Genomic DNA, 57,193 nt, shown 5'->3' on the forward strand with positions numbered 1-57,193 from the left:
GCCCCGCGCCCGGCGCCGAACCACATCTCGGCCTGGCCCAGGGTCTTGGCGCCGTTGTCGATCCAGTACGGGACCTCCTCCGGCAGGTCCACCGCGGCCCGCAGCAGACGCTCGAACGGGACCGCGTCCCAGCCGATCGTCTGACCGTGCACGACCGCGCCCTCACCGGCGTCGCGGGCCACGATGCCCGGCACACCCACACCGACGCCCAGGAGGCGGTCGGCCGGCACGTCCGCGGTCTGGAGCACCTCCGCGATGCCCTCCCGGAGGTGGGCGACGACGAGGTCCACGTCGTAGCGGGCCGTGCGAGGGCCCGAGCTGGACAACGGGCGTTCGGCGCGGGCGAGTTCGGCGAGGGTGAGGTCGAACAGCTCGATCCTGACGCGGGTCTCGCCGATGTCGACGCCGATCATGAAGCCGCTGGCGGGGGTGATCCGGACGAGGGTGCGGGGGCGGCCGCCGGCGGAGTCGATGCTTCCGGCCTCCTCGACCAGGCCCTCCGCGACGAGCTCGGCGACCACGTTGCTGACGGAACCCGAGCTGAGGCCGGTCGCGGGACCGAGCATGAGGCGGCTCATCGGGCCGTCGAAGTACAGCTTGCGCAGGACGGCGGTGCGGTTCTCGCGCCGCAGGTCACGCACCGTACGACCAGTTCTCGCGTGCACTTTGGTCCCCGTCTCTGAAGTCGTTCGTTGCAACATACCCGCACTACAAGCCTTGACGCGACCTTCTCATGGGGTTTAACTCACATCCTAAATTAAGCCGATGTGACGGCGAGGCTTCCAGACGCTCACCGCATCGGCGTCCCGTCGTCGTCCCCGAAGGGCCCACGAGCCATGCGCAGAGTCAGAGCCGCAGTCACCGGTGCCGTCACCCTCTCCCTCGTCCTCACCGCGACCGCCTGCGGCGGCGGTGGGGGGAGCGAGGCGTCGCCGAAGACCCTCACCTACTGGGCCACCAACCAGGGCTCCAGCCTCGAGGTCGACAAGAAGGTCCTGCAGCCCGAGCTCGACCGGTTCGAGAAGCAGACCGGGATCAAGGTCAAGCTGGAGGTGATCCCGTGGTCCGACCTGCTCAACCGGATCCTCGCCGCGACCACGTCCGGTCAGGGACCCGACATCCTCAACATCGGCAACACCTGGAGCGCCTCCCTCCAGTCCACCGGGGCGCTGCTCCCCTGGGACCAGAAGAACTTCGAGGCCATCGGCGGCAAGGGCCGCTTCGTCGACTCCGCGCTCGGCTCCACCGGCGTCCCGGGCAAGGACCCGGCCGCCGTTCCCCTCTACTCGATGGCGTACGCGCTCTACTACAACAAGAAGATGTTCAAGGACGCCGGCATAGCGAAGCCGCCGACCACCTGGGACGAGCTGATCGCCACCGGCAAGAAGATCAGCAAGGACGGCAAGTGGGGCATCGGCGTCGAGGGCTCCAACCTCTCGAACAACATCCACCAGGTCTTCGTCCTCGGCAAGCAGCACGGCGCCGACTTCTTCACCGCCGACGGCAAGCCGGACTTCACCTCCGACGGAGCCGTCGCCGCCGTCAAGCAGTACGTCGACCTCATGGCCGCGCAGAAGATCGTCGCGCCCGGCAACGCCGAGTACGCCCAGAACCAGTCCCTCAGCGACTTCGCCAAGAACAAGACCGGCATGGTGCTGTGGCAGACGCCGTCGCAGACCTTCGAGTCCCAGGGCATGACCCCGGAGGAGTGGGGCGTCGCCCCCGCGCCGGTCCCGTCCGGCAAGCCGGGCGCGGGCAAGCAGACCAACTCCATGGTCGCCGGCATCAACATGGCCGTCTTCAAGAACACCAAGAACCTCGACGGCGCGCTGAAGTTCGTGAAGTTCATGACCAGCGACGACGAGCAAATCCTCCTCAACAAGGCCTACGGCTCGGTGACGCCGGTCAAGTCCGCGCAGAACGACCCGGTCTTCGCCGACCCGTGGCTCGCCGTCATCCGCGACACCCTCGCCACCAGCGCCGCCGCCCTGCCGCAGGTCCCGGAGGAGTCGCAGTTCGAGACGGTCGTCGGCACCGCCGTCAAGGAGCTGTTCGCCGACGCCGCGGCGGGCCGCCCGGTCACCACGGACTCCGTGCGGGCCAAGCTCGAAAAGGCCCAGCAGCAGATGCCCAAGAAGTAGGCCGCCCCACCATGACCGAGACCGTCGTCACTCCCCCGAGTGAGCGGACGGTGCGCAAGGCCACACCCGGAGAGGCGCGCGCACCACGCCGCTCCGGGCGTCGCCTCATCGCACTGCCGTACCTTCTGCTCCTGCCCGCCCTGCTCCTCGAACTCCTCGTCCACCTCGCCCCGATGCTCATGGGCATCACCATGAGCTTCAAGGAACTCACCCAGTTCTACATCCGGAGCTGGGCCGACGCGCCCTGGTCGGGCCTCGACAACTACACCGTCTCGATCGACTTCGACGCCCCCGTCGGCCAGGCGCTCCTCAAGTCCTTCCTGACGACCTGCCAGTTCACCCTCCTCTCCGTGGGTCTTTGCTGGCTCCTCGGGACGGCCGCCGCGATCTTCCTCCAGGAGAACTTCCGGGGCCGCGGCATCCTCAGGACGCTTTTCCTCGTCCCGTACGCGCTGCCCGTCTACGCCGCCGTGATCACCTGGGCGTTCATGTTCCAGCGGGACAACGGCCTCATCAACCACGTCCTCCACGACCAGCTCGGCATCGGCGACAGTCCCGCCTTCTGGCTCATCGGGGACAACAGCTTCTGGGCCCTGCTCGTCGTCTCGGTGTGGAAGGGCTGGCCGTTCGCCTTCCTCACCGTCATGGCGGGGCTTCAGAACATCCCCCGCGACATGTACGAGGCGGCCTCGCTCGACGGGGCCGGCGTGTGGAAGCAGATCCGGCACATCACCCTGCCGTCACTGCGGTCCGTCAACCAGGTCCTCGTGCTCGTCCTCTTCCTCTGGACGTTCAACGACTTCAACACGCCGTTCGTGCTCTTCGGGAAGGCGGCGCCCGAAGCCGCCGACCTGATCTCCCTCCACATCTACCAGTCGTCCTTCCAGACGTGGAACTTCGGCACAGGCTCGGCCATGTCCGTGCTGCTCCTGCTCTTCCTCCTCGTCGTCACGGGCGTCTACCTCCTGCTCACCACCCGCGGAAGGAAGACCTCCGATGTCTAGCCACGCACAGGGGCGGGCGCTGCGGGGCACCCCGCGCTCCCCCATGGCCGCGCCGCGGTCGTTCCTCTGGACCCGGCGGATCTTCCTCACCCTGCTCACCGCGTTCGTGGTGCTGCCGGTGTACGTGATGATCTCCAGCTCGCTCAAGCCGCTGGCGGACGTGTCGGGGAAGTTCCAGTGGATCCCCACCGGGCTCACCCTCCGCCCGTACGTCGACATCTGGGAGACCGTCCCGCTCGCCGACTACTTCGTGAACTCGATCGTCGTCGCGGGCGCGGCCACGGTGTTCTCGGTGGTCGTCGCGATCTTCGCCGCGTACGCCGTCAGCCGCTACACCTTCCGCGGCAAGCGGGTCTTCACGGTGACGGTCCTCTCCACGCAGATGTTCCCCGGCATCCTCTTCCTGCTGCCGCTCTTCCTCATCTACGTGAACATCGGCAACGCCACCGGTATCGCCCTCTTCGGCTCCCGCGAAGGTCTGATCCTCACCTATCTGACCTTCTCGCTGCCGTTCTCCATCTGGATGCTGACCGGGTACTTCGACTCGATCCCCCGGGAACTCGACGAAGCAGCCAAGGTCGACGGGTGCGGGCCGATCAGCGCGCTGTTCCGGGTCATCGTCCCGGCCGCGTCCCCCGGCATCATCGCCGTCGCCGTGTACGCCTTCATGACCGCGTGGGGCGAGGTGCTCTTCGCCTCCGTCATGACCAACGACGCCACGCGGACCCTCGCCGTCGGTCTCCAGGGGTACGCCACCCAGAACGACGTCTACTGGAACCAGGTGATGGCGGCCTCCCTCGTGGTGAGCGTCCCCGTCGTCGTCGGCTTCCTGCTCCTCCAGCGCTATCTCGTCGCCGGCCTCACCGCGGGTGCGGTCAAGTGACGTCCCTCCCCGTACCGACGTCCCTCCCCGCACCGACGCCGCCCCTCTCCACACCGAACTCGAAGAGGTTCCCCGTGTCCGAATCCACCGACGCCGACTCCCTCACCCCGCTCGATCTGGAGGCCTTCCCTCCGGACTTCGCCTGGGGTACGGCGACCTCCGCCTATCAGATCGAGGGCGCCGTCGCCGAGGACGGCAGGGCCCCGTCCATCTGGGACACCTTCTCCCGCGTGCCCGGCGCGATCGACAACGGCGACCACGGCGACACCGCCTGCGACCACTACCACCGCTGGCCCGAGGACGTCGCCCTGATGAAGGGCCTCGGCACGGACGCCTACCGGCTGTCCGTCGCGTGGCCGCGCGTCGTCCCCGGCGGCGACGGGCCCGTCAACGCCGCCGGGCTCGACTTCTACGACCGGCTCGTCGACGGCCTTCTCGACGCCGGGATCACCCCGTCCGTCACCCTCTACCACTGGGACCTGCCGCAGGTCCTCCAGGACCGGGTCCGCGACAGCCACGGCGGCTGGACCGAGCGGGCCACCGCCGAGCACCTCGCCGCGTACGCCTCCGTCGTGGCCGAGCGCCTCGGTGACCGGGTCAGCCAGTGGGCCACCCTCAACGAGCCTCTCTGCTCGGGGTGGATCGGCCACCTGGAGGGCCGGATGGCCCCCGGTCTCACCGACATCACCGCCGCCGTGCGTGCCTCGTACCACCTTCTCCTCGGGCACGGCCTCGCCACCCAGGCGATCCGCGCCGCCGCCCCCGGCGCCCAGGTCGGTCTGGTGACCAACCACTCCACCGTCGAGGCCGCCTCCACCCGGCCCGAGGACATCGCCGCGGCTGCCCGTATGGACGGCCACACGAACCGCTGGTGGCTCGACCCGGTGTACGGGCGCGGCTTCCCCGCCGACATGCGCGAGCTGTACGGGGTGGAGCTGCCCGAGCGGGCCGGGGACGCGGAGACCATCGCGGCGCCGCTCGACTGGCACGGCCTCAACTACTACTTCCCGGTCACCGTCGCCGACGACCCGGCGGGCCCCGTCCCGTACGCCCGCGAGGTGCGCCTCCCCGAGGTGCCGCGGACCGGCATGGACTGGCAGATCGACGGAGGCGGCCTGGAGGCGCTCCTGCTGCGGCTCACCGAGGAGTACGGCGTACGGAAGCTGTACGTCACCGAGAACGGCTCGGCCTTCCCCGACACCGTCGGCCCCGACGGCGAGGTCCACGACCCGGAGCGCACCCGCTACCTGGAGGAGCACCTCGCGGCCTGTGCCCGTGCCGTGCGCAAGGGCGCCCCACTGGCCGGGTACTACGCCTGGTCGCTGCTGGACAACTTCGAGTGGGCCTACGGATACGACAAGCGCTTCGGCCTCGTCCACGTCGACTACGCCACCCAGCGCAGGACGGTGAAGACGAGCGGCCGTCGGTACGCGGACATCGTCCGCGCCCACCGGGAGGCGACCGCCGGCTGACCCCGTGACCCGACGTGAGCGCCGCCGGGGTGTCCTTTCGGACGCCCGGCGGCTCCGCGCTGTCGGCCGCGCCGCCGGCGAGGTCAGCTGACTCGCGTACCCGGCGAGGTCAGGCCGACTCGCGTACGACGAGGAGCGGCTCGAAGGTCTTCGAGGCCGGGTCGGAGCGGCCGCCGTCGAGCTGCTCGATCAGGAGGTCCGTCATGGCCGCGGCCATCCGCTCCACCGGCTGGCGCACGGTGGTCAGTTGCGGCTGGGCCTTCCGTGCGGCCATGGAGTCGTCGAAGCCCACGACGGCCACCGTGCCGGGGACGGCGACGCCCTGTTCGCGCAGGTACTGGCAGGCGCCCTGGGCCATCAGGTCGTTCGCGGCGAAGACCGCGTCGATGGCCGGGTGGTCCTTGAGGAGTCTGGCCATGGCGCGTCTGCCGCTGTCGACCGTGAAGCGGCCCCGTACGACGGGGACCGACGTCACGCCGTGGGCGGCGAGTGCCTCCCGGAAGGCGTCCAGGCGTTCGTCCGCCGTGGGGGCGGTGGCCGGTGCGGCGATGGTGGCGGGGCGCCGCCGGCCGGTGGCCCACAGGTGCTCGGCCGCCAGGCGGGCGCCCGCGGGGTTGTCGAGGTCGACGTAGGCGCACCGGTCGCCGACGCGGGGGCGGCCGAACAGCACGGTGGGGAGGCCCGCTGCCACCAGCATCGCCGGCAGCGGGTCGTCCGCGTCGAGCGGTACCACCAGGGCGCCGTCGGCGCCTCCCTGCCGTAGGTACTCGACGAGTTGGGTCCTGGCCTGTTCCGACTCGGCGACGAGCAGCACCGGTTGGATCGCGCGCTCCCGGAGGGCCGGCAGGACGCCGTCGACGATCCGGCCGAAGAAGGGGTCGGAGAACACCCTGGCGGCGAAGGCGCTGCCGGTCGCGGAGAGCACGAGGGCGACGGTTCCGGTGCGTCTGGTCACCAGGGAACGGGCGGCCTGGTTGGGCGTGTAGCCGGTGCGGGCGACGGCGTCGCGGACGGCCCGCTGGATGTCGGGGGCCACGTTCCGCACGCCGTTGACGACGCGGGACACCGTGGCGCGCGATACCCCCGCCTCGCGTGCGACGTCTTCCAGTGTCGGTCCTCGATTCCCCACCCGCGCACCTTAACGGTGCCGTGTGTCCGGTGGGAGGACGGTCCGAGGGATGACAGAAACCCTTGCGGTCGACACTTAATGAAAGTCAAAAGAAAAGCCGTGTCATACGCCTTGACCGTCAACTCGCCCCACAGGCAAGGTTTCGGAGAGCGCTCTCCCACGTTTCCCCCATGTATCCAGAGGAGCCCCATGTCTTCCGTCGGGTCCCCGCCGGCCTTCCGGCGCCCCGCCTCAGCCGTCCGACGGGCCACCGTCGGCGCGCTCGTCGCGTCGCTGGCCGGCAGCCTGCTCGCCCTGGCCCCCGCCACGACGGCGCACGCCGCCCCCACTCTGCTCTCGCAGGGGAAGACGGCCACCGCCTCCTCCACCGAGGGCCCCGCCTTCGCCGCGAGCGCCGCGGTCGACGGCAACCTCACCGGCACCCGCTGGGCCAGCTCGTGGCAGGACGCCCAGTGGCTCCAGGTCGACCTCGGCAAGAGCTCCACGCTCAGCCACGCCGTCCTGACCTGGGAAGGCGCCTACGGCAAGAGCTACCAGATCCAGTCCTCCGAGAACGGCACCGACTGGCGGACCGTCACCGCCGTCTCCGCCGGCGACGGAGGCACCGACGACGTCACCCTCTCGGGCACCGGTCGCTACATCCGGATGAACGGCCTCACCCGGGCCACCGGATACGGCTTCTCGCTCTGGGAGTTCCAGGTGTACGGCTCCACCGACGGCACCGGCCCGACCCTGCCCGGCGGCGGCGACCTCGGCCCCAACGTGCACGTCATGGACCCGTCCACGCCGGGCATCCAGGCCAAGCTGGACCAGGTCTTCCAGCAGCAGGAGTCGGCCCAGTTCGGTGCCGGCCGTCACGCCTTCCTCTTCAAGCCGGGTACGTACAACGGTCTCAACGCCCAGATCGGCTTCTACACCCAGATCGCCGGCCTCGGACTGCGCCCCGGCGACACCACCATCAACGGTGACGTGACCGTCGACGCGGGCTGGTTCAACGGCAACGCCACGCAGAACTTCTGGCGCGGCGCGGAGGGCCTGACCCTCAACCCGGTCAACGGCACCAACAGGTGGGCCGTCTCGCAGGCGTCCTCCTTCCGCCGTATGCACGTCAAGGGCGGTCTCAACCTCGCACCGAACGGCTACGGCTGGGCCAGCGGCGGCTACATCGCCGACTCGAAGATCGACGGCCAGGTCGGCAACTACTCCCAGCAGCAGTGGTACACCCGGGAGAGCTCCATCGGCGGCTGGTCCAACAGCGTGTGGAACCAGACCTTCTCGGGCGTCGAGGGCGCTCCGGCCACCTCCTTCCCCGAGCCCCGCTACACCACGCTCGACACCACTCCGATCTCCCGCGAGAAGCCGTACCTCTACCTGGACGGCAACGAGTACAAGGTGTTCGCGCCCGCCAAGCGGGTCAACGCCCGTGGCACCAGCTGGGCCGGCGGCAACCCGCAGGGCGAGTCCATCCCCCTGAGCCAGTTCTACGTCGTCAAGCCGGGCGCCACCGCCGCCACGATCAACCAGGCACTGGCCCAGGGCCTGCACCTGCTCTTCACCCCGGGCGTCTACCACGTCGACCAGAGCATCAACGTGAACCGGGCGAACACCATCGTGCTCGGCCTCGGCCTCGCCACGATCATCCCGGACAACGGCGTCACCGCGATGAAGGTCGCCGACGTCGACGGCGTCCGGCTCGCCGGCTTCCTGATCGACGCGGGACCGGTCAACTCGCCGACCCTGCTGGAGCTCGGACCGCAGAACTCCGGCGCAGACCACGCCGCCAACCCGACCACCGTGCAGGACGTCTACATCCGCATCGGCGGCGCCCACGTCGGCAAGGCCACCACCAGCATGGTCGTGAACAGTGACGACGCGATCATCGACCACACCTGGGTCTGGCGCGCCGACCACGGCGAGGGCTGGGGCTGGGAGACCAACCGCGCCGACTACGGCGTCCGTGTCAACGGCGACGACGTGCTCGCCACAGGCCTGTTCGTCGAGCACTTCAACAAGTACGACGTCGAGTGGTACGGCGAACGCGGCCGCACGATCTTCTACCAGAACGAGAAGGCGTACGACGCCCCCAACCAGGCCGCCATCCAGAACGGCACGACGAAGGGGTACGCCGCCTACCGCGTCGACGACTCGGTGAACACCCACGAGGCATGGGGCCTCGGCAGCTACTGCAACTACAACGTGGACCCGACCATCGTGCAGGACCACGGCTTCAAGGCACCCGTCAAGCCGGGCGTGAAGTTCCACAGCCTCCTGGTGGTCTCGCTCGGCGGAATGGGCCACTACAACCACGTCATCAACAACACCGGGGCGTCCACCATCCCCGCCGGCACCTCGACCGTGCCGTCCACGGTCGTGTCCTTCCCCTGACGGTCCCGCCGGGACGCGCCCTCTGTCCGGCGCGTCCCGGCCTCCCGCCCCTCTCCCTCCTCCCTCCAGGAGCCGCCATGACCACGATCACCCCCTCATCGAGACCACGGCACGCCCGCGCCCGCACCGCAGGCTCACTCGTCTCCCTCGGTGCCCTGCTCGCCACCTCCACCACCCTGCTGACCTCCGCGCCCGCCACCGCCGCGGAGACCCTCCTCTCCCAGGGGAAGCCCGCCACCGCCTCGTCGAGCGAGGGTGCCGCCTGGTCCGCGGCCGCGGCGGTCGACGGCGACCTCACCGGAACCCGCTGGGCGAGCCAGTGGACCGACTCCCAGTGGATCCAGGTCGACCTGGGCAGCAGCACGAACATCAGCCGCGTCGTCCTGAACTGGGAGGGCGCGTACGGCAAGGCGTACGACATCCAGCTCTCCGACAACGGGACCGACTGGCGCACCGTGAAGTCCGTGACCGCCGGCGACGGAGGCACCGACGAGCTCGCGGTCACCGGAACCGGCCGCTACGTCCGCCTCCAGGGCGTCACCCGTGGCACCGGCTACGGCTACTCCCTGTGGGAGTTCCGGGTGTACGGCGAGAGCGGCGGTACCAACCCGCCGCAGGGCGCCGTACGCGTGGCGGGCTCCCAGGGCAACTGGCAGCTGACGGTGGGCGGCCAGCCGTACACGGTCAAGGGCCTCACCTGGGGTCCGGCGATGGCCGACGCTCCCCGCTACATGCCGGACCTGAAGTCCATGGGTGTCAACACCGTCCGGACCTGGGGGACCGACGCCTCCAGCAAGGCCCTGCTCGACGCGGCGGCCGCCCACGGTCTCAAGGTGATGAACGGCTTCTGGCTCCAGCCGGGCGGTGGCCCCGGGTCCGGCGGCTGTGTGAACTACGTGACGGACACCGCGTACAAGAACACCATGCTCACCGAGTTCGCGAAGTGGGTCGAGACCTACAAGTCCCACCCGGCGACGCTCATGTGGAACGTCGGCAACGAGTCGGTCCTCGGTCTGCAGAACTGTTACGGCGGCACCGAGCTCGAGGCCCAGCGCAACGCGTACACGACCTTCGTCAACGACGTCGCCAAGAAGATCCACTCCATCGACCCCGACCACCCCGTGACCTCCACCGACGCGTGGACGGGTGCCTGGCCCTACTACAAGCGCAACGCCCCTGACCTCGACCTGTACTCGATGAACGCCTACGGCGACATCTGCGGGGTGCGCCAGGACTGGGTCGACGGCGGCTACAACAAGCCGTACATCATCACCGAGACGGGGAACGCCGGCGAGTGGGAGGTGCCCGACGACGTCAACGGCATCCCCGACGAGCCGACCGACGTCCAGAAGGCCGAGGGCTACACCAAGGCCTGGAACTGCATCACCGGACACCAGGGCGTGGCTCTCGGAGCGACGATGTTCCACTACGGCCTCGAGCACGACTTCGGCGGCGTCTGGTTCAACCTGCTGCCCGACGGCCTCAAGCGGCTTTCGTACTACGCGGTGAAGAAGGCCTACGCCGGGTCGACCGCGGGTGACAACACCCCGCCCGTCATCACGAACATGACGGTCTCCCCGGCGTCGCAGGCGCCGGCCGGCGGCGAGTTCACCGTCCGCGCCGACATCCGCGACCCCGAGAACGACCCCCTGACCCACAAGATCTTCCTCAGCGGCAACTACGCCAACGGCGACAAGCGGCTGATCGAGGCGAAGTGGCGCGCCACCGGCAACGGCACCTTCGCCGTCACCGCGCCCGAGAAGCTGGGCGTCTGGAAGGTGTACATCCAGTCCGAGGACGGCCGGGGCAACGCGGGCATCGAGACGAAGTCCGTCAAGGTCGTCGCCCCGCCCGTCGCCGGCACGAACATCGCCCTGAACAGGCCCGCCACCGCCTCCTCCGCCCAGGCCTCCTACGGCGACTGCCCCTGCCCCGCCTCCCACGCCACCGACGGCAACACCGCTACCCGCTGGGCCAGCGACTGGAGCGACCCGCAGTGGATCCAGGTGGACCTCGGCTCGGTCCGCGCCGTCAACCGGCTCCAGCTGGTCTGGGACCCGGCCTACGCCCGCGCCTACGAGGTCCAGGTCTCCGACAACGGCACCACCTGGCGCACGATCCACACCACCACCACGGGCAACGGCGACATCGACGCCATCGAGACGGGCACCACCGCCCGGTACGTCAAGCTCCAGCTCACCGCGCGCGGCACCGGCTGGGGCTACTCGCTCCACGAGTTCGGCGTCTACAGCTGACCCCCTGAGGAGAACGAGGAGTTCACGATGAGAATCCGCGGCCGGACCCTGTCCGCCTTACTGCTCGCCACCGCCCTGGGCGTCTCCGCCCTGACCGTCGACACCTACACCGCCGCCACGGCCCGCGGAGAGAGCCGGACGTCGGCCTCCGCGCCGGTCTCGGCCCACGGCGGCGGACACCCGGCGGGCGTCTCCCCCGTCGCCCACGTGATGGCCGCCTCCACCCAGGCGTCGGGCGACGACCCCGACGGAGACGGCTACATCCCGGCCGTACCCCAGGTCACCGGTGTCACCCCGTCCACGGCGACCCCGCCCCCGGCCTACCATCACGAGTTCCAGGCCGGCTGCTCCGTCACCCATACCGCGCCGGACGACCCGATCGTCTACCCGGGCCAGTTCGGCAAGTCCCACGACCACACGTTCATGGGCAACACGTCCACCAACGCCGCCAGCACCACCGGCTCGCTCTACGGAGGGCACACCACCTGCAAGGCGCCCGCGGACGCCTCCGCGTACTGGATGCCCTCGCTGTACAAGGGTGACCAGAAGATCCTGCCCGTCGGCCCGCAGGTCATCTACTACAAGGCGGGAGTGACCGACTACCGGAGCGTGCGGCCCTTCCCCAAGGGTCTGCGGTTCGTCGTCGGCAACCCCATGCAGAGCGCCCAGGAGTTCCGGGCCCACAAGGGGTTCGTCGAGGGCTGGGAATGCGGTGACAGCTTCTTCAACACCGACATCCCGGCGAGCTGCCCGAGCCGGCCCGACGTACAGCTCAACCTGCGTATGCAGGCCCCCAGTTGCTGGAACGGCCTGTACCTCGACACCCCCGACCACAAGAGCCACATGGCCTACCCGGTCGTCAAGCCCGGCACCAACGACAACATGTGCCCGGCCTCCCACCCCGTCGCCCTGCCGATGATCGAGTTCAAGATGGCGTGGCCGGTCAACGGCGACATGTCCCAGGTCCGCCTGGCCAGCGGCCGCGGCTACTCCTTCCACTACGACTTCTTCAACGCGTGGGAGGAGCGCACCCTCAAGGCCCTGGTCGACCACTGCGTCGTCGGCGGCCTGCAGTGCGACACCCGGGGCTTCGACCTGTACCGCCCCGAACGCGGTGCCGTGCTGAACGCGGACCACCGACTGCCCTGATCCGTCACGAGACCGCGGCCCGGACGCCCGTGAGGGCGCCCGGGCCGCTTCCCGTCCCCTTCCGACTCCCAGGAGCACCCATGTCCGCGCCCGCCCCGTCCGCCACCGCCCACCACGACGCGCTGATCGACCTCCTCCCGCCGCACTTCCGCTTCGGCGCCGCCACCTCCGCCTTCCAGATCGAGGGGGCCGTCGACGAGGACGGCCGTACGCCGTCCATCTGGGACACCTTCTGCCGTGTCCCCGGCGCTGTCGACAACGGCGACACCGGCGACGTGGCCTGCGACCACTACCACCGCATGCCCGAGGACGTGGCCCTGCTCTCCGCCCTCGGTCTGGACACGTACCGGTTCTCCGTCTCCTGGTCCCGTGTCCAGCCGCGCGGACGCGGCCCGGTCAACCCGGCCGGTATCGCTTTCTACGACCGTCTGGTCGACGAGCTCCTCGCGCACGGCGTCGACCCCTGGCTGACCCTCTATCACTGGGACCTGCCCCAGGAGCTCCAGGACGCCGGCGGTTGGCCCGCCCGCGACACCGCCTACCGCTTCGCCGACTACGCGGAGCTCGTCCACGAGCGGCTCGGCGACCGCGTCACCCACTGGACCACCCTCAACGAACCCTTCTGTTCGGCGGTCCTCGGCCATGTCGAAGGCGTCCACGCGCCCGGAGGTCGCTCCCTGGCCGACGGCGTGAACGCCGTGCACCACCTGCACCTGGCACACGGCCTCGCGGTCCAGCGGTTGCGCGCCGCCGCCCGCCGCCCCCTCGACCTGGCCGTCACGCACCTCCTCGGCACCAGCCGTCCCGCCACGGACAGCGCCGCCGATCACGAGGCCGCACGCCGGGCCGACGCGCTCGGGTTCCGCTTCTACCTCGACCCGATCCTGCTCGGCGCGTACCCCGAGGACCTCGTCGGGGACCTGGCCGCGCACTCCGTCGAGATCCCGGTCAGGGACGGCGACCTCGACATCATCGGCAGCCCCATCGACACCCTGGGCGTCAACTACTACCGCTCGATGCGCACCTCCGGAGTCGACGAGAACGGCGCCACCACCGATGCCCGGGGCATCCCCGTCACCCGCAACCTGCCGCACGGAGGCCTCCCGGTGACCTGCCTCGGCTGGGAGGTGATGCCGCACGACCTCACCGAGCTGCTGCTGCGCGTCTCCCGCGACTACCCCGGCATCCCGTTGGTCGTGACCGAGAACGGCGCCGCGTACGAGGACCGTCCCGACGCCCTCGGCTTCGTCGAGGACACCGAACGGACCGCCTACCTCGCCGCCCATCTGGCCGCCGTGGCCCGCGCCCGGACGGGCGGGGCGGACGTCCGGGGCTACTTCGCCTGGTCGCTCCTGGACAACTTCGAGTGGGCGTACGGCTACGACAAGCGCTTCGGTCTCGTGCGGGTCGACTACGCCACCCAGACCCGTACGCCCAAGCGCAGCGCCCTGTGGCTGCGCGACACCGCCCACCGGGTCCGCGGCAAATAAAGAAGTCGGCAGGCTCGTGTCCGGCTGTTAGCGTCGGTGCCATGAGTCTCGTCATCCACAACTGGCAGTCCGTACGCACCCGGTCGGCGTACTGACCGCGGTGCCGACCGTCGACGACGTCGACACCGGGTCCCACGTCCACTGTTCACCTCTGGATGACGAGGATCCTCATCATGCGCGCCAACTCGCGCCCCACCTTCGTGTTCGTGCACGGCGGCTCCAGCAACGCCCGGGCCTGGGGGCCGTTGCAGAACGAACTGGCCCTGCTCGGACACCGCTCGTACGCCGTCGACCTGCCCGGCCACGGCGACCACGCCGACGTGCCCGCCGCCTACTACCGCCAACCGCAGGACTCCGTGGCGCTGGCCACCGCCCCCTCCCCGATGAGCGGTGTGACCCTGCACGACAACGTCACGCATGTCGTCGGCGTCGTGCGGCGGATCGCCGCACACGGCCCGGTGGTCCTGGTCGGCAACAGCCTCGGTGGCCTGACGATCAGCGCCGTCGCGAACGCCGTGCCGGAACTGCTCCACCGGGTGGTCTACCTCTCCGCGCTCTGCCTCAGCGATCCGGCCATGCTCACCGAGCCGTGGGACGTCGTCGACGACGGCCTGCTCGACGCGGCGGCGGCCCGGATCGCCGTGCCGTCGGACGGGTCCGATCCCGGTCTCGTCCGGCTGAACTGGCGCGGCGCGCACGCCGATCCGGAGCTGTTCGCCGCGGTGAAGGAGGCCGTCATGGCCGACTCCACGGACCACCAGTTCCGGCTGCTCCTGGACTCCCTGGACCCGGACGAGAACCACTCGGTGATGGAATCGGCGGCGCTGGTCCGGGCCGATGGGTGGGGGCGTGTCCCGCACTCGTACGTCCGGCTCTCGGAGGACCGCAGCCTCACTCCGGCGGTGCAGGACCACATGATCCGCAAGGCGGACGCGGTGACGCCGCACAACCCGTTCGACGTCCACACCCTCGCCGCGTCACACGTCGGCTACTTCAGCCGGCCGCAACTCTTCGCCGACTTGTTGGACAGCCTCGTCTGACGTCGGGTAGGAGAGGAGCATGGACAGCTCACTCTGGCTCGTGGTGGCCGCCGTCGTCGCGCTCGTGATGGCGGGTTACGCGGCCGTTCTGCTCGTACGTGTCTTCCGGGCCCGCAGGCTGCTGGTGGACGCCGGTGTGCCGTTGCGGTCCAAGGCCCTGTTCTGGGCGGCCGTGGTGTACACGGTGTCGCCGGTCGACCTGATTCCCGATCCGGTCTACCTGGACGACATCGGCGTCCTCCTGGTGGCGCTGCGGGCCTTGCACGCGGCGGCCGCCAGGAGCGGCGTGGAGCGGGTGGAGCGTGAGGAGCTGCCCGGCTGACGTACTGCGTCCGACGGCACACGGGGCGGCTCCCGCACTCAGGTGCGGGAGCCGCCCCGGCTTGTCCGGGCTAGGGTCAGACGGGGCTCGGGCCGCCCCCGAACGGGCCGCCCGTCCGGTAGTACACGGCGATCTCCTCCCGGTACTGCTGGTCCGCGAGGTGCTTGTCGGAGTGGAACTCCGGCGCGTCCTTGATCTGCTCCTTGGTCAGGCCGATGTGCACCGAGTGGCCCTCCAGGTCGATGCGGGTCACCGTGCTCGCGGGGAGCAGCACCTCCTTGCCGAAGATCCACACCCCCGTGTCGACGACCAGGTAGGCGTCGTCGACCTCGTCGGAGTGCTTGTCGACCTTTCCGATGTGCCCGTCGGTGGCCTCCACCTTCCAGCCGGTCAGGTCGGTGCCCACCAGGTGGCCGAACGCCTGCCCGTAGGCCCACACGTTCTCCGCCATGTCGATCCCTCCTCCGCTTTCGGACGTTGTCCCGAGCCTCGTGGTACGGGCTCAGGAGGACCGCCTGCCCAGCGGACCGGAACCCACACCCCTCAGCCGGTCGTCGCGCCGGAGACCGCCGTGTCGACCGAGGCGTAGGTCACGCCGTGGTCGGCCAGGGCCTCCGCGACGACGCCGCCGGTCATGGTGAGGGCCAGGAGGAGGTGCTCGTCGCCGATCACGCGGTCCTTGCGGGCCAGCGCCACCCGGAGGGATTTCTCCAGGACGGTCTTGGCCTCGCGGGAGAAGGACGGGCGGCCCGACCACCAGCCGGCGTCCTTGCGGTCGCCCGCCAGCGCGCCCGTGCCGTGGGTCTCCTCGACCCGCGCCACGATCGCACCGAGGTCGATGCCGAGGTCCGCCAGGGCCTGCGCGTCGGCCCGGGACATTCCCGCCCGGCGCCGGGCTTCGGCGAGTGCGGCCACCAGGGAGGGGCGGCGGTCCGGCGGGCACAGCTGCCGCAGTGCGGCCGCCGCCGGGGTGTCCTCGCGGTCGAGCAGGGCCAGGAGCAGATGTTCCTGGGTGACGACGGTGGCGCCGGCGCGCTCCGCGTGCTCGGCCGCCCCCTTCACCACGGCACGTGCGGGTTTCGTGAACCGTTCGAACATCACTGCCTCCCGTACTTCTTGTGGACGGCCTGTCGGCTGACGCCCAGTTCGGTCGCGATCTCCTGCCACGACCAGCCCTGATTGCGCGCGCTGCGGACCTGGACGGCTTCCAGCTGTTCGAGGAGGCGCCGCAGGGCGGAGACGGCCCGCAGGCCGACCCGGGGGTCGCGGTCGCCCGCTCGTGCGGCGAGATCGGTCGCATCGGTCATGTAGTCAACCTACGTTGACAGCACGCCTCACGTCAACCTTTGTTGACAGCTGAAGTGTCGTCGCGTGTTTGCCGGGTGGCACGGCGGTGAGGCGGTCAGCAACGACCACGTCCCACTCATCGACTGGGGAGCCATGGAAAGCGTTGTTCGACTGGCGATCGTCCTCGGCGGCTCGGCGCTGCTGGCCCTCGCCGCCGGCCGCGCTGCGGACCTCTTCGCGAGGTACGCGGACGCGCGACACCCCCACACCCCGCTCTGGGGGCTGCTGCGGCGGTGCCGTACTCCGCTGTACCTCGTCCTCCTGACCGTCGTGTTCCGGTGGTCCTACCGCGCGACGCACTGGCCGCCGCTCCTGGACCACACCGCGGCGGTGGACCAGCTACTGCTGCTGTGCCTGATCGGCGGCGGCGCCTGGCTGGCCATACGGTTCGCCTCGGCCGTCGTGGAGTCCTCGTACGCCCGGTACGCCACGCGCGCGCGTGACGCCGCACGGCTGCGCCGCGTCCGTACGCAGGTGACGCTGATCACACGGGTGGTGTCGGTCGCCGTCGGGGTGGTCGCCGCCGCCTTCGCCCTCGTCACCTTCCCCACGTTCCGGGGGCTCGGCACCTCGCTGCTCGCCTCGGCCGGCATCATCGGCATCGTGGCGGGCGTGGCGGCGCAGTCGACGCTCGGGAATCTCTTCGCCGGTTTCCAGATCGCCTTCGGCGACATGGTCCGCATCGGTGACACGGTGGTCGTCGACGGGGAATGGGGCACCGTCGAGGAGGTCACCCTCACCTTCCTCACCGTCCGGACCTGGGACGAGCGCCGGGTCACCCTGCCCGTGTCGTACTTCACCTCCCGCCCGTTCGAGAACTGGACGCGCGGCGGCAACGAACTGACCGGCTCGGTGTTCGTCCACTGCGACCACTCCGCGCCCGTCGGGCTGATGCGCGCCCACCTGCGGGAGTTCCTCGACACCTGCTCCACCTGGGACGGCCGGGCGTGGGACCTCGCCGTCACCGACACCACCCCCACCGCCATCACCGTGCGCGCCATCGTGACCGCCAAGGACGCCGACGACCTGTGGACGACCCGCTGCGCCGTACGCGAGGACCTCGTCGGCTGGCTCAACCGGGAGCACCCCGGGGCGCTTCCCCGCATCATCACCGCGCTGGCGACCGACGACGCACCGCCGCGCTGACCGGGGCCGCGTCAGCCGCCCGTCCCGAACCGCACCCGGACCGTCAGGCCGCCGCCCTCCGCGTTGGGGGACGCCTCCGTCGTGGCGTCGTGGGCGCGGGCGATCGATTCGGCGATGGACAGGCCCAGGCCCGCGCCTTCGCCGGGGGTGTGGGCGCGGGCCGTGAGGCGGCGGAAGGGTTCGAAGAGGAGGGGGACGGTGTCGGGCGGGATCTCGGGGCCGGTGTTCGTCACCTCGATGCCGTCGGGGCCGGTACGGACCTCCACGCGGCCGTCGGGGACGTTGTGGCGTACGCCGTTCACGACCAGGTTGTGGACGAGCCGGTCGAGGAGCACCGCGTCGCCGTCGACGGTCAGCGGGGCGGCCCGGACGGTCAGCCTCACCCCGCGCTCCCGCGCCTCGGACGCCAGCGCGTGCACGGCCTCGCGGGCCACCTCGTGCACCGCCACCGGAGTGCGTTCCCGCAGCCCCTGGTCGGAGGCGGCGAGCAGGAGCAGGCCTTCGATGATCCGTTCGCTGTCGTCGGCGACCTCGATCAGTTTCGCCCGGATGCGGGCGACCTTCTCGGGGGGCGGATCCCCTGCGAGCCCGATCTCCGCCGCCGCCCGCTGCACGGCGACGGGGGTGCGCAGCTCGTGTGCCGCGTTCGCCGCGAACCGCTGTTGCGCGGAGACAAGACCCTCCATGCGGCCCAGCATCCCGTCGAAGGTGTCGGCGAGCCTCTTCAGCTCGCCCGGCGGTCCGTCGAGGGCGATCCGCTCGTGCAGGTTCTCGCCGGACAGCCGTCGGGCCGTCTCGGTGATCACGGACACCGGCCGGAGCACCCGCCCCGCCATCCACCAGGCGAGCGCGACCGAGAGGACCGCGTACGCGAGGAGGACGAGCAGCGAGACCGTCAGAAGCCGTTCCAAGGCCGCCGACTCCGCCGCGTCGCTCACCGTCCGGGTGATCGCGACCGCCTGGCCGGCGATCCGGCCGCCACCGGTCGGGGCGGGGCTCGCGGGGACCGGGCTGGCGGGCATGGCGGTCGGGAAACCCGTCGGGTACGGGGTCGGCAGGTCCCCGAGACGCTGCGCCGGTACGGCTCCGGTGATGGCGAGGCTGATCGACGAGTAGAGGCCCTCCTTCACGAGGAGGTACACGACTCCGGTCAGGAGCGCGCCGGCGAGGAGGAGGAGTCCGCCGTAGAGGGCGGTCAGCCGGGACCGCTCCCCCGTCATCAGTCGGAGCCGCTCAGTTGTCATCAGTCGGGGCCGCTCCCCTGTCGTCGGTCGGGGCCGCTTCCCTCTCGTCAACCGGGGCCGCTCCCCCGTCGTCAGCCGGGGCCTGGCCCCGGGCGTCCTCCGCTTCATGACGCGATCCGGTAGCCCGAGCCCGGCACCGTCTCCACGACCGGCGGCTCGCCGAGTTTCGCCCGCAGTTTGCTCAGCGTCACCCGTACCGCGTTCGTGCGGTAGCTGGTGTGCTCCTCCCAGACCTGTTCGATCAGGTCCTCGCCGCTGACGACCGCTCCCTCGGCCCGGAGCAGCGACTCGAGGACCGCGAACTCCTTCCGTGACAGGTGCAGGTGGCGCCCGTCCCGGCTGGCCTGGCGGCGGGCGGTGTCGAGGACGATCCCGGACCGTTCCAGTACGGGCGGCAGCGCGGGCCGGGCGCGGCGGCCGAGCGCCAGGACGCGGGCGAGCAGCTCGTCGTACGCGAAGGGCTTGGTCAGGTAGTCGTCGGCGCCGAGGCCGAGGCCCTCCACCCGGTCCCGTACGGTGCCCGACGCCGTCAGCATCAGGACCCGCGTCATCAGGCGCTGCTCGACGACGCGGCGGCACACGTCGTCGCCGTGCATCCCCGGCAGGTCGCGGTCCAGGACCAGGACGTCGTACTCGCCCAGCCGCAGCTTCCGCAGGGCTTCGAGGCCGTCGGCCGCGACGTCCACGGCGAGCGCGTCGCGGCGCAGCCCCTCGGCGATCATCTCGGCGAGAAACGCCTCGTCCTCCACCACCAGTACACGCATGTCCCCTGTGTATCCGAGAGGGACCTTTCGCCGGTGTAAACGAAACCGCTGAGGGAAACGAAACATCCCTTCGCGGCACGCTCCACGCCATGACGATTCGACGGATCACCCGGGCCGCCGCCGCCACTTCCCTGGCCGCCGCCCTTTCCCTTCTCACCGCCGCCTGCTCCGGCTCGGACCCCGGTTCCTCCGGGAGCGGGAAGAGCGACGGGAGTGTGAGCGAGGAGGGCAAGAAGGCCGACCAGGCCTTCGAGCACCGCACGTGCCTGCGCGAGCAGGGCCTCGACGTGCCCGAGCCCAAGCCGGGCGAGCAGGGCGTCGGGCTCACCATCGGCGGCGACGGCATGTCGAAGGAGAAGATGGAGAAGGCGTTCAAGGCCTGCCAGGGCAAGGCGGGCGGCGCCGGGTTCGGCAAGGAGCCGACGCAGGCCGAGAAGGACAAGGCGCTCGCGTACGCGAAGTGCATGCGGGAGAACGGCTTCAACATGCCCGACCCGAAGTTCGACGGGGGCGCGCAGCCGGCGATGCGGATGCCGCAGGGGCCGGAGAAGCAGAAGTTCGACAAGGCCGCCAAGGCCTGCGAGGGCGTGGCCCGATGAGCGGCGGCGGGGAGCGCCCGATGGCCCGGCGCCGGCTGGTCCTCGCCCTCGCGGCGATCGTCGCCGTCGCGGGCGGCGGCGCCGCCGTCACCGCCGTGTCCGCGCCCGACAAGACGCAGGACGGGAAGGGTGGCTCCGCCGGCTCCGAGGGGCTGCCGCGCGCGACGGCCCCCGTCACCCGGGGCGACCTCAGCGACAGCTCCCAGCAGGACGGCACGCTCGGGTATCTGGGCGAGCGGAAGATCAACGCGGGGCCGGCCGGAGTCCTCACCTGGGTCGCGGCCCCGGGCTCGGTCGTGGAGCGGGACGAGCGGCTGTACGAGGTCGAGGGCGCCCCGGTCCGGCTGATGTACGGCGCGGAGCCCATGTACCGGACGCTGAAGAAGGGGGACAAGGGCAAGGACGTGCGCCAGTTGGAGGAGAACCTCGCCGCCCTCGGGTACGTCGGCTTCGACGTCGACGAGGAGTACACGGCGAAGACGGCGGCCGCCGTCGAACGGTGGCAGAAGTCCCACGACCTGAAGCAGACGGGCACGGTCGGTCCGGACCGGATCGCGTTCGCGGGCAGTGCCGTACGGGTCAAGGAGGCGGCTGCCGCGCCGGGCGACCGGACCGCGCCGGGGGGTCCTGTGCTCACCGTGACCGGCTCCGAGCGGGTCGTGCGCTTCGACATACCCGTGTCGGAGGCGGCGTCGGCGCGGGTCGGGACGCGGGTGAAGGTGCGGCTGCCGGACGGTACGGACCTGCCGGGGAAGGTGTCGGCGGTGGGGAAGACCGCGTCGGCGGGCGACGACCCGCAGGACACGACGCCGAAGGTGCCCGTCACGGTCTCCTTCGACGAGCCGGGGAAGGTCGGGGGCATCGACCAGTCCCCGGTCACCGTCGACCTCACCGGTGAGACACGCCGGGACGTCCTGTCCGTCCCCGTCAACGCGCTGCTCGCGCTGCCCGGCGGCGGGTTCGGCGTCCAGGTCGTCGAGAAGGGCACGGTCCGGGACGTGGAGGTCGAGCTCGGCATGTTCGGACAGGGCCGGGTCGAGGTCAGCGGCGCCGGACTGCGCGAGGGCATGAAGGTCGGGGTGCCGTCCGCATGAGCACGGTGGTGCGGCTCTCCGGAGTCACCAAGGAGTACGCGGGCGGGGTCCGCGCCCTCGACGGCGTCGATCTCGATGTCGCGGAAGGGGAGTTGCTGGGGATCGTCGGGCCGTCCGGATCGGGCAAGTCGACGCTGCTGCACATCGTCGGCACCCTGGACCGGCCCAGTGCCGGGACGGTCGAGATCGCCGGGCACGACATCGCCTCGCTCTCGGACCGCAGGCTGTCGGCGCTGCGGGCCCGGCGTATCGGCTTCGTCTTCCAGGCCTTCCATCTGGTGCCGGGTGTGGGGGCCCTCGAGAACGTGGCCGAGGGGCTGCTGTACTCAGGGCTGCCCCGGGCCCGGCGGCGGACGATGGCCGCCGAGGCGCTGGCCCGGGTGGGGCTCGCCGACCGGATGAGGCACCGGCCGCACGAGCTGTCGGGCGGGCAGAAGCAGCGGGTCGCCATCGCGCGGGCGGTGGTCGGCGAACCGGCCCTGCTGCTGGCCGACGAGCCGACGGGGGCGCTGGACTCGGCCTCCGGTGAGGCGGTGATGGAGCTCCTGCGCGAACTGAACACCGAGGGAGCGACGATCGCCGTCATCACGCACGACACGGAGATCGCGGGACGGCTGCCGCGGCAGGTCCGGATCCGTGACGGGCGTGTGGTGGCGGACACGGCTCGTGGAAAGGTCGCGGCATGAGGTCCCGTACACGCGCCTCGCTGAGGGCCGCCAGGCTCGGCCCGCGCGATGTCCTCCACGTCGGCTCCGCCGGGCTGCGGAGCCGGCCCGTACGGGTCGTGCTTTCGGCGCTCGGCATCGCCATCGGGATCGCCACGATGATCGCCGTGGTGGGCATCTCGGCCTCCAGCCAGGCGCAGTTGCTCCGGCAGCTCGACGCGCTCGGCACGAACATGCTGGTCGCCAAGCCGGGCGAGGGCATGTTCAGCGGGCAGGAGGTCAAGCTGCCGAAGGACGCGGTGGGCATGGTCGGCCGGATCGCGGGGGTCGAGGAGGCCGCCGGGACCGGCGACCTCAAGAGTTCGGTGCGCCGCTCGGAGAAGATCCCGGAGGGCGAGACCGGCGGGATCGCGGTGAAGGCGGCCACGGAGCGGCTCCTCGACGTGCTGCGCGGCGGTACGGCCTCCGGTACGTGGCTGAACGCCGCCAACGGCCGCTATCCGTCCGTGGTCCTCGGCCATGTCGCGGCCGAGCGCCTCGGCATCACGCGGCCGGGGCAGCAGGTGTGGATCGACGACCGGTACTTCACGGTCATCGGTGTCCTCGCCCCGCTGCCGCTCGCCCCGGAGATCGAGCGCTCCGCGCTGGTCGGGTGGGAGGGCGCGGAGCGGCTGCTGGGCTTCGACGGCCATCCGACGGCGGTGTACGAGCGGTCCACGGACGCGTCCGTACGGGACGTCCAGCGGCTCCTCGCGCCGACGATCGACCCGCGCAACCCGCAGAACGTGTCGGTCGGTGACCCGTCCTCGGCGCTCAAGGCCAAGGCGGCGACGGAGGGCGCGTTCTCCACGCTGCTCCTCGGTCTCGGCGGGATCGCGCTCCTGGTGGGCGGGGTCGGCGTCGCCAACACCATGATCATCTCGGTGCTCGAACGCCGGCACGAGATCGGTCTGCGCCGGTCCCTCGGTGCGACCCGGGGCCAGATCAGGATCCAGTTCGTGACGGAGTCCCTGATGCTGTCGGGCCTCGGCGGCCTTGCGGGAGTGGCCCTCGGCGGGGCGGCGACGGGCGTGTACGCGTCCACGGGCGGGCTGCCCTGGGTCGTACCGCTGTGGGCGGTGGGCGGCGGGTTCGCCGCGACGCTCGCGATCGGCACGGTCGCGGGGCTCTATCCTGCGGTCCGGGCGTCACGGCTGTCACCGACGCTGGCGTTGGCGGCGGCATAGGGGCAGCGTAGGGGAGGGCGTAATCCGGTCGCCCGGGCCGGGGCGGGCCTGGCAGGGTGTCGCTCATGAGTTCCGAGAGCGCGCGCCCCGGACCGGAGCGTCACCTCGACAACGGCACGTGGCTCGCCTGGTTCACCGGGCGGGTGCACGTGGTGTGCCCGAGGTGCGGTGGCCGGGCGCTCGTCGTGGCCCGCCCCGATGTCGCGGCGCCGGAGTATTTCAGCGCTCGGCACTTCCTGCCTCGGCGCCTCGTCTGCGCCGGCTGCGGTGCGCTCGCCGAGTGGACGGCCGAGCAGCGGGAATCCGCGTTGGTCGGTGCGGTGCCCGGCGGGACCGAGGACCCCTTCTTCCGGCGGCCGCTCTGGCTGCAGACCCGATGCGCGGGGCGGATCCTGTGGGCCTACGACGAGGAGCACGTCGACGCTCTCGCCGCCTACGTGGGCGCCCGGCTGCGCGAGCGTAACGCCTCCCCGACGCTGTCGATGTTCGCCCGGCTGCCCGTCTGGATGAAGACCGCGGACCACCGCGACGAGGTACTGGCCGGCCTGGCGACGCTCCGGGCCCTGGCGGGGCGCACGGCGCCCGCCGATCGCTCCGACGCGGCCCACGAGCATGGTTACCGCCCGCGCCACCACGGCAGCCTCCTGTTCCGCGGCGGCCCGTACTAGAGAGCTTGTCCGGTGCCGATCCCCGCACGTGACAGGGACCACACGGACAACGGTTGGTGAGACGGGAGCAACTGGGTTCCGAACAGCGGCAGTAGAACGTTAGCGCGACGCCAGTGGGACGTGAGTCGCGCACGGGAAACTGGGCGGGACCAAGTGCGGCCGACCGGTGCGTCGGCCGCTGATCAGTAGACCTCGGGGGCTCACCATGCGTGCCGATCAGCCGGCGGGAGATGCCGGAGCGGCCGTCTCAGCGGTCGTTCCCGGGCGCCCTGCCGCGCCCGGACCGTCGAGGCGAGTGAGAAAGAGCAGGTAGGGGAAGTGCTCACCAAGCCGGTGACGGTGACCGTCCACGCGTCCGATCCACTGAGTCGGGCCGGGCTCATCAGCCACCTGCGGCATCAGCCGACCGTCGATGTCGTCCCTGACCAGGACGACGGGAGCCGGAGCGCCCCGGCGGTCGCCGTGATGCTCGCGGAGCGGATCGACGAGCCCACCACGGCCGAGCTGCGGCGCCTGCTGCGCGGGCGGGAGCAGCGGGTCGTGCTCGTCGCGCGCGAGCTGCGCGAGCCCGACCTTCTGGCCGTCGTCGAGTACGGCGTGCGGGCCATCATCTGGCGCCATCAGGCCACCGAGCAACGCCTGTTGAGTGCCGTGCACAGTGCGGCGCGCGGTGACGGCGAGCTGCCGCCGGACCTGGTCAGCCGACTGCTCAACCAGGTCGGGCGCCTGCAGCGGGCGACGACGGGAGCGGCCAGCGGCGGGGCGGTGCCGCTCTTCGGGATGGCACCGCGCGAGGTGGACGTCCTGCGGCTCCTCGCCGAGGGACTCGACACCCGGCAGATCAGCGAGAAGCTCGCGTACTCCGAACGCACCGTCAAGAACATCCTGCACGCGCTGATGACGCGTCTCCAGCTCACCAACCGGGCGCATGCCGTCGCGTACGCGCTCCGCGAAGGCTACATCTGATGATCCATGAGATAGACGAGGCCCTGCGCCGTCTGCTCGCGCCCGCCGTGACCGGCGACGTCGCCTTCGACGCGCCGACCCGTGACTGGGCGGCCCGCCGCAACGCCCCGACCCTGAACGCCTATCTGTACGACATCAGGGAGGACGTCGCGCGGCGCGAGCGCGGCGCCTACGCCGAGCGGGACGCCGGCGGCGCCGTGACGCGCAGGCGTCAGCCACCGCGCTGGTTCCGGCTCTCCTACCTGGTGACGGCCTGGACCTCCCGGCCCGAGGACGAGCACCGGCTGCTCGCGGGCGCGATGGCCCTGCTGCTTCCGCACGAGGTGCTGGCCGGCGACGCGGTGCCGGAGTCGGTGCGCCCGATCGCCGCGTCCCTGCCCCTCACCGTCGCGGTACCGCCCGCCGAGTCGCGGTCGTTCGCGGACATCTGGTCGGCGCTCGGCGGCGAGCTCAAGCCCTCGCTGGATGTCGTGATCACCACTCCGTTCCCGGTCACTCCGGTGTACGACGTGGCGCCGCCGGTGACGGAGGCGGAGATCGTCGTGCGCGGGACGGACGGTGTGCCCGCCGCGACCAGGCCCCGGATGATCCGGCGCGCGGGGAGCAAGGGCGGCGGCGCGACGAGCTCTGCCTCCGGCGACGCGAAGGGCGGGGCCGGGGCATGAGCGGTCCTCAGGGTGTGCTGGAGCTGATCGTCGCGCTGCGGGCGCGGGTCGCCGCGCTCGTGGACGCCCGCAGTGCGGGCGATCCCACGGCGGGTGATCCGTTGCGCGGGCTGTACGTCAGCGAGGAGGCGGCCCGCCGTTCCGCCTCGGAGCCGCTCTCCATGGGGGCGGACGACGCCGGTCCGCCTCTGTCTCTGCCTCTGCCGGACGTCGGCCGGGCGGATCGGCTCGGTGGGCTGGCGCGGTCCTTCGGGTTGTCCCCGCTCGACGCGCACATCCTCCTCGCGGCGCTCGCGCCCGAGGTGGACCGGGGTTTCGAGACGTCGTACGGGTACCTCAACGACGACGTCGGGCGGCGCCGCGCCACCGTGGCCCTCGCCCTCGGCCTCGCGGGCACCGGTCCCTCCGACGTGGCCGCGCGCGACCGCTTCCACCCGGCGGCGCCACTGCGCTCCGGCGGTCTCCTCGACGTCGAGGACGAGGACCGGCCGCTGCCCGGGCGGGCGCTGCGCGTACCGGAGCGGGTGGTGGCCCATCTGCTGGGCGACGACAGCCGGCTCGACGGCGGGCTGGAGGGCGCGGGGGTCGAGTTGCTGACCGGCGCCGGCCCGGAGCTCACCGGTGCGGATGTGGGCACGGCGCACGCCGGAACGGACCGCCGTACCGCCCGTACGGACCCCGCCGCCGGCACGGACCCCGCCGGTGCGGATGTCGCCGCGGCGCCCACCACGCTCGGCGCTCGGGTCGCGGCCGCCGGGCCCGTCACCGTACATCTGCGGGAGCGTGTTCCCGGGGCCGCCACCGGCGCGGTGGTGGCGGCGCTGCTCGGCGCCGGGCGTCCCGTACTGCGGTACCGGCCGGAAGGTGTCGACGTGGAGGCGGCGCGGGTTCTGCTGCGGGAGGCCCGGCTCCGCGGTGCCGCCGTGGTCGTCGAACCGCTGCCGCCGCGGCCCGGTCCGCTGGTGCGCGTCCTCGCCTCGTCGGGGACGACCGTGGTCCTCGCCGGGACCGACGCCCCCGACCCGGGGTGGGCCCCGGGCGCGGAGCTGCTGGCTCTTGACGCGCCGGAGGACGCGGCGGACCCCGGCGATCTGTGGCATCGCGAACTCGGTTCCACGGATGGCGACTTCGACCTGGACGAGGCCACCGCGCCGTACCGTCTCAGCGGCGACCAGGTCCGCCGGGCGGCCCGTACGGCGCGGGCGCTCGCCGCGTTCGAAGGGACCGCGCCGACCCTGGCGCAGGTGCAGCGCGGTGCCCGGCTGGTCTCGGCGCCGCTGCTCGACAGTCATGCGCGACGGATCCGGCCTGCGGTCGGCTTCGCCGACATCGTCCTGCCCGAGGAGCCTTTGTCGTTGCTGCACGAGCTGACCGGCCGGGCCCGCCACCGGGACCGGGTGCTCGGCGAGTGGCGGCTGCGCACCGGCGGCGGGCGGGGGCGTGGTGTCGTCGCGCTGTTCGCCGGGGAGTCGGGCACCGGCAAGACGCTGGGTGCCGAGGTGGTCGCCGGCGAACTGGGCCTGGACCTGTATGTGGTGGACCTCTCGTCGGTGGTCGACAAGTACGTCGGCGAGACCGAGAAGAACCTGGAGCGGATCTTCGTCGAGGTGGACCGTACGGACTGCGTGCTGCTCTTCGACGAGGCCGACGCGGTCTTCGGGAAGCGGTCGGAGGTGAAGAGCTCGCACGACCGGTACGCCAATCTGGAGAGCGCGTATCTGCTCCAGCGTCTGGAGGCGTTCGCGGGGATCGCGGTGCTCACGACCAACCTCCGGGCCAACATCGACGAGGCCTTCACGCGCCGGCTCGATCTGGTCGTGGACTTTCCGTTCCCGGACCCCCCGCAGCGGGTCTCGCTCTGGCACTCCTGCCTCGCGGGCACGCCGAAGGCGGAGGACGTGGACGAGGAGATCGTGCGCTGCGCCAAGGAGTTCGAGCTGGCGGGCGGCGCGATCCGGTCGGCGGCGGTGACGGCCGGCTACCTCGCGGCGGCCCGTGGTTCGGCGGTGACCGGCGCGGACGTTCGGGCCGGGGCGCGGCGCGAGTACCAGAAGGCGGGGCGGCTGGTCCTGGACGCGGGGGCGCCCTGGGCTCCGTGACGTCATGACGTGGAGGAGGGGGCCACCCGTGCCGGTGGCCCCCTCCTGCTGTCGCCTCACGTGCCCCTCAGGTCACAGGGGCACATCGTCACATGACGCTGCCGCCGAGCATCTTGCGGAGCGTCGGCCAGTCGACGTCGCCGGTCGCCGGAAGGCCGACAGCCGCCTGGTAGGCGCGGATCTTCGACTCGACCTCGGCGCTGTAGCGGGTGGTCGCGTCCTTGTCCGCGCGGAAGTGGTCGATGCCCCGCTGGGCGTTGACGCGTGCGCGCTGGAAGTCGGCGTCGCTGTAGTCGCGGTTGTACGCCGCCCAGAACGCGGCCATCAGCTGGGTCGTCTCCCACGTGGTGGCGCCCGACCGCACCTTCTCCGGTGTGATGCCCTGCGCCCACAGCGAGGTCAGCGTGGCCCTGCCGAGGGTGCCCACCTGGTCCGTGTGGAAGATCGCGGCGGAGTTCTTGCCGTTCTCCTCACCGTCCTTGACGACGGCCCGCTGGTAGCAGGCGAGGGACGTGCGGGTCGGGGTGTCGATCACGCCCGGGGTCCAGCCCGGATTCAGCCGGCAGACGTTGCTGGCCCCCATGTTCGCGAGGCGTTCCTGGGCGAACTCGACGACGAGGTCCTTGGGTGATCCGGGGACCCAGGGCGGCACGGGCTTCGGGGCGACGGGCGGGGCCGCGGGCTGCTGGTTCCCTCCGGCGCCGCTGTCCGGCGGCGGTACGGTCGCTCCGCCGCCGTTCTGGCCCCCACCGTCCTGGCCCCCGCCGTCCTGCCCTCCGCCGTCCTGTCCGCCCTCCGCCGGGCCGCTCCCCGGGCCGCCGTCCTGCCCGCCGTCCCCGCCGGCCGGTGGCGGCCCGTCGTCCATGAGGGGCGGAGGAGCACCGGGCGTGTTCCCCCCGGGCGTGGGTCCTCCGGCCCCACCGGGCGGTGGCGGGGCGTCGGGCAGCTCGTTGCCGGTCCCCTGCGGCGCGGGCCTGGGCGCGGCGGACGCCCGGCTCTCCTTCGCCGCGCTGACGATCTTCGGCGAGAAGTTGAACCAGAGCACGACGAAGGCGATCGCGGCGGTCAGGAGGAGTCCGCCCACCACCATGAGCCAGTTCCCGATGACGGGGCGCTGGTCGAAGGTGGCGTCGAGTTCGAGCGCGGTGTCGTCGCCCGCCCGCCGTACGGCCACGGTGAACCGGTGCGACTCCTCGGCGCCGGTCCACCGCACGGCCTCGGGGCGGACCACGAGCTCGCCGAAGGCGGCACGGCCCGGGGCGATCTGCACGGCGTTCGGCCGTACGTCGAAGGTGAGCCGGTTGGTTTCGTCACGCGCCACGAGTGACGCGGTCAGCGGCGTGTTGCCGAGGTTGTCCACGGCTATACGGGCCCGCCCGCTGAACCGGCCGACGAGCGCGGGCGGCAGCAGTTCGGCGCGGGTCTCGGTGAAGGGCGTGATGGTCAGCCGGCCCTCCACCACGTCGCGAGCGGCGACGTTCTCCCGGGGGTCGACGCGGATGCCGTACGCGAGGGGCCCGGCCTCCACGTCGGAGGAGCGGGGCGGGGCGAAGGAGATCTCGGCGGTCCCCTCGCTGCCCGGGTAGAGGCGGAGTACGTCCGGCTCCACCCGGGACCAGCCCGAAGGTTTTCCGACGAGGGAAAGGCGGTATTCCTCGACGGTGTCGCCGGTGTTCCGTACCCGCAGTCGGGCGCCGGCGCGCGCTCCGGGCTCGACGGTCACCTCGGCCGGGTCCAGAGAGGTCCACATGGTCATGGGCGAACGCTAAGGGCGCGGGGGTGGCGTCCGGCTGCCCGAACGACCCTGTTCGGGGGCAGCGCTCCGTGCCCCCGCAGCCCTCTTGCCCGGCCGGGCACATCGGTGTCCGTGAGGGCAACCTTCGCTGCCCTCACGAGCGCCCCTTCCTCCCTCGTCGGGGCGGTGGCGGAACGGCGAGAGTCGGAAGCGTACGACCGCTGTCCACGGCCGAGGAGAACACGCGCCATGCCCACGTACCTGTCCCCCGGCGTCTATGTCGAGGAAGTCGCCAGCGGCTCCCGTCCCATCGAGGGCCTCGGGACCTCTGTCGCCGCCTTCGTCGGCCTCTCGCCCGTCGGGCCGCTGAACGAGCCGGTGCTCGTCACCAACTGGTCCCAGTACGTGGCGGCGTTCGGTGACTTCACGGACGGGTACTACCTCGCCCACTCCGTGTACGGCTTCTTCAACAACGGCGGCACCGCCGCGTATGTCGTCCGCGTCGGCGGTGGGGACGCGCAGGGCGCCACGCGGGCCGTCGGATCGGCCGCCGCCGTCGCCGCCGCGCCGCAGCTCGTCGCCGGTGAGGCCGTGGCGCTCGGCACCTTCCGGGTCGCCGCGATCGCCGCCGGTTCCGAAGCCGGTGGGGCGCTCACCGTCGAGGTGCAGGACGTCGAGGGCGAGACCGAACGCTTCAAACTGGTCGTCAAGGACGGCGAGAAGGTCGTCGAGAGCTTCGACGCCTCCGCCAAGAAGAGCGCCCGCAACTACGTGGTCGCGCAGGTCAAGCAGCGCTCCAAGACCATCGTCCTGGAGGAGGCCGCCGCCGGCGGGCAGCTCGCGAAGCCCGACGCGCAGGCGGTGACGCTCGCCCCGCCGGCGCAGGTGGCCGCTCAGGTCCCGGCGCAGGCCGACGTCGCCGCCGCGCTCGAGTCCGGGCAGTTCATCGGTGACTCCGCCGACCGCACCGGCTTCGGCGGCCTCGAGGCGTTCGACGAGATCAACATGGTCGCCGTGCCCGACCTGATGGCCGCCTACCAGCAGGGGCTCATCGACCTGGAGCAGGTCAAGGCCGTCCAGCTCGGGCTCATCGCGCACTGCGAGCTGATGGGTGACCGCATGGCGATCCTCGACCCGCCGCCCTCCCTCAACGCCCGTGACATCCGCAAGTGGCGCCAGGAGATAGCCGGTTACGACTCGCGGTACGCGGCCCTGTACTACCCGTGGATCAAGGCCTTCGACCCGGCGAGCGGCCAGACCCGCACGGTGCCGCCGTCCGGTCACATGGCGGGCGTCTGGGCCCGCAACGACTCCGAGCGCGGAGTCCACAAGGCCCCCGCCAACGAGATCGTGCGCGGCGCGGTCGACCTGGAGCTCCAGATCACGCGCGGCGAGCAGGACCTGCTCAACCCGGTCGGCGTGAACTGCATCCGCGCCTTCCCCGGCCGGGGCATCCGGGTGTGGGGCGCGCGGACGCTGGCGTCCGATCCGGCCTGGCGCTACCTGAACGTCCGCCGCTACTTCAACTACCTCGAGGAATCGATCCTCGTCGGCACCCAGTGGGTCGTCTTCGAGCCCAACGACCAGTCGCTGTGGGCCCGTATCCGCCGTAACATCTCGGCCTTCCTCGTCAACGAGTGGCGCCAGGGAGCCCTGTTCGGCCAGCGCGCCGAGGACGCCTTCTACGTGAAGTGCGACGCCGAGACCAACCCGCCGGAGTCCGTCGACCTGGGCCGTGTGGTGTGCGAGATCGGCATCGCGCCGGTGAAGCCCGCCGAGTTCGTGGTCTTCCGTCTCGCGCAGTTCCCGGGGGGTGGCGGCGAGCTGGAGGAGTAGGCCTCCGCCCCTCTCGCTCGCGCGCCTGCCGCACGCCCCCCGTCCCTCCCCCATCCCTCTCCCTCTCCCTCTCATGAACAGGAGTGACCGTCATGTCTCTCGACACCGGTGACGCCCTCACCACCCACAATTTCGGCCTGCAGATCGACGGCGTCATGGTCGAGACCCTCCAGGAGATCAGCGGCCTCTCGATGGAGCAGGACGTCATCGAGTTCCAGCAGGTCTCGGCGGACGGCAAGCCGATCATCAAGAAGCTTCCCGGTGTGAAGAAGGCCGGTGAGTGCACGGTGACCCGTGGCGCCACGCAGTCCGCCGCCTTCACCGAGTGGATCACGTCCTCCATCGCCGGCGACATGGGCTCGGCCCGCAAGGACGCGTCCATCATCTTCCTGGACTACCAGCTCACCGAGGTGAAGCGGTACAACCTGCGCGCCGCCTGGTGCACCAAGGTGGAGCTGAGCGCCACCAAGGCCGGTGACGCCGCGGCCCTGACCGAGCAGGTCACCATCACCTTCGAAGAGCTGACGCTCGGCTGATGCGACGCGAAGGAGGAGCGGCGGGCACGCAGCAGGGCCGTCGACAGGAGCCGCTCCGTACGGAGTTCGAGTTCGAGCTGCCGCGCGGCTTCGTCGACGAGGCGGGCGCGGTGCACCGCACCGGGGCGATGCGGCTGGCCACCGCGAGGGACGAGCTGCTCCCGCTGCGGGACATCCGGGTCCGTGAGAACCCGGCGTACCTGTCCGTGGTGCTGCTCGGCCGGGTGATCACCCGGCTCGGCACGCTCCCGTCGGTCCACGACGGGACGGTGGAGAACATGTTCGCCTCCGACCTGGCGTTCCTCCAGGACTTCTACCGGCAGATCAACGCGGAGGGCCACACCAGGGCCGCCGTCGCGTGCCCGCACTGCGAGGAGTCCTTCGAGGTCGAGCTGGCCGGGAGCCGCCTGGGGGAATCGTGACGTACGCGGCCGACCGGATCGAGGAGGAGACCGCGTACCTCGCCTTCCACTTCCACTGGGACATGGACGACATCCTCGATCTGGAACACGCGGACCGGCGGAGGTACGTGGCACAGGTGGCGTCGCTGGTGGAGCGGTCGCAGGCGTAACGGCGGTACAGGGAGAGGAGGTAGGAGGAGACGGTGGGGATGTTCGAGAGATGGCGGGCGGCGCGGGCGTCGCGCGACGCGCGGGCCGGGAGCGACAGGGGCAGCACCGCGCCCGTCGCGCCGGCCGCGGCGTCCGGCGACGCGTGGCGGGGCCTGCCGCCCGTGCAGCGGGTCCTGGACGCCACACCGCGCACCGTCGCGGAACACGGTTTCGCCGCGTCGCTCGCGACCCACTGGAACCCCTCCTTCCAGAGCGACCTGGGCCACGGGGCGGTGCCTGACGCGCCCGGTGGTGTACTCCTCGACGCGGTACGTCCCGTACAGAGGTCGGCGACCGCCCCCGAAACGACGGAACTGCCGGGGCTGCGGCTGCCGGTGGCGGGGACGGGGCGTGAGCCGGGCGCGGGGCGTGCTTCCCGCCCGGGGGCGGGGCCGGGTCCCGGTGTGGCGGGGGGGTCGGCTCCGGGCCGCGCGAGCGGGTCGGTGGAGTCGGGGGCCGGGCGTCGTCACGTCACGCCGCCGGCGGTTCAGCGAGCGTCTACGGCTCCGGGACCGGGCGAGGCCACGGCTCCCGCACAGCGTGGGGGGTCCGCCGCACCCGTGCGGGGTGGGGCTGCCGCGTCAGAAGCGGGCAAGGCCGTGGCTCCCGTAGGGGGCGGGGGATCGCCCGCTCCGGTACGGGGTGCAGCTGCTGCGCCCCAACCAGCTGAGGCTGCGCCTCCCGCTCGGCGTGGGACGTCCGCCGCTCCCGTACGGGGGGTGGCAGCGACTCCCGTACAGCGTGAGGCTTCCCCTGCTCCGGCACGGGGTGAGGCTGCCGCGGCACAACCGGCTAAGGGCGCGCCTCCCGTGCGGCGGGGGGCTTCCTCTGCCGTACGGGGTGCTGGTGCGACTCCAGGTCCGGGTGACGGTGCGACTCCCGTACAACGTGAGGCCGCCCCCGCTCCGACGCGGGGTGAGGCTGCTGCGGTACAACCGACTGAGGCTGCGCCTTCCGCACGGCGTGGGACTTCCGCTGCACCCGTCAGGGGTGCGGCAGCGACGCCCGTACCCGCACGGGGGGACGCTACGACGCCCGTACAGCCTGCGGCTGCCCCCGCACCCGTACGGGGTTCCGCTTCCACCGCACCCGTACAGCGCGCGGCAACGAGCCCTGTACAGGGCGACGCGTCGGCCGCATCCGCACGAAGTGGCGCTACGACTCCCCCACCGCCTGCGGCTGCCCCCACACCCGTACGGGGCGCAGCTTCCGCCGCACCTGTACCGCGTGCGACAGCGGGCCCCGAACAGGGCCACGCGACGCCCGTACAACCTGCGGCCGCCTCCGTTCCCGTACGGGGTTCCGCTTCCACCGCACCCGTACAGCGTGCGGCAGTGGGCCCGGTACAGCGTGACGCGACGGCCGCTCCCGCACGAGGTGACGCTTCGACTTCCGTACAGCGTGCGGCAGCGGCTCCCGTTCAGGGCGACGCGACGGCCGCACCCGCGGCGCCCGTACGTCCTGAAGCTGCCCCCGCGCCTGTACGGGGTTCGGCAGCGACTCCCGTACAGCGTCATGCGACGACCGCGCCCGCACGAGGTGAGGCTGCCGCACCCGCACGGAGCGAGGCCTCCTCCGCGCCCGTACGGGGTGGCGTCTCCCCCGTACCCGCGGCCGGTGGCAGTGTGCCACGTGCGTCGGCGCCGTCGGGCGCGGCGCGGCCCGCCTCCTGGGCCGTCCAGCGTGCTGCCGTGCCCGTGGTCGGGCCCGGCCCGGTCGTTCGGACGCCCCTGTCCGCAACGGGAGCCGTGCCGCTTGCCGGCGGGGACGCGTCCCCTGGGCCCGTTCGTCGTTCGCCGCTCGTCTCCGCCCGGCCCGTACAGCCGCTACGTCAACTCGCCCCGACCCGTGCCGACCAGCCGGTTGGCACGGCCGCGCCCGAGCGCCGGGCGATGCCCACGACCGCCCCGGAGCCCTCGGCTGCCGGGCGGCCCCAGAACGTCCCGGGCCCCGATTCCCCCGTCGGGCCCGGGACTCCTCCCCACGGCGCGTCCCCCGCTCCCGTACAGCGCCGCCCTGCTGTGCGCCGCACCCGGCGCGCCCCGGGCGGCGACTGGAACACGGCGGCGGCCACGCCCCTGCCGGCCCCGGCGTCGCCTGGACTTCCGGCGAAGCCGGCGCCTCCGACCGCCCCCACCCCGCCCGGCCTCGGAGCCCCCGTGCAGCGCTCGGCCGCCGACGCACCCACCCCTCGTACGAACCCCGCACCCCGACGATCGCCGATCGGCGCGCCCCTTACCCCGGCGACGCTCACACCCCCCGCCGGCGGCACCGAGTCGGATCGGATCCAGAGGGCGCCCGCGCCCGGGTCCGCGCTTCCCGCCTCGCCGGGCAGCGCAAGCGCTCCGGCCGCCCCGGCGAGCCCGGCGCCGCCGACGGCCGTGACGCATCGGGCCGCCGCCCCAGGGCCCGGCGGGGCACCGGTCCCCGCCCCGCTTCCCGTCGTTCAGCGGGCCCCGGCCGCACCCGACCCGTTGAGCGACGCCGACTCCCCCGCTGCGCCGGTCGGCCAGGACCCACCTGCACAGCCGCCCCGGCCCGTGCCCGTCGTCGCCCTCACCGATCTGCCCCGCGCCACCGCGCCCGCCGTTCAGCGGCGGGCCACGCTTCCGCTCGCCACGACCCGGCCGCTCACGCCGAGTCTGCCGGGTGCCGCGAGCGCGCCCGCCCACCCCCGTACCCCAACCTCCGCCGCGCGGCCCGTCGTGGGCCCGGTCGCCGTCCAGCGTCAGGCCGCTCCCGCGGCCGTCCCGGCGCCCGTGCCCGGCGTCCCGGTCGCGGCCCCCGCCCCGCTCCAGCGGACGACCGGCGTCCCCGCCCCGACAGCGCACGCCCCCCGCGCCACGCCGGTGACCCGGACCGCCGTCCAACGCAGCGCCGAGCCGCCCGCCCCTACCACGGACACCGAATCGCCCGGCCAGCTGGACGAATTGGCCCGCCGGCTCGTCACCCCGCTCTCACGGCTCCTGCGCGCCGAGCTCCGCGCCGACCGTGAGCGGGTGGGCCGCCTCCGCGACCACGGTCGCTGACCGGCGCGCAGCCCACCGCCCGACACCGACTATCCGAGAGACCCGCCACCATGCCCCAGCAGCAGGACCCCGCATCCACCGTCTTCTTCACGCTCAGCATCGACGGCCAGGACCTCGGCCTGTTCAACAGCTGTGACGGTCTCTCCTCCGAGGTGGAGGTGGAGCAGCGTCGGGAGGGAGGGAACAACGGCTTCGTCTGGCAGCTCCCCACCCGCGTCACCTTCTCCACCATCCGTCTCACCCGCCCCCTCACTCCCGATACGGCCAAGGTCGCCGCCTGGGTCTCGTCGCTCGCCACCGGCATCACGCGTCCGACGGCGCAGATCGCGGCGCTGCGCGCCGACGGATCGGTCGTCGCCCAGTGGGGTCTGGTCGAGGTGCTGCCGGTCCGCTGGACCGGGCCGACCCTCGACCCGTCGAGCCCGGCCGTCGCGACCGAGACCCTGGAGATCGCGCACCACGGATTCACCGACGCGGGAGGCTCCTGAGATGGCACCGTCGTTCGGCGGCCTGATCGCCAGCGGTCTTTCCCGTGCGTCGCTCGCCATCCACCAGCCGCCCACGGACCTTTCGAGCAACTACGGCGGCAAGCTCGGCGAGGTGCGGTTCGAGTTCAACCCGGACCAGCTCCAGCTCAGCCGGTCCGCGAGCTGGTTCACCGAGCAGGCCGTGGCCTACGACCGGGGCGCGCCGCCGAAGTTCACCGGCAGCCAGCCGGCCCAGCTCCAGCTGGAGGTGTTCCTCGACCGTTCCGGCGACCCGTCGTCGAACGATGTGAAGCAGCAGGTGGAGCTGTTGCTCTCGTGCTGCGAGGTGACCCAGCAGAGCATCAGCGCGATGGCGCCGTCGCCGCCGTGGGTGCAGTTCACCTGGGGGGCGTTCTCGACGGTGCAGTTCGTCGCGTACGTGACCTCGGTCTCCGCGACGTACACCCTGTTCAGCCCCAGTGGCATGCCGATCCGGGCCACCTGCTCGCTCTCGCTCACCGAGATCTCCAGCGCGACCAAGAAGCAGAACCCGACGTCGGGCGCGCTCTCGGCCCGCCGGGTGCACCGCACGGTCGCCGGGGACTCCCTCGCCTCCCTCGCCTGGCGGGAGTACGGCGACGCGACGCGCTGGCGTGTCATCGCCGAGGCGAACCGCATCGACGACCCGATGCGGCTGCGGCCCGGCACGGAACTGCTGCTCCCGTCCACCACCGAAACGCCGGAGACCGAGGGCACCTCATGAGCGAGAAGACCTTCACCACCGTCCTCCACGTGCAGCTCGACGGCACGCCGCTGCCGGACCCGCTCGCGGTCCGCCTGACCGAGGGCTGGGTGGACGCCAGCGTCAACGTCCCGTCCGCCTTCCAGCTGACCTTCGGCGACAAGGACGGCACCCTCACCACGAAGTTCCCCTTCCTCAAGGTCGGCGCCATGGCGGTGCTGTCCCCGTTCACCGACGGAAAGCTGGGCGAGCCCATGCTCACCGGCGAGGTGACCGCCGTCGAGGTGGACACGGCGCCCGGCCACGGCCGGTATCTGATCGTGCGCGGGTACGACCCGGGGCACCGGCTGCTGCGCAGTCGGCGCGTCGAGGGCTATCCGAACATGACGGCATCCGACATCGTCAGGAAGCTCGCCGCGCTCAATCGCATCCCGCTCGGCCGGGTCGACGCGACGCCCACCGTGTACGAGCTGGCCACCCAGCCCAACATCACCGACTGGGACTTCCTGTCCCGGCTCGCGCGGGAGAACGACGTCCGTCTCTCGCTGGATCCGGCGGGCCGGCTGGTGTTCGCGGCGCTGCCCCCGGCGTCCTCCGCGCCCGCCGACACGACGCCGGCGGCGGTCAGCCCGTACGTCCTGGACTTCGGCAGCAACACCCTGCAGAGCCGGGTGTCCGTCACGGCCGCGGGCCAGGTCGGCACGGTGGATGTGCGGGGCTGGGATCCGCGTACCAAGCAGGCGCTGTCCTCTCCGACGCCCGCCGTCGCGAGCAAGGAGATCGTCTCCGACATCACCCCGGCGCAGCTGTCCGCGCCGTTCGGACCGGCCGAACTGGCGGCGACCGACACGCCGTTCACCACGCAGTCCGAGGTGACGCGGGCGGCGACGGCGCTCGCCGACGACGTCACCGGGTCGTTCGCGGAGCTGGAGGTCGCCGTCACGGGCAATCCGGCGCTGAAGCCGGGACAGCCGGTGGCGGTGAAGGGTGCGGGCTTCCCCTTCGAGGGACGGTACACCGCCACCGGGGTGCGTCATGTCTTCGCCTCGGGGCGGCAGTTCACGACCTGGCTGACCGTGTCGGGGCGGCAGTTCCGTTCGCTGTACGGGACGGCTTCGGGCGGCGGGGAGGCCGCGCCGCCGATGCCGGGCGTCGCGGTCGCGCTCGTCACCAACACGAAGGATCCGCTGTCGCAGGGTCGGGTCAGGCTGCGTTTCCCGTGGCTGTCGGCGACGTACGAGAGCGGCTGGTGCCGGGTCGCCCAGCTGGGCGGTCGTGGTGGTGGCGGGCTCGTCCTGCCGGAGGTGGACGACGAGGTGCTGTGTGCCTTCGACCGGGGGTCGCTCGAGCATCCGTACGTTCTGGCGGGGCTGTACAACGGCGTCGACCGGCACACCCCGGCGACCGACCGGGTGCCGCCCGTCGATCCGACCAGCGGGCGGGTCCAGTGGCGTGCGCTGACCTCGCGTACCGGCCACACCGTGGAGCTGCGGGAGGAGGGCGGCCGGACGCGCGCCTCGCACGGCATCCGGCTGCGCACCGCGAAGGGCGGGCTGAGCGTCGAGCTGAACGAGGCCCGTACGACCTTGACCATCGCCAGCGACGGGACCGTCACGATCACGGGGGCCCGGGGAGTCACGGTCGAGTCGGGGACCGATCTGACGCTCTCCGCGAAGGGCCGGATCAAGCTCGACGCGGGGCTCGGCGTGGACATCAAGGCCGGGGTGAAGTTCAAGGTCTCGGCGCTGACCCAGGCCGTCGTCAACGCGCCGATGTTCGTCACGTCGACCGTCCCGATGCTCAACCCCGCCGCGGCGAACCTGCCGTTCTGACCGCCGGTGACCCGGCCCGGAGGAGGACCTTTCCTTGAGTGAGCATTTCGTCGGCGCGGGCTGGGCCTTCCCCCTGCGGACCGGCCCGAGCGGTTCCATCGCTCTCGTCCGGCGCGACCGGGAGATCGAGGAGTCGATGCGGCTGGTGCTCGCCACGGCTCCGGGCGAGCGGCCGATGCGGCCCGAATTCGGCTGCGCGGTGCACGAGTTGGTGTTCGCCCCGGTCAACGACGCGACGATGGGCCGGGTCCGGTACGAGGTGTTGTCCTCGCTCGACCGCTGGGAGCCGCGCATCGACGTGGAGGAGGTGACGGTCTCCCCCGCGCCCGGTGAGCCGACCACGCTGTACATCGACGTCCGCTACCGGGTGCGCGGTGCCAACAATCCGCGCAACCTCGTCTTCCCCTTCTACGTCATCCCCTCCGAGGACTGAAAGAGCCGCCATGGCCCTGCCCGCACCCCATCTCGACGACCGGCGCTTCCAGCAGTTCGTCGACGACGCCAAGCGCTACATCCAGCAGGCGTGCCCCGAGTGGTCCGACCACAACGTCTCGGACCCGGGCGTCACCCTGGTCGAGGCCGTCGCGCACATGGCGGACCAGCTCGTCTACCGTCTCAACCGGGTCCCGGAGAAGAACCATCTGGCCTTCCTCGACCTGCTCGGTGTGACACTGTTCCCGCCCGCCGCCGCTCGTGCCGAGATCACGTTCCGGCTGTCGGCTCCGCAGCCGGAGCCGGTGGTGCTGCCCACCGGGACGGAGGTGTCCACGGGCCGTACGGAGACGGAGGAGGCGGTGGTGTTCGCCACCACGGCCGACCTGACCGTCGTTCCCTGCACGTTGAGCCATCTCGTACGCCAGGAGGCGGGGGGCTCGCCCGAGGACCGTTCCCAGGATCTGATCGGCGGCGAGGACGTGCCGGCCTTCTCGCCTTCGCCGCGCGTCGGCGATCTGCTGCTGCTCGGTCTCTCGGCGGCCGTGCCGGACTGTCTCCTCGTCCTGGACCTGGACAGCCGGGTGGACGGCGTCGGCGTGGACCCGCGCCGGCCGCCCCTGGTGTGGGAGGCGTGGACCGCGGCCGAGGGCTGGGTGGTGTGCGAGGTCGACGAGGACACCACGGGCGGGCTCAACCGGCCGGGTGAGGTGGTGCTGCACATGCCGTCCGGGCACGCGGTGTCGCGGCTCGGCGGGCACGAGGCGGGCTGGGTGCGCTGCCGGGTCGTGGAGCCCGCCGAGGGGCTGCCGTCGTACAGCGAGTCGCCGACGGTACGGGCCGCGGGGGCGTTCACCATCGGCGGCACGGTACGCGCGGCGCACGCCGAGACGGTGCGCGACGAGCCGCTCGGCGACTCCGAGGGCGTCGCGGGGCAGCGGGTGCGGCTCGCGCACGCGCCGGTCGTGGACCGTCCGCCGCTACTCCTCCAGGTGGCGGAGCGCGCGGACGGCGGCATGGACGAGGAGGACCCGGAGGCCGGCTGGCAGGAGTGGAGCGTCGTCCGCGACTTCGCCTCCTCGCGTCCCGGCGACCGGCACTTCACGCTGGACGCGACCACCGGCGAGATCGCCTTCGGACCGTGCGTGCGCCAACCGGACGGCACCTTGCGGCAGTTCGGGGCGGTACCGCCGAAGGGCGCGGCGATCCGGGCGGTGCGGTACGGCACCGGGGGCGGCCGCGCGGGCAACGTGGCCCGGTCCACGATCACCGTCCTGCGCAGTTCCATCCCGTACATCGCGCGGGTGGAGAACCGCGAGGCGGCGCGGGGCGGGGTCGACGGGGAGACCGTCGAGGAGGCCAAGTCCCGTGCGCCGGTCAGCCTGCGCGCGCAGGAACGGGCGGTCACCGCCCGCGACTACGAGGAGCTGGCGCGCCGGGCGGCGCCCGAGGCGGCGCGGATCTCCTGCCTGGCGGCGGACGCCGCCGAGGCGGGCGAGAACGCGGTGCGTGTCCTGGTGGTGCCACAGGCGGTGCCGGACCGGGGCGGGCGGCTGCGGTTCGAGCAGCTCGTCCCGGGCGAGGAGCTGCTGTCCCGGGTGACCGGGTTCCTCGACGAGCGGCGTCCGCTGGGCACCCGGCTGGCGGTCGGGCCGCCGTTCTACCAGGGGGTGACGGTGGTGGCGACGCTGCACTCCTTCCGGGCGGCCGAGGCGGAGCGGGTGCGTGCCGAGGCGCTCGACACGCTGTACGCGTACCTGGATCCGCTGACGGGCGGGGCGCACGGCGAGGGGTGGCCGTTCGGGCGTCCGCTGCGGGCCGGGGAGGTCTTCGCGGCGCTCCAGCGGGTGCCCGGGGTGGAGCTGGTGGACGAGGTGCTGCTGCATCCGGCGGACCCGCTGACCGGTCGCAGGGGTGACACGACGGACCGGATCGAGTTGTCGCCTTCGGCGCTGCTCTTCCCGTTCGACCACCGTGTCCGTGTGATCGAGGCGCGGTGAGCGGGTCCGCGCGGGGTACGGTTCCGGGGCTCGCGTCGCCGTACCCGCTGGGGGCGGCGCTGCCCGCCGTCTACGCGGAGGACGACTTCGGGCAGCGGTTCGTCTCCGGTCTCGACGTCGTCCTCGCGCCTCTCTTCAACGTCCTGGACTCGCTGGAGGCGTACTTCTCTCCCGCGCTGGCCCCGGCCGACTTCGTGGACTACCTGGCGACCTGGGTCGGGGCGGAGCTGGACGGCGACGAGCCGCTGCCGCTGCGCCGGCACGCGGTCGCCTCCGCCGTGGCGCTGCACCGGGTCCGCGGCACGCGGCAGGGCCTCGCGGCGGCGGTCCGGCTGGCGTTCGGGGTCCCCCCGGAGATCACCGAGAGCGGGGGTGCGAGCTGGTCCGCCGGGCCGCTCGGCCCCTTCCCGGGGACGCCCGTGGCCGGGCTGCGTGTCGTTCTCCGGGTCGCCGACCCGGCCGCCGTGGATCCGCACCGACTGCGGGCGGTCGTGGCCGCGGCCCGTCCCGCGCACCTGCCGTTCACGGTGTCGGTGACCACTTCCCGTACATCCGAAGGAGCTTGACCCTGATGAGTGACGTGTCCCAGTCCCGTCCCTGCCCGGACTGCGCGAGCCCGGTGCGTACGTCGGGCCAGTCGTTCTGCGACAGTTGCGGAGCGTTCCTGCGCTGGGACGCCCCGGCCGGCGGGACCTCGTCCGATGCCGACACGGCGGCCCTGGAGGGTCCGGTCGGCGGGGCGACGCACGACGGTGGGGCGTCGGCTTCCGGGCCCCGACCGGAGCCGTCCCCTTCCCCTTCCCCGTCCCCGGAAGCTGCGTCGGCATCGGCATCGGCCGACTCCGGTGCGGCCGACGGCCCGACCTCCGTCGATCCCGAGGAGGTGACCGCGCCGCTGCCCGCCGTGGAGGCGTCCTCGGAGGCGCCCGCGCCCGCCGCGCCACCGGCGGACGGGCCTTCGGACACGCTCGTACGCTCCCTCCTGGTCCCGGTGCCGGGGAACCGGCCCGGCGAGCCTGCCGTCGCCGCGCCCGTGCTGCCCGCGCGGCCGGAGGCGGCGCGTCCGACGGTCCGGGCCGCCGAGGCGCCGGCGCCCGTCCCGGGCGGCACCCCGTGCCCGGCGTGCTCGCTCGCCAACACTCCGGGGCGGCGCTTCTGCCGCTTCTGCGCGACCCCGATGGTCCCCGAGCAGCTCTCCACGGCCGAGGGCCCGTACGCGGGCCGGCGTCCCGGGCTGAACCGCGACCGGAGCCGCTGGATCGTGCGCGCCCTGATCGCCGCGGGGGTCGTGGCCGTGGTGGTCGGCGGTGTGGTCGGTGGCCCTCCCGCCGTCCGCGCGGTCCAGGACCACTTCGCCACCCGGGTCCCGGTGCACCCGGTCGCCTGGGCGGCCTCCCACTCGGCGCCGAAGCAGGAACCGAAGCTGGTGGGCGACGGCTACTCCAACACCTGGTGGGGGACGGGGTACGCGGGTGACTCGGCCGGGCAGTACCTGGAGGCCCGTTTCGCCGAGCCGACCGATCTGCTGAGCGTCCTGATCACCCCCGGCAGTTCGAAGAACACCACCCAGGCGGACGGTCAGGCGACGCCGCGCACCTTCGACCTCGTGGTCAGGGACTCCTCGGGCGAGGCGCGGGTCTCACAGCACCGCATCAACGACGGCGGCACCCAGCGGGTCGACGTGCGGGTGCGGGACGCGCTGTCGGTGCAGCTGGTGCTGCGGACGGCGTGGCGGGCGGACCCGCGCAAGCAGGTGGCCGTCGCGGAGCTGGAGTTCTTCGGCCGATCGGTCAACTGACGCCCGTCGTTCCTGTGGTCCGGCCGGGCCGGTGTTCCTTCCCCGGCCGGACCGCTCGTCACCGTTGACGACACGACTGACGTTCGACGACACGGCCGACCGTCGCCTCGGGGTCATGCCTTCCACTCCCGAAGGGTTGACGGCCTCAAGTGCGGCCCATAACTTCACTACTTGATAAAAGGCTTGCTGTTGTGGTCCGTCGCGAGACGGAACGGCGAAAGGGTTGTCAGGTGCATAACACACTCAGGCGTGGGCTCGCGTATCTCCGAGGAGGCGGACCGGAGCGACGGGGAGGAAGCACCCGGACCCACCGCCTCCGGCCCCTCACCGCGCTCACCGCCGGCGCCCTCGTCGCCAGCAGCCTGGTCCTGGCGGGTCCTGGCACCGCGCAGGCCGCAGGGGAGCGGGTCGACGTCTGGCTCACCACCACCTCCGACTCCGGCGGCCGTACCGTCACCCGCGGTCTCGCCCCACAGGCGCCCCTCGCGTTCGGCCCGGCCGGCGGGACCGCGAGCCACACGATCACCGTCGACGAGAGCACCACCTACCAGCAGTTCGAGGGCGGCGGCGCGTCGATCACCGACACGACCGCCCATCTGCTGCGTGGGGGCGCCGTCAGCGCCGCCACCCGCGACGAGGTGATGCGCAAGCTGTTCTCGCCGACCGACGGCATCGGACTGTCCTTCGTCCGCAACCCCATCGGCGCCTCCGACCTCTCCCGCCCCGGGCACGTCTCGCTCGACGACACCTGTTGCGACCTGAACGACTTCGGGTCCAACGGCTACGACACGAACGTCCGGCTGCTGACAGCCCAGGCCAAGCAGCTCAACCCGGCGCTCCGGGTCAAGGGTGTGCCGTGGAGCGCCCCCGGCTGGATGAAGGACAACGGCCGGATGGACCAGATGGGCTGGCTCAAGGCGGAGTACTACCCGCTGTACGCCCAGTACCTGGTCAAGTACGTGCAGAGCTACCAGGCCGCCGGGGTGAAGGTCGACTACCTCTCCGTGCAGAACGAGCCGAACTGCTGTCAGGCCGGCAACCCCACCGCCATGAACTACCCGGGCATGAGCTGGAACCCGGCCGGGCTCGTCGAGTTCACCAAGAACCACGTCTACCCGGCCTTCCGGGCCGCGGGCATCACCACCAAGGTCCTCGTGCACGACTGGAACTACGGCGACTACGCCACCTTCGGCGCGGGCATCCTGGGCGACGCGGGGGTGCGCAACGATCCCCTGTTCGGCGGCATCGCCTGGCACGGCTACTTCGGCGACCCGGCCGTCGGCACCCAGGTCCACGACCAGTACCCGTCGGTGAAGCAGTTCAGCACCGAGCACTCGGGCGGCACCTGGATCGGCAACCAGCACAACGAGGACCTGAACGACATCGTCGGCTACGCCCGCAACTGGAGCGGAAGCCTGGTCAAGTGGAGCCTCGGGCTCAACCAGAACATGGGCCCGCACAACGGCGGCTGCGGCACCTGCACCGGTCTCATCACCGTGCAGGAGGGCGGCGCCCGCGCGGGGCAGGTCGACTACACGGTCGAGTACTACACGACGGGTCACCTGACCAAGTTCGTCAGGCCCGGGGCGTACCGCATCGCCTCCACCGCCAACAGCACGGTCCAGAACGTGGCCTGGCGCAACTCCGACGGCTCCAAGGCGCTGATCGCCCACAACGGCGGTGCCTCCGCCCAGTCCGTCCGGGTGAACTGGGGCAACCAGTCCTTCACGTACGCGCTGCCCGCCCGTACCACCGCGACCTTCACCTGGTCGGGGACGGCCGGCGGCGGCACCGGCTCCGGCCCGCTGACCGGTCTGGCCGGGAAGTGCCTGGACGTGGCCGGTGGCGCCACCGCCGACGGCACCCCCGTCCAGCTGTACGGCTGCAACGGCACCACGGCGCAGCGCTGGACGCTCGCCGCCGACGGCAGCGCCCGGGCCCTCGGCAAGTGCCTCGACGTCACCGGCGGTTCGACGGCCGACGGCGCCCAGGTCCAGTTGTACAACTGCAACGGCACCGCAGCGCAGCGCTGGACCTACGACGCCGGCACGCACGACCTCGTCAACACGGGCGCGAACAAGTGCCTGGACATCACCGGCAACTCCTCCGCCGACGGGACCCGGGCGCAGATCTGGACCTGCACCGGCGGGGCCAACCAGAAGTGGACCCACAACCCGGCCTGAGCCACCGGCCCTCACCCGCCCCTCTCCGCCCACCCCACAGGCCTCCGCCTGTCCAAGGAGCCCGCATGCCATCCGCACGTCCCCGGAGGACGGTGAGCGCGGCGGTGGTCGCCGCGACCGCCGTACTCACCGGCCTGCTCACCGGCAGCCTGCCGACCGCCGCCGCCCAGGAACCCGCTCCCCGAGCCGTCGACCGGTTCGAGGGCGAGGTCCCGTTCGCCGCGCCACCCGCGGAAGGCCTCTTCACCTGGGGCAACGCCACCGATTCGCACCCGCAGCTCGAACTGCGGGAGCGCGCCGACGCGCCCGAGGGCGACAAGGTCCTCGAAGGGCGCTACGACATCAGCGGCTGGGGCGGCTTCACCCATGACTTCGCCTTCGACCGCCCGGCCCACGACTGGACCGCGTACAAGGGCATCCGGCTGTGGTGGTACGGCCAGAACACCGCTCCGCTGCCGCCCGGCTCGGGCAAGCGGATCGCCCTGGAGATCAAGGACGGCGGCGCGAACGGCGAGGCGTCCGAGCTGTGGACGACGTCCTTCACCGACGACTGGGAGGGCTGGCACCTCGTCGAGATCCCGTTCTCCGAGTTCACGTACCGGACCGACTACCAGCCGGTCGGCGGCATCGACCAGGTCCTCGGGCTCGACCGGATGTGGGGGTACGCCGTCACGCTGCCGACCGGCGGGCCCGGGGCGTTCGCCCTCGACGGCGTGGAGCTGTACGGCACGGCGGAACCGGCTCTCACCACCAAGGTGGTCACGAAGTCCGTCGTGCACCCGGTCGACGAGGGCGGCAGCGCCCGGGTCGACGTCTCGGTGGCCACCACGGGCTCCGGGCCGCTCGGCGAGCCCGTCACCGTCACGTACGGGACGGAGGGCGGCGGCAGCGCCGAGCCGGGGAAGGACTACCGGCCCGTCACGGGCAGCGTCGTCTTCCCCGCCGGGACGCCGTCCGGTACGACCCGCTCGATCATCGTGCCGACGCTGAGGGACGGCGCCGCCGAGTCCGCCGAGACGGTGCCGCTCCGGCTGACCGTCGAGGGCGCGAAGGCTCCCGCGGAGACGCCGTTGGTCGTGGTGAACGCGCACGGCCTGCCGTACCTGGACACGAGGCTGCCGGAACGCAAGCGGGTCGCCGACCTGCTCTCCCGGATGTCCCTCGCGGAGAAGGCCGGCCAGATGACGCAGGCCGAGCGCAACGCGCTGCGCGCGCCGGGCGACATCGCCGGCTACGCCCTGGGGTCCCTGCTCTCCGGCGGTGGCTCGGTCCCGACCCCCAACACGCCCGAGGGCTGGGCCGCGATGGTCGACGCGTACCAGCTGCGCGCGCAGGCGACCCGCTTCCAGATCCCCCTGATCTACGGCGTGGACGCGGTGCACGGCCACAACAACGTCATCGGGGCGACGATCATGCCGCACAACATCGGCATCGGCGCGGGCCGCGATCCGGAGTCGGCCGCGAGGACCGGCGCCGTGACCGCGAAGGAGGTACGGGCCACCGGCGTCCCCTGGGACTTCGCCCCCTGCGTGTGCGTGACCCGCGACGAACGCTGGGGCCGTTCGTACGAGGCCTTCGGCGAGGACCCCGCGCTCGTCACCGCCATGGAGACGGTCATCAACGGCATGCAGGGCGCCCGTAACGGCAAGGACCTCGACCGGAACGACAAGGTCCTCACCAGCGCCAAGCACTTCGTCGGCGACGGCGGCACCGCCTTCGGCTCCTCGACCACCGGTTCGTACACCATCGACCAGGGCGTCACGAAGGTCACCCGCGCGGAGCTGGAAGCCGTGCATCTCGCCCCGTTCGCCGAGGCGGTGAAGCGCGGCGCCGGCACGGTCATGCCCTCGTACTCCTCGCTCGACATCCTGGGCGACGACCAGGGTCCCGTGAAGATGCACGCCAACGCCGAGATGATCAACGGGGTCCTCAAGGACCGCATGGGCTTCGAGGGCTTCGTCATCAGCGACTGGCAGGCCATCGACCAGATCCCCGGTGACTACCCCAGCGACGTGCGGACCTCGGTGAACGCCGGGCTCGACATGATCATGGTGCCGACGAACTACCAGGAGTTCACCCGGACCCTCACCGCTGAGGTGGAGGCCGAGCGGATCGCCACCGCGCGGATCGACGACGCCGTGGCCCGCGTCCTCACCCAGAAGTTCCGTCTCGGCCTGTTCGAGAAGCCGTACGCGGACAGGACGCACCTGCCGTCGATCGGATCGCCCGAGCACCGCGCGGTGGCGCGCGAGGCCGTGGCGAAGTCGCAGGTGCTCCTGAAGAACGAGGGCGCGGTCCTGCCGCTGAAGCCGTCGCAGAAGGTGTACGTGGCCGGGTCGAACGCCGACGACCTCGGCAACCAGGCCGGGGGCTGGACCATCAGCTGGCAGGGCTCCTCCGGACGTACGACCACCGGCACCACCATCCTCGAAGGGATGCGCGAGGCCGCGCCGGACGCCGACATCGCCTGGTCGAAGGACGCCTCCGCGCCGACCGACGGCTACGACGCCGGCGTGGTGGTGGTCGGCGAGACCCCGTACGCGGAGGGGTTCGGCGACGTCGGCAACGGCAACGACCTCGAACTGACCCCCGCCGACAAGACGGCGGTCGACAAGGTCTGCGCGGCGATGCCGTGCGCGGTCCTGGTCGTGTCCGGTCGGCCACAGCTCATCGGCGACCGGCTGCCGGCGATCGACGCGCTCGTCGCGTCCTGGCTGCCCGGCACGGAGGGCGACGGTGTCGCCGACGTCCTCTACGGCAGGCGGCCGTTCACCGGCCAGCTGCCGGTGACGTGGCCGAAGTCGGAGGCGCAGCTGCCGATCAACGTGGGCGACAGCCGCTACGACCCGCAGTACCCGTACGGCTGGGGGCTGACGACGCTCACCCCGACCCCGTCCGGAGGGGAGCCCGCGCTACGGGGCATCGGCATCGCCGCCAAGGCGCTCCAGGCCATCGGGCGGGGCGACTCCCCCGAGGGCCGGAAGCTCGTCGCGGCGGCGCGGCTCGTCGTGCAGAAGAAGATCGGCCAGGACATCACGGAGGCCGAGGCGAAGCCGTTCGCCGAGGCGGACCATCTGCTGCTCACGGGCGACCTGACGGGAGCGGTGGCCAAGCTGACGGAGGCGTACCGGGCAGCGAGCTGACGGAACGCACGCGGCTCCGAGGCGATCCCCCTCGGGGAGGGGCGCCTCGGAGCCGAAAAGGCCCAGCACGCACGCCGCCCCCGCCGAATCCGTGGTTCGGCGGGGGCGGAGGGCGGTGGTGGCGTCCGGGGTCAGCGGGCCAGCAGCTGGAGCGAGTCGATGACGCGGTTCGAGAAGCCCCACTCGTTGTCGTACCAGGCGACGACCTTGATGTGGCGGCCCTCGACGCGCGTGAGCTCCGAGTCGAAGATCGACGAAGCCGGGTTGCCCGTGATGTCGGCGGAGACCAGAGCGTCCTCCGAGTACTCCAGGACACCGGCGAGGGGGCCCTCCGCCGCGGCGCGGTACGCCGCGAGGACGTCCTCGCGGGTCACGTCGCGGGCGACGGTGGTGTTGAGCTCGACGATCGAGCCGACCGGGACCGGTACGCGGATCGAGTCGCCCGACAGCTTGCCGTCGAGGTTCGGCAGCACGTGGCCGATCGCCTTGGCGGCGCCCGTCGAGGTCGGCACGATGTTGACGCCGGCGGCGCGGGCACGGCGCGGGTCGCGGTGCGGGCCGTCCTGGAGGTTCTGCTCCTGCGTGTAGGCGTGGACCGTCGTCATGAAGCCGTGCTCGATGCCGGCCAGGTCGTCGAGGACCTTGGCGAGGGGCGCGAGCGCGTTCGTCGTGCACGAGGCGTTCGAGACGATCGTGTGCAGGTCCGGGTCGTACGCGTCGGTGTTGACGCCGTACGCGAGCGTGACATCGGCACCGTCGGCGGGCGCGCTGACGAGCACACGCTTGGCACCGGCGTCGATGTGGGCACGGGCGGCCTTGGCGTTGGTGAACCGGCCGGTCGCCTCGAGGACGATCTCGACGCCGAGCTCGGCCCAGGGAAGCTGCGCCGGCTCGCGCTCGGCGAGCACCTTGATGCGGTGGCCGTCGACGACGAGGGTGTCGCCCTCGACAGTCACCGGGCGGCCGAGGCGGCCCGAGGTCGAGTCGAAGGCGAGCAGTCGCGCGAGGGCCTTCGGCTCCGTCAGGTCGTTGACGGCCACGACCTCGAGGTCGGTGTCGCGCTCGAGCAGTGCGCGGAGCACGTTGCGTCCGATGCGGCCGAATCCGTTGATGGCGATGCGAGTCATGAATGGTGTCCCTTCAACTTCTGCGTCGCCACCAGGTTCGCGCGGAGGAGGCGACCTCGACAGAGGCGGGATCGCCACGGTCCGCAAGGATCACGCCACGGACGCGGAGATCCGCTATTCGCCCTTGGTGAAGGTCCGCCGGTACTCGCTCGGCGTGGTGCCCAGGATGCGCTGGAAGTGCAGTCGCAGATTCGCGCCGGTGCCGAGCCCGACGTCGGCGGCGATCTGCTCGACGCTCCGCTCCGAACGCTCCAGGAGTTCACGGGCCAGGTCGACCCGGGCGCGCATCACCCACTGCATGGGGGTGTAGCCGGTGTCCTCGACGAAGCGGCGCGAGAACGTCCGCGGGGAGACGGCCGCGTGCTGGGCCAGCGCGTCGAGGGTGAGCGGCTCGGCGAGCCGGTGCAGCGCCCACTCGCGGGTCGCGGCGAACCGTTCGCCGAGCGGCTCGGGCAGGCTGCGCGGCACGTACTGGGCCTGGCCGCCGCTGCGGTACGGGGCGGCGACCAGGCGTCGGGCCGCGTGGTTCGCGGCGGCCACGCCGAGGTCGCCGCGCAGGATGTGCAGGCACAGGTCGATGCCCGAGGCGGCGCCGGCCGAGGTGAGCACACTGCCCTCGTCGACGAAGAGGACGTTCTCGTCGACCTGTACGAGGGGGCGTTTCGCCGCGAGCGCCTGGGTGTAGTGCCAGTGGGTGGTGGCGCGCTTGCCGTCGAGGAGGCCCGTCGCGGCGAGCGCGAAGGCGCCGGTGGAGATGGCCGCGAGGCGGGCGCCCCGGTCATGAGCCGCGATCAGGGCTTGCACGACGGCCGGCGGCGGATCCTCACGGTCGGGGAAGCGGTAGCCGGGGACGAAGACGATGTCGGCCCACGCGAGCGTGTCGAGGCCGTGGGCGACGGCGTACGAGAGTCCGTCGCCCCCGGTGACCGGGCCGGGTTCCGCGCCGCAGACCCGCACCTCGTACGGCATGCTCGCGCGGGTCGTGAAGACCTGCGCGGGGATACCGACGTCGAGCGGCTTCGCCCCTTCGAGGACGAGGACGGCGACGCGGTGGAGGCGAAGGGCAGGTGGCACGGGGTCGAGCGTACGCGGCGGGGAGCGCCGGCCCGGCCACCTGCCCGTCCGGTCGGACGGTCACCTCGTCATGAGGCCACCACGTCATGAGGTCACCACGTACCTCGTCACCGTCCATTTCTGGTTCGCGGCGCCGGTGCAGGTCCAGATCTGGAGCCGGGTGCCGTTGGCGGAGCTGTTGCCGGTGGCGTCCAGGCACTTGCCGGACTGCGGGCTGACGAGGTCCCTGGCGGTGTTGGCGGTCCAGCGCTGGGCGGCTGTGCCGTTGCAGTCCCACGGCTGGACGGGCGTGCCGTCCGCCGTGCCGCCGGAGGCGACGTCGAGGCACTTGCCGAGCGCCCGTACGGTTCCGTCCGCCGCCACGGTCCACTGCTGGGCGCCGGTGCCGTTGCAGTCGTAGAGCTGGACGGGGGTGCCGTTGGCGCTGTTCGCTCCGGCGACGTCGACGCATTTGCCGCCGATCCCGGTGATCGGTCCGGCGGCGCCGGGGCTGTCGGCGGTGGTGACGCGGACGTGGTCGACGACGAGTTGCTGCGGGAAGGTGGTGGAGCCGTCCGGGTCACCGGGCCAGTAGCCGCCGACCGCGAGGTTGAGGACGAGGAAGAACGGCTTGTCGAAGACCCAGGCCCGGCCGCCGAGATCGGCGGGCGTACGGGTCTGGTAGACGTTGCCGTCCACGGACCAGGTGATCCGGCCGGGCGACCAGTCGATGGCGAAGGTGTGGAAGGCGTCGGCGAAGGCCTGCCCGCCGGGCAGGGTGTATCCGGCGCCGATGCCGCCGGAGCCGGAGTAGCCGGGGCCGTGCAGCGTGCCGTGCACGGTGGACGGTTCGAAGCCGACGTTCTCCATGATGTCGATCTCGCCGGAGGCCGGCCAGCCGACCTGGCCCAGGTCGTCGCCGAGCATCCAGAACGCGGGCCACATGCCCTGGCCGCGCGGCACCTTCATCCGGGCCTCGACGTGGCCGTACCGGGTGGTGAACTTCCCGGCGGTGTTGAGCCGGGCCGAGGTGTACTCGCACCGGCCGTACCAGCACTGGTAGTTGCCGGGGTTCTCCTTGCGGGCGGTGATCACGAGGTGACCCTGGCCGTCGAGCGCCGCGTTGCTGTTGCCTGCCGTGTAGTACTGCCGTTCGTGGTTGTTGACGTTGTCACCGGTCTCGATCTGCCACCTTGAGCCGTTCACGGGAAGTCCGGCGGCGCCGTCGAAGTCGTCGGAGAAGGTGACGGCGGCGGCTCCTTGGGGGGCCGGAGGCTGGAGGGCGGCGGCGGGGCTGGTGGGGCTCAGACCGAGCGCGGCGGCGGCCACGGCGAGCGCGAGCGCCGTGACGGCGGTGAACAGCGGCCGCCGTGGGGAGCGGGAGGAGGGCATGACTCTCTCTTCCGGGGATGTGGGGAGACGAGGGGTGATGTCATGGGCATGACACAGACTCAGTTCATCACCCCATGATTTAAGAAGTGAAGTAAGAGGGCGTCAAGAGGTGCGGTCCGCCCTCCCCTTCTTCTCAGCCGGCGTTGCCGGCGTGGGTGAGCGTCTCCCAGGCGACGAAGAGGTTGTCTGTGCCCGCCGGGCGCCTGGACTCGGTGAGGTTCTGCGTGTTGGTCATCGCGTACCCCATGCGGTGGTGCAGCGCGTTGAAGCCCACTTCGGTGACGGGCCCGAGGTGGTCCTTGAGCACGCCGCCGCAGAGCCAGCTCGGGACCGGCTGGCCCAGCTCGTACTTGGCGTGGAGCCCGAGGGCGTGGCGGAGCCGGTCGGCGACCTCGGGATAGAGGTCCTGGCCCTGGATGCGGCTCGTCTCGGCGATGTGCGCGATGGCGGCGAGCCCGTAGCCGGTGTGGGTGAGGTCGCGGCAGGTCTCCTGGGTGAGCCCGTCGACGAAGGTGGTCTGCCCCTGCCAGTACCGGACGATCTCGTCGCGCGTGTCGAGTCCGCTGCCCGGTGCGGCCTTCGGCAGGGCGCCGTCGCTCGCGAGGTAGATGTACGCGGGGACCCGGCCGCGGAACTTGGTCACGGCCTTGTCGTAGGCGGCGCGGTCCTCGAGGAAGACGGCGATGCCGATCGCGGCCTCCGTCATGCTGAGCTCCCAGTTGCCGTTGGAGTGGGAGCCGTTCGCGACCTCGGGGAGGTAGACCGTGCGCAGCATGGTCTTGAAGCGGTCCACGCGCGCCTGGGGCCAGCCCGTGTACGTGTAGCGGATGATCTCGGCGGCGCGCGGCCAGGAGGATCCGGCCCAGCCGGTCTGCAGGGGCGCGTTGGAGTTGGTGTGGTCCGTGATCACACCGGACCAGGCGTCCATGATCTCGATCGCCTTCTGGGCGTAGCGGCTGTCCCGGGTGACGTACCAGGCGAGGGAGAGGGTGTACGCGGCGATGGCGTCCTCGCGCTCGTCGGTGCAGCCGTTGTTCGGGTTCGAGTACGAGCCGCACTCCACGACGGAGCGGGGTTTCGGAATCCGGGACAGCGAGGCGTACCTGCTCGTCATCATCCGGTCGAAGGCCGCCTTCCAGGGCTGTGCCCCGGCGTTGACCTGCTGGCGGGTGAAGTCGAGCTGCCCCCGCGAGACCAGCACACCGGGGTGGACGAACGTGACGGGGGCAGCTTCGGCCCGGCCGCCTCCGGGGCCGGCGATCAGTGCGGCGAGGAGAGCGGCGGCGAGCAGGGGGACGGCGAGCAGCACGCTCCTTCCGGTGCGGTTCGTAGCGGAACCATCGCGCCATCTGGACATGGGGTTGCCCTCTCTTCAGATATGTGAACAGCTGACAGCTGTCGAGGCCGGAACCTAAAGGTCTGAACCAGAGGCGTCAAGGGGTCCGAACCGGTGCCGGATGAAGGGGTCGGCCGACTCGTGTCCGGCACGCGGTTCCGCACGCCGTACGATTTCCCCCGTTGTCAACCACACCGCCCGAAGGAGATTCCCCATGGCCCAGGTCACGCTGAAGGGCAACCCGGTACAGGTCAACGGCACCCTGCCCGCCCCGGGCAGCCAGGCTCCTGACTTCGCGCTCGTCGCCGAGGGCCTCGCGGACGCGACGCTGAAGGACTACGCCGGTCTGCGCAAGGTCCTCAACATCTTCCCGAGCGTCGACACCCCGACGTGCGCGTCCTCCGTCCGCGCGTTCAACGAGAGGGCCGCCGAGGTGGAGAACACGGTGGTGCTCTGCATCTCCGCCGATCTGCCCTTCGCCCAGGCCCGCTTCTGCGGTGCCGAGGGCCTGGAGAACGTCAAGAGCCTCTCGACGCTCCGCGGCCGCGAGTTCCACACCAACTACGGCGTGGAGATCGCGGACGGCCCGCTGGCCGGCCTGACCGCCCGCGCCGTCGTCGTCCTCGACGAGAACGACAAGGTGCTGCACGCCGAGCTCGTGAACGAGATCTCCCACGAGCCCACCTACGACGCCGCGCTCGCCGTCCTGAAGTAGGCGCCGGGCCCGTCGGGCCACGACGCACGCGAGGAAGCCCCTCCACCGTGTCGGTGGAGGGGCTTCCTCGCGTCCGTTCCCGGGGGCGCGTCTCAGCGGCGGGAGGCCGAGAAGGCCTCCCCTGCGAGGACGAGAAGCGCCTTCGCGCGCGAGGGCTTCGACGCGGTGGCGAGCAGTCCGGGGCCGCTGCGCAGCACGGCCTGGAGGCGCAGGTCCTGAACCCGGATCAGGGCGCGTACGAAGGGCCGCACCTCACGGTCGACGACGGTCTCCAGTGCGCGGGAGGCCGTCAGGCAGTTCCGTGCCTTCTCCGCCTGCTCCAGGAGAAGACGTCCGAGCGCTCCGGTGTCGCACTCCCCCGCCGCCAGACCCTTCGGGTCGAGGCCGTGCGCGGCCAGCGCGTCGAGCGGAATGCCGATCCGACCGGTGGTCAGGTCCTCGCCCAGGTCCTCCAGCCAGTCGAGTCGCTGCATCGCCTCGATCAGCAGCCGGCAGCACCGCAGGAACTCCGGTTCGTTCGCCGGTGACCTCGGCAGCAGACCCGCGGTCAGCATGAAGGCCGGCATCGCGTAGTCGTCGACGTAGGCGCGCACGTCGGTGTCGGAGGCGAAGCCCTCCCAGCGGACCTCCGCCCGCGCCCCGGCGAGGAACTCCCCCACGTGTGTACGGAGTGAGGGATGCCGGTCAGCGCTGCGGCACAGGGCCCGCAGCACGGCGTCCTCCGACGTGCCCGCCGCGAGGGCCCGTCGGGTCCGTCCCTGCCACTGCTCCAGGGCGGTCGCGCGCCGGGCCGCGTCGCCCTGGTCGATCCGGTCGTCGGTGACGTGCATGAAGGCCACGGCCGCGATCACGCCGGGCACGACGTCCGCCGGCAGCAGGAGTCGCACGGCGAGGTACTCCGCGGGGGCGAAGCGGGCGACGCGCCGTCGCTGCCCGCTGTGGTCCCGGCGGGCGGCGGCGTCGGTGATTCCGGCCCTGGTGAGGCATCGCCCCCAGGGGGCCCACCGGGTCCCCGGTCGCGGGATGCGGGTCATGTCCAGCCCTTCGGCGATGATCACTGCAACGGCCGGGACACTACCCTGCCGTCCGCGCGGTGCCGGGACCGGCGCCGGAAGCGCGGGCTCCGGAGGCGCGGGCTCCGTAACCCGCTCCCCGTGTCAGGAACCGTTTCCGGGCGTTGGCACTCATGATCCATGGGTACCGGGGGCCAGGCCCGAACGGTCCGTCCTCCCGTGCCCCGCGGTGCACCGCCGTCGTGTGCCGCGCCGAACGATCCGGAAGAACCGGAAGAAGCTGAGGAATCACCGTGCCCCTGCCGTCGCAACGACGCCTGGCCGTGAGCGCCACCCTGATCGCCGCGCTCGCCGCGGGCGTCGTCCCCGCCACGAGCGCGTTCGCCGCCCCCGGTGCCCCCGTCTCCCCCACCGCCGCCGAGACGCCCGCCGCTCCCAAGCCCGACATGGCCGGCGTCGTCGCCGCCCTCGATTCGGCCATGGCCAACGGCGCCCCGGGGGCGATGGCCCGGTTCACCGGCCCCGACGGGGTCCGGAGCCGGACCGTCGGCGTCCAGGACCGTGTCTCGGGCGCACCCATGGACATCCAGGCGCGCTTCCGGATCGGCAGCGTCAGCAAGACGTTCTCCACGGTCGTGCTCCTACAGCTGGTGGAGGAGGGCAAGCTGGAGCTGGACACGTCCGTGAACACGTACCTGCCCGGTCTGCTGCCCGACGACCGCATCACGGTCCGTCATCTGCTGACGCACCGCAGCGGGTTGGCCGACTACACCAACGTGATGTTCGAGAAGACCGTGCCCGGCTTCGAGGCCGTTCGGAACCGGGTGTTCAGCTACCAGGAGCTCGTCGACCTCTCCCTGAGCGAGCCGCGGACCACCGAGCCCGGCGTGTCCTACAAGTACTCGAACGCCAACTTCGTCGTCGTCGGCATGCTCATCGAGAAGGCCACGGGCCGTCCCGTGTCCGACGCGTACGAGCGCCGTGTCTTCAAGCCGCTGAAGCTGCGCAAGACCTCGTACGTCCACCCCGACACCAGGATCAAGGGCACGCACGTACGCGGTTATCTGCACCCCGACGAGGCCGGCGGCGCGCTCGTGGACTCCACGGAACAGACCGTCTCCTGGGCGCAGTCCGCCGGGGCCGTCATCTCGAGCCCCGCCGATCTGAACACGTTCACCAGCGCCCTGATGCGCGGCCGGCTGCTGTCCCCGGCGATGATGGAGGCGATGACGACGGTCACGCCCACCGACGCCACCAACACCCGGTTCTACGGACTCGGCCTGCGCCGCTACGACCTGTCGTGCGGTACGCAGGTGTACGGCCACACCGGCACCGTGCAGGGCTTCTACACGTACGCCTTCTCGACCCGGGACGGCCGCCGCAGCCTCTCCGCCGTGGCGAACACCTCGAACCACGGCGCCGCCAACACGGCGCTCGGCGGGACGCTGGAGGCGGCGTTCTGCGGCAAGAAGCCCGCGGCCCCGGCGACCGCTCGCTCCGCCGCCCCGACCACGGCCGGTGACCTCACGGCGCTGCCGGCCGATCGGGACCTGCCCGAGCGGCACTGACCGGTGCCCTGAGAGGGGCGCCCCGGAGGCTCAGGCCTCGTACTCGGTGAGGTCGATCGAGTAGACGCGAAGGGGGACGTCGAAGACCGGGTGGTTCGTCTCGCGCTCCGCGGTCATACCGAGCTTGCCGATGACGTTCTCGGACGCCTGGTTGCTGATGTGCGTGATGGCGACGACCCGGTCGAGCCCGCGGTCCTGGAGAGCGAACTCCAGGACCGCGTGGGCGGCCTCGGAGGCGTACCCCTGACCCCAGAAGGGCCTGCCGAGGCGCCAGCCGATCTCCACGTCCGGCATGACCTCGGGCAGGAACTCCGGCACGGACAGGCCGGCGAAGCCGATGAGTTCGCCCGAGGCGATGAGCTCGACGGCGAAGATCCCGAAGCCCTCCTCGTCCCACTCCTCCTCGTACCGCTCGATGTCCTCGGCGGTCTGTTCCAGGTCCCGGACCGAGCCGTCGCCGATCCAGCGCATGACCTCGGGGTCGGCGTTGATCTCGGCCAGCGGGACGAGGTCGTCGTCGGTCCAGTGTCGGAGGATGAGGCGGGGGGTACGAATTTCGGTCATGTTCCCATCCTGACGCACGGAGCGAGCCGGCCGGACCACCGGCTCCTTCCGGGCCGGCGGTCCGCCCCGGGCGACTACGCGGTGGTGTGGACGAGGTCGGTGGGGTCGGTGTTGGCGCCGCAGAGGACGACGCAGATCTTCTCGCCCGGCTCGGGGCGGTAGCCGAGGTCTGTGGCACCGGGCCGGTCCGGGGTCGTGAGCGCGGCCAGGGCGGTGGCTGCGGCGTGCTCGACGGCGAGGCGGCGGTCGTCCCACAGCTCCCGGCGGACGCGGATGATCTCGGTGTCCGGGACGAGGACGGTACGGACGCCGTCCTGCCGGGCGGTTT

Annotated in this window: 50 protein-coding genes (1 of these 50 cut by a window edge); 35 read left to right on the forward strand and 15 right to left on the reverse strand. The window is 71.9% G+C overall.

From position 1 onward, the window contains the following. On the reverse strand, nt 1-665 hold a 665-nt coding region (locus tag ACIRB7_RS12265), incomplete at its 3' end, for an ROK family protein (protein WP_403596251.1). Nucleotides 666-836: 171 nt separating this feature from the next. Here ACIRB7_RS12265 and ACIRB7_RS12270 point away from each other — a divergent pair. The 4 genes from ACIRB7_RS12270 to ACIRB7_RS12285 all read left to right on the forward strand — a co-directional run bounded on the left by ACIRB7_RS12270 (nt 837) and on the right by ACIRB7_RS12285 (nt 5,500). Beyond that, nucleotides 837-2,141 (forward strand): ABC transporter substrate-binding protein, encoded by a 1,305-nt coding sequence (locus tag ACIRB7_RS12270; RefSeq protein ID WP_403596254.1) that lies wholly within the window; start codon nt 837-839, stop codon nt 2,139-2,141. Nucleotides 2,142-2,152: 11 nt separating this feature from the next. After that, nucleotides 2,153-3,145: a carbohydrate ABC transporter permease gene (locus ACIRB7_RS12275; RefSeq protein WP_403596256.1), complete on the forward strand. Its 993-nt coding sequence runs from the start codon at nt 2,153-2,155 to the stop codon at nt 3,143-3,145. 43 nt (nt 3,146-3,188) lie between these two features. Continuing rightward, a complete protein-coding gene (locus tag ACIRB7_RS12280; protein WP_403597643.1) occupies nt 3,189-4,028 on the forward strand; it encodes a carbohydrate ABC transporter permease in 840 nt (279 codons plus the stop codon). 74 nt (nt 4,029-4,102) lie between these two features. Next, nucleotides 4,103-5,500: a GH1 family beta-glucosidase gene (locus tag ACIRB7_RS12285; protein WP_403596259.1), complete on the forward strand. Its 1,398-nt coding sequence runs from the start codon at nt 4,103-4,105 to the stop codon at nt 5,498-5,500. A gap of 109 nt (nt 5,501-5,609) precedes the next feature. Here ACIRB7_RS12285 and ACIRB7_RS12290 read toward each other — a convergent pair whose 3' ends face one another. Then, nucleotides 5,610-6,629, reverse strand: a complete 1,020-nt coding sequence (locus ACIRB7_RS12290; protein WP_403596261.1) for a LacI family DNA-binding transcriptional regulator — start codon at nt 6,627-6,629, stop codon at nt 5,610-5,612. 189 nt (nt 6,630-6,818) lie between these two features. On the opposite strand from ACIRB7_RS12290, the gene ACIRB7_RS12295 reads away from it, so the two are divergent. From ACIRB7_RS12295 to ACIRB7_RS12320, 6 genes are all read left to right on the forward strand, one after another. After that, on the forward strand, nt 6,819-9,014 hold the full coding sequence (locus ACIRB7_RS12295; RefSeq protein ID WP_403596263.1) for a discoidin domain-containing protein: 2,196 nt from the start codon (nt 6,819-6,821) through the stop codon (nt 9,012-9,014). Between the two features lie 77 nt (nt 9,015-9,091). Further along, nucleotides 9,092-11,269, forward strand: a complete 2,178-nt coding sequence (locus ACIRB7_RS12300) for a discoidin domain-containing protein (protein ID WP_403596266.1) — start codon at nt 9,092-9,094, stop codon at nt 11,267-11,269. 27 nt (nt 11,270-11,296) lie between these two features. Beyond that, complete coding sequence (locus ACIRB7_RS12305; RefSeq protein ID WP_403596269.1) at nt 11,297-12,418, forward strand: DUF1996 domain-containing protein; 1,122 nt, start codon at nt 11,297-11,299, stop codon at nt 12,416-12,418. Between the two features lie 80 nt (nt 12,419-12,498). Beyond that, nucleotides 12,499-13,908, forward strand: coding sequence for a GH1 family beta-glucosidase (locus tag ACIRB7_RS12310; protein WP_403596271.1), 1,410 nt, complete (start codon nt 12,499-12,501; stop codon nt 13,906-13,908). Between the two features lie 173 nt (nt 13,909-14,081). Then, a complete protein-coding gene (locus ACIRB7_RS12315; protein ID WP_403596274.1) occupies nt 14,082-14,948 on the forward strand; it encodes an alpha/beta hydrolase in 867 nt (288 codons plus the stop codon). Nucleotides 14,949-14,967: 19 nt separating this feature from the next. Next, on the forward strand, nt 14,968-15,270 hold the full coding sequence (locus ACIRB7_RS12320) for a YkvA family protein (RefSeq protein WP_403596277.1): 303 nt from the start codon (nt 14,968-14,970) through the stop codon (nt 15,268-15,270). Nucleotides 15,271-15,346: 76 nt separating this feature from the next. Here the strand turns inward: ACIRB7_RS12320 and ACIRB7_RS12325 are convergent, their stop codons facing one another. The 3 genes from ACIRB7_RS12325 to ACIRB7_RS12335 form a co-directional block, all read right to left on the reverse strand. Further along, on the reverse strand, nt 15,347-15,721 hold the full coding sequence (locus ACIRB7_RS12325) for a PRC-barrel domain containing protein (RefSeq protein WP_351219871.1): 375 nt from the start codon (nt 15,719-15,721) through the stop codon (nt 15,347-15,349). 92 nt (nt 15,722-15,813) lie between these two features. Next, nucleotides 15,814-16,368 carry a Clp protease N-terminal domain-containing protein gene (locus ACIRB7_RS12330; RefSeq protein WP_403596280.1) on the reverse strand — a complete coding sequence of 185 codons (555 nt, stop codon included), beginning with the start codon at nt 16,366-16,368 and terminating at the stop codon, nt 15,814-15,816. Next, nucleotides 16,368-16,577: a helix-turn-helix domain-containing protein gene (locus ACIRB7_RS12335; protein WP_030315760.1), complete on the reverse strand. Its 210-nt coding sequence runs from the start codon at nt 16,575-16,577 to the stop codon at nt 16,368-16,370. Before ACIRB7_RS12335 ends, ACIRB7_RS12330 begins: the two co-directional genes overlap by 1 nt. Nucleotides 16,578-16,710: 133 nt before the next feature. On the opposite strand from ACIRB7_RS12335, the gene ACIRB7_RS12340 reads away from it, so the two are divergent. Beyond that, nucleotides 16,711-17,763: a mechanosensitive ion channel family protein gene (locus ACIRB7_RS12340; protein ID WP_403596283.1), complete on the forward strand. Its 1,053-nt coding sequence runs from the start codon at nt 16,711-16,713 to the stop codon at nt 17,761-17,763. Nucleotides 17,764-17,774: 11 nt separating this feature from the next. Here the strand turns inward: ACIRB7_RS12340 and ACIRB7_RS12345 are convergent, their stop codons facing one another. Both ACIRB7_RS12345 and ACIRB7_RS12350 read right to left on the reverse strand, forming a co-directional pair. Further along, entirely contained in the window at nt 17,775-18,983 is a 1,209-nt protein-coding gene (locus tag ACIRB7_RS12345; protein ID WP_403597646.1) for a sensor histidine kinase, read from the reverse strand. A gap of 128 nt (nt 18,984-19,111) precedes the next feature. Then, nucleotides 19,112-19,771, reverse strand: a complete 660-nt coding sequence (locus ACIRB7_RS12350) for a response regulator transcription factor (protein WP_403596286.1) — start codon at nt 19,769-19,771, stop codon at nt 19,112-19,114. A gap of 89 nt (nt 19,772-19,860) precedes the next feature. On the opposite strand from ACIRB7_RS12350, the gene ACIRB7_RS12355 reads away from it, so the two are divergent. From ACIRB7_RS12355 to ACIRB7_RS12390, 8 genes are all read left to right on the forward strand, one after another. Further along, nucleotides 19,861-20,370, forward strand: coding sequence for a hypothetical protein (locus ACIRB7_RS12355; protein ID WP_403596288.1), 510 nt, complete (start codon nt 19,861-19,863; stop codon nt 20,368-20,370). Nucleotides 20,371-20,390: 20 nt separating this feature from the next. After that, nucleotides 20,391-21,464 (forward strand): efflux RND transporter periplasmic adaptor subunit, encoded by a 1,074-nt coding sequence (locus tag ACIRB7_RS12360; protein WP_403596291.1) that lies wholly within the window; start codon nt 20,391-20,393, stop codon nt 21,462-21,464. After that, nucleotides 21,461-22,150 carry an ABC transporter ATP-binding protein gene (locus ACIRB7_RS12365; RefSeq protein WP_403596294.1) on the forward strand — a complete coding sequence of 230 codons (690 nt, stop codon included), beginning with the start codon at nt 21,461-21,463 and terminating at the stop codon, nt 22,148-22,150. The genes ACIRB7_RS12360 and ACIRB7_RS12365 overlap by 4 nt, the downstream gene beginning before the upstream one ends. Next, nucleotides 22,147-23,355: an ABC transporter permease gene (locus tag ACIRB7_RS12370; RefSeq protein WP_403596297.1), complete on the forward strand. Its 1,209-nt coding sequence runs from the start codon at nt 22,147-22,149 to the stop codon at nt 23,353-23,355. The genes ACIRB7_RS12365 and ACIRB7_RS12370 overlap by 4 nt, the downstream gene beginning before the upstream one ends. Nucleotides 23,356-23,420: 65 nt before the next feature. Continuing rightward, complete coding sequence (locus ACIRB7_RS12375; protein WP_403596300.1) at nt 23,421-24,023, forward strand: hypothetical protein; 603 nt, start codon at nt 23,421-23,423, stop codon at nt 24,021-24,023. A 318-nt stretch (nt 24,024-24,341) separates the two neighbouring features. Further along, on the forward strand, nt 24,342-24,989 hold the full coding sequence (locus ACIRB7_RS12380; RefSeq protein ID WP_403596303.1) for a response regulator transcription factor: 648 nt from the start codon (nt 24,342-24,344) through the stop codon (nt 24,987-24,989). After that, nucleotides 24,989-25,654 (forward strand): DUF4255 domain-containing protein, encoded by a 666-nt coding sequence (locus tag ACIRB7_RS12385; protein WP_403596306.1) that lies wholly within the window; start codon nt 24,989-24,991, stop codon nt 25,652-25,654. The genes ACIRB7_RS12380 and ACIRB7_RS12385 overlap by 1 nt, the downstream gene beginning before the upstream one ends. Next, entirely contained in the window at nt 25,651-27,753 is a 2,103-nt protein-coding gene (locus tag ACIRB7_RS12390; RefSeq protein WP_403596309.1) for an ATP-binding protein, read from the forward strand. Before ACIRB7_RS12385 ends, ACIRB7_RS12390 begins: the two co-directional genes overlap by 4 nt. An 88-nt stretch (nt 27,754-27,841) precedes the next feature. On the opposite strand, the gene ACIRB7_RS12395 is transcribed toward ACIRB7_RS12390, so the two are convergent. Next, on the reverse strand, nt 27,842-29,509 hold the full coding sequence (locus ACIRB7_RS12395; RefSeq protein WP_403596312.1) for a peptidoglycan-binding protein: 1,668 nt from the start codon (nt 29,507-29,509) through the stop codon (nt 27,842-27,844). A 228-nt stretch (nt 29,510-29,737) separates the two neighbouring features. Between ACIRB7_RS12395 and ACIRB7_RS12400 the strand changes: the two genes are divergently transcribed. The 14 genes from ACIRB7_RS12400 (at nt 29,738) to ACIRB7_RS12465 (ending at nt 48,097) form a co-directional block, all read left to right on the forward strand. Then, a complete protein-coding gene (locus ACIRB7_RS12400; RefSeq protein WP_403596315.1) occupies nt 29,738-31,324 on the forward strand; it encodes a phage tail sheath family protein in 1,587 nt (528 codons plus the stop codon). 92 nt (nt 31,325-31,416) lie between these two features. Further along, nucleotides 31,417-31,860, forward strand: coding sequence for a phage tail protein (locus ACIRB7_RS12405; protein WP_403596318.1), 444 nt, complete (start codon nt 31,417-31,419; stop codon nt 31,858-31,860). After that, complete coding sequence (locus tag ACIRB7_RS12410; protein WP_403596321.1) at nt 31,860-32,282, forward strand: hypothetical protein; 423 nt, start codon at nt 31,860-31,862, stop codon at nt 32,280-32,282. The genes ACIRB7_RS12405 and ACIRB7_RS12410 overlap by 1 nt, the downstream gene beginning before the upstream one ends. Continuing rightward, nucleotides 32,279-32,431, forward strand: coding sequence for a DUF6760 family protein (locus ACIRB7_RS12415; protein WP_351219857.1), 153 nt, complete (start codon nt 32,279-32,281; stop codon nt 32,429-32,431). Before ACIRB7_RS12410 ends, ACIRB7_RS12415 begins: the two co-directional genes overlap by 4 nt. Before the next feature lie 2,580 nt (nt 32,432-35,011). Then, nucleotides 35,012-35,500, forward strand: a complete 489-nt coding sequence (locus tag ACIRB7_RS12420) for a hypothetical protein (protein ID WP_403596324.1) — start codon at nt 35,012-35,014, stop codon at nt 35,498-35,500. Between the two features lie 50 nt (nt 35,501-35,550). Further along, on the forward strand, nt 35,551-35,988 hold the full coding sequence (locus ACIRB7_RS12425; protein WP_403596326.1) for a phage tail protein: 438 nt from the start codon (nt 35,551-35,553) through the stop codon (nt 35,986-35,988). Between the two features lies 1 nt (nt 35,989). Further along, nucleotides 35,990-36,730, forward strand: a complete 741-nt coding sequence (locus ACIRB7_RS12430; protein ID WP_403596329.1) for a LysM peptidoglycan-binding domain-containing protein — start codon at nt 35,990-35,992, stop codon at nt 36,728-36,730. Then, complete coding sequence (locus tag ACIRB7_RS12435; protein WP_403596331.1) at nt 36,727-38,541, forward strand: VgrG-related protein; 1,815 nt, start codon at nt 36,727-36,729, stop codon at nt 38,539-38,541. Before ACIRB7_RS12430 ends, ACIRB7_RS12435 begins: the two co-directional genes overlap by 4 nt. A gap of 34 nt (nt 38,542-38,575) precedes the next feature. Next, complete coding sequence (locus ACIRB7_RS12440; protein ID WP_351219852.1) at nt 38,576-38,974, forward strand: GPW/gp25 family protein; 399 nt, start codon at nt 38,576-38,578, stop codon at nt 38,972-38,974. A 10-nt stretch (nt 38,975-38,984) separates the two neighbouring features. Continuing rightward, nucleotides 38,985-40,973, forward strand: a complete 1,989-nt coding sequence (locus ACIRB7_RS12445; protein ID WP_403596334.1) for a putative baseplate assembly protein — start codon at nt 38,985-38,987, stop codon at nt 40,971-40,973. After that, complete coding sequence (locus tag ACIRB7_RS12450) at nt 40,970-41,539, forward strand: phage tail protein (RefSeq protein ID WP_403596337.1); 570 nt, start codon at nt 40,970-40,972, stop codon at nt 41,537-41,539. The genes ACIRB7_RS12445 and ACIRB7_RS12450 overlap by 4 nt, the downstream gene beginning before the upstream one ends. Before the next feature lie 5 nt (nt 41,540-41,544). After that, nucleotides 41,545-42,771 carry an NADase-type glycan-binding domain-containing protein gene (locus ACIRB7_RS12455; RefSeq protein WP_403596340.1) on the forward strand — a complete coding sequence of 409 codons (1,227 nt, stop codon included), beginning with the start codon at nt 41,545-41,547 and terminating at the stop codon, nt 42,769-42,771. Nucleotides 42,772-43,133: 362 nt separating this feature from the next. Further along, nucleotides 43,134-44,954, forward strand: a complete 1,821-nt coding sequence (locus ACIRB7_RS12460) for a lectin (protein ID WP_403597649.1) — start codon at nt 43,134-43,136, stop codon at nt 44,952-44,954. Nucleotides 44,955-45,019: 65 nt separating this feature from the next. Further along, nucleotides 45,020-48,097, forward strand: a complete 3,078-nt coding sequence (locus tag ACIRB7_RS12465) for a glycoside hydrolase family 3 protein (protein ID WP_403596343.1) — start codon at nt 45,020-45,022, stop codon at nt 48,095-48,097. A gap of 131 nt (nt 48,098-48,228) precedes the next feature. Here ACIRB7_RS12465 and gap read toward each other — a convergent pair whose 3' ends face one another. From gap to ACIRB7_RS12485, 4 genes are all read right to left on the reverse strand, one after another. After that, complete coding sequence (gap, locus tag ACIRB7_RS12470; protein ID WP_403596345.1) at nt 48,229-49,224, reverse strand: type I glyceraldehyde-3-phosphate dehydrogenase; 996 nt, start codon at nt 49,222-49,224, stop codon at nt 48,229-48,231. Nucleotides 49,225-49,338: 114 nt separating this feature from the next. Beyond that, nucleotides 49,339-50,298, reverse strand: coding sequence for a GlxA family transcriptional regulator (locus ACIRB7_RS12475; protein WP_403596348.1), 960 nt, complete (start codon nt 50,296-50,298; stop codon nt 49,339-49,341). Between the two features lie 84 nt (nt 50,299-50,382). Continuing rightward, nucleotides 50,383-51,669: a ricin-type beta-trefoil lectin domain protein gene (locus ACIRB7_RS12480; RefSeq protein ID WP_403596351.1), complete on the reverse strand. Its 1,287-nt coding sequence runs from the start codon at nt 51,667-51,669 to the stop codon at nt 50,383-50,385. Nucleotides 51,670-51,802: 133 nt separating this feature from the next. Next, a complete protein-coding gene (locus ACIRB7_RS12485) occupies nt 51,803-53,026 on the reverse strand; it encodes an alginate lyase family protein (protein WP_403596354.1) in 1,224 nt (407 codons plus the stop codon). 193 nt (nt 53,027-53,219) lie between these two features. Between ACIRB7_RS12485 and tpx the strand changes: the two genes are divergently transcribed. Beyond that, nucleotides 53,220-53,720 carry a thiol peroxidase gene (gene tpx, locus ACIRB7_RS12490; RefSeq protein WP_403596357.1) on the forward strand — a complete coding sequence of 167 codons (501 nt, stop codon included), beginning with the start codon at nt 53,220-53,222 and terminating at the stop codon, nt 53,718-53,720. 92 nt (nt 53,721-53,812) lie between these two features. Here tpx and ACIRB7_RS12495 read toward each other — a convergent pair whose 3' ends face one another. Further along, nucleotides 53,813-54,754 carry a phytoene/squalene synthase family protein gene (locus tag ACIRB7_RS12495; protein ID WP_403596360.1) on the reverse strand — a complete coding sequence of 314 codons (942 nt, stop codon included), beginning with the start codon at nt 54,752-54,754 and terminating at the stop codon, nt 53,813-53,815. A gap of 272 nt (nt 54,755-55,026) precedes the next feature. Between ACIRB7_RS12495 and ACIRB7_RS12500 the strand changes: the two genes are divergently transcribed. Continuing rightward, entirely contained in the window at nt 55,027-56,301 is a 1,275-nt protein-coding gene (locus ACIRB7_RS12500) for a serine hydrolase domain-containing protein (protein ID WP_403596363.1), read from the forward strand. A 30-nt stretch (nt 56,302-56,331) separates the two neighbouring features. Here ACIRB7_RS12500 and ACIRB7_RS12505 read toward each other — a convergent pair whose 3' ends face one another. Then, the gene (locus ACIRB7_RS12505; RefSeq protein WP_403596366.1) at nt 56,332-56,865 is read right to left on the reverse strand and encodes a GNAT family N-acetyltransferase; all 534 of its coding nucleotides are present in this window, start codon (nt 56,863-56,865) and stop codon (nt 56,332-56,334) included. A 74-nt stretch (nt 56,866-56,939) separates the two neighbouring features. Then, nucleotides 56,940-57,193, reverse strand: partial view of a threonine/serine dehydratase gene (locus ACIRB7_RS12510; RefSeq protein ID WP_403596369.1) — the 3' portion only. The gene runs 748 nt beyond the window's last position; the window shows 254 of its 1,002 coding nt (coding positions 749-1,002); its start codon lies beyond the right edge, outside the window — the gene reads right to left on this strand; the stop codon is at nt 56,940-56,942.

The sequence above is a fragment of the Streptomyces sp. NPDC093795 genome (assembly GCF_044764665.1).
GTDB lineage: Bacteria > Actinomycetota > Actinomycetes > Streptomycetales > Streptomycetaceae > Streptomyces.

What these genes read in the sequence shown, in the direction of transcription:
- ACIRB7_RS12270 (WP_403596254.1), top strand. Translation starts at nt 837, where the DNA reads ATGCGCAGAGTCAGAGCCGCAGTCACCGGTGCCGTCACCCTCTCCCTC.
- ACIRB7_RS12275 (WP_403596256.1), top strand. Translation starts at nt 2,153, where the DNA reads ATGACCGAGACCGTCGTCACTCCCCCGAGTGAGCGGACGGTGCGCAAG.
- ACIRB7_RS12280 (WP_403597643.1), top strand. Translation starts at nt 3,189, where the DNA reads ATGGCCGCGCCGCGGTCGTTCCTCTGGACCCGGCGGATCTTCCTCACC.
- ACIRB7_RS12295 (WP_403596263.1), top strand. Translation starts at nt 6,819, where the DNA reads ATGTCTTCCGTCGGGTCCCCGCCGGCCTTCCGGCGCCCCGCCTCAGCC.
- ACIRB7_RS12300 (WP_403596266.1), top strand. Translation starts at nt 9,092, where the DNA reads ATGACCACGATCACCCCCTCATCGAGACCACGGCACGCCCGCGCCCGC.
- ACIRB7_RS12305 (WP_403596269.1), top strand. Translation starts at nt 11,297, where the DNA reads ATGAGAATCCGCGGCCGGACCCTGTCCGCCTTACTGCTCGCCACCGCC.
- ACIRB7_RS12310 (WP_403596271.1), top strand. Translation starts at nt 12,499, where the DNA reads ATGTCCGCGCCCGCCCCGTCCGCCACCGCCCACCACGACGCGCTGATC.
- ACIRB7_RS12315 (WP_403596274.1), top strand. Translation starts at nt 14,082, where the DNA reads ATGCGCGCCAACTCGCGCCCCACCTTCGTGTTCGTGCACGGCGGCTCC.
- ACIRB7_RS12320 (WP_403596277.1), top strand. Translation starts at nt 14,968, where the DNA reads ATGGACAGCTCACTCTGGCTCGTGGTGGCCGCCGTCGTCGCGCTCGTG.
- ACIRB7_RS12325 (WP_351219871.1), bottom strand. Translation starts at nt 15,721, where the DNA reads ATGGCGGAGAACGTGTGGGCCTACGGGCAGGCGTTCGGCCACCTGGTG.
- ACIRB7_RS12330 (WP_403596280.1), bottom strand. Translation starts at nt 16,368, where the DNA reads ATGTTCGAACGGTTCACGAAACCCGCACGTGCCGTGGTGAAGGGGGCG.
- ACIRB7_RS12335 (WP_030315760.1), bottom strand. Translation starts at nt 16,577, where the DNA reads ATGACCGATGCGACCGATCTCGCCGCACGAGCGGGCGACCGCGACCCC.
- ACIRB7_RS12340 (WP_403596283.1), top strand. Translation starts at nt 16,711, where the DNA reads ATGGAAAGCGTTGTTCGACTGGCGATCGTCCTCGGCGGCTCGGCGCTG.
- ACIRB7_RS12345 (WP_403597646.1), bottom strand. Translation starts at nt 18,983, where the DNA reads ATGACGGGGGAGCGGTCCCGGCTGACCGCCCTCTACGGCGGACTCCTC.
- ACIRB7_RS12350 (WP_403596286.1), bottom strand. Translation starts at nt 19,771, where the DNA reads ATGCGTGTACTGGTGGTGGAGGACGAGGCGTTTCTCGCCGAGATGATC.
- ACIRB7_RS12355 (WP_403596288.1), top strand. Translation starts at nt 19,861, where the DNA reads ATGACGATTCGACGGATCACCCGGGCCGCCGCCGCCACTTCCCTGGCC.
- ACIRB7_RS12360 (WP_403596291.1), top strand. Translation starts at nt 20,391, where the DNA reads ATGGCCCGGCGCCGGCTGGTCCTCGCCCTCGCGGCGATCGTCGCCGTC.
- ACIRB7_RS12365 (WP_403596294.1), top strand. Translation starts at nt 21,461, where the DNA reads ATGAGCACGGTGGTGCGGCTCTCCGGAGTCACCAAGGAGTACGCGGGC.
- ACIRB7_RS12370 (WP_403596297.1), top strand. Translation starts at nt 22,147, where the DNA reads ATGAGGTCCCGTACACGCGCCTCGCTGAGGGCCGCCAGGCTCGGCCCG.
- ACIRB7_RS12375 (WP_403596300.1), top strand. Translation starts at nt 23,421, where the DNA reads ATGAGTTCCGAGAGCGCGCGCCCCGGACCGGAGCGTCACCTCGACAAC.
- ACIRB7_RS12385 (WP_403596306.1), top strand. Translation starts at nt 24,989, where the DNA reads ATGATCCATGAGATAGACGAGGCCCTGCGCCGTCTGCTCGCGCCCGCC.
- ACIRB7_RS12390 (WP_403596309.1), top strand. Translation starts at nt 25,651, where the DNA reads ATGAGCGGTCCTCAGGGTGTGCTGGAGCTGATCGTCGCGCTGCGGGCG.
- ACIRB7_RS12395 (WP_403596312.1), bottom strand. Translation starts at nt 29,509, where the DNA reads ATGACCATGTGGACCTCTCTGGACCCGGCCGAGGTGACCGTCGAGCCC.
- ACIRB7_RS12400 (WP_403596315.1), top strand. Translation starts at nt 29,738, where the DNA reads ATGCCCACGTACCTGTCCCCCGGCGTCTATGTCGAGGAAGTCGCCAGC.
- ACIRB7_RS12405 (WP_403596318.1), top strand. Translation starts at nt 31,417, where the DNA reads ATGTCTCTCGACACCGGTGACGCCCTCACCACCCACAATTTCGGCCTG.
- ACIRB7_RS12410 (WP_403596321.1), top strand. Translation starts at nt 31,860, where the DNA reads ATGCGACGCGAAGGAGGAGCGGCGGGCACGCAGCAGGGCCGTCGACAG.
- ACIRB7_RS12425 (WP_403596326.1), top strand. Translation starts at nt 35,551, where the DNA reads ATGCCCCAGCAGCAGGACCCCGCATCCACCGTCTTCTTCACGCTCAGC.
- ACIRB7_RS12430 (WP_403596329.1), top strand. Translation starts at nt 35,990, where the DNA reads ATGGCACCGTCGTTCGGCGGCCTGATCGCCAGCGGTCTTTCCCGTGCG.
- ACIRB7_RS12435 (WP_403596331.1), top strand. Translation starts at nt 36,727, where the DNA reads ATGAGCGAGAAGACCTTCACCACCGTCCTCCACGTGCAGCTCGACGGC.
- ACIRB7_RS12445 (WP_403596334.1), top strand. Translation starts at nt 38,985, where the DNA reads ATGGCCCTGCCCGCACCCCATCTCGACGACCGGCGCTTCCAGCAGTTC.
- ACIRB7_RS12455 (WP_403596340.1), top strand. Translation starts at nt 41,545, where the DNA reads ATGAGTGACGTGTCCCAGTCCCGTCCCTGCCCGGACTGCGCGAGCCCG.
- ACIRB7_RS12465 (WP_403596343.1), top strand. Translation starts at nt 45,020, where the DNA reads ATGCCATCCGCACGTCCCCGGAGGACGGTGAGCGCGGCGGTGGTCGCC.
- gap (WP_403596345.1), bottom strand. Translation starts at nt 49,224, where the DNA reads ATGACTCGCATCGCCATCAACGGATTCGGCCGCATCGGACGCAACGTG.
- ACIRB7_RS12480 (WP_403596351.1), bottom strand. Translation starts at nt 51,669, where the DNA reads ATGCCCTCCTCCCGCTCCCCACGGCGGCCGCTGTTCACCGCCGTCACG.
- ACIRB7_RS12485 (WP_403596354.1), bottom strand. Translation starts at nt 53,026, where the DNA reads ATGTCCAGATGGCGCGATGGTTCCGCTACGAACCGCACCGGAAGGAGC.
- tpx (WP_403596357.1), top strand. Translation starts at nt 53,220, where the DNA reads ATGGCCCAGGTCACGCTGAAGGGCAACCCGGTACAGGTCAACGGCACC.
- ACIRB7_RS12495 (WP_403596360.1), bottom strand. Translation starts at nt 54,754, where the DNA reads ATGACCCGCATCCCGCGACCGGGGACCCGGTGGGCCCCCTGGGGGCGA.
- ACIRB7_RS12505 (WP_403596366.1), bottom strand. Translation starts at nt 56,865, where the DNA reads ATGACCGAAATTCGTACCCCCCGCCTCATCCTCCGACACTGGACCGAC.